This window comes from Aeromonas sp. SG16, assembly GCF_024436135.1.
GTDB classification, from domain to species: Bacteria; Pseudomonadota; Gammaproteobacteria; order Enterobacterales; family Aeromonadaceae; genus Aeromonas; species Aeromonas jandaei.
On record NZ_JANFNW010000007.1, the window covers coordinates 168,839 to 211,281 of the forward strand.

The 42,443-nt window shown below is 61.0% G+C and carries 37 protein-coding genes and 1 riboswitch (1 of these 38 cut by a window edge); of the genes, 15 read left to right on the plus strand and 22 right to left on the minus strand.

What is annotated here, in order from left to right; genetic code table 11:
* The 5 genes from NOM67_RS16420 to NOM67_RS16440 form a co-directional block, all read right to left on the minus strand.
* Positions 1 to 163, minus strand: the 5' portion of a protein-coding gene (locus NOM67_RS16420) for a PgaD family protein (RefSeq protein WP_255938748.1). It extends 152 nt beyond the left edge of the window; only the first 163 of its 315 coding nucleotides appear in the window; it begins with the start codon at positions 161 to 163; the stop codon falls past the left edge of the window.
* Positions 150 to 1,400, minus strand: a complete 1,251-nt coding sequence (pgaC, locus tag NOM67_RS16425; protein WP_255938750.1) for a poly-beta-1,6-N-acetyl-D-glucosamine synthase — start codon at positions 1,398 to 1,400, stop codon at positions 150 to 152. The genes NOM67_RS16420 and pgaC overlap by 14 nt, the downstream gene beginning before the upstream one ends.
* A complete protein-coding gene (gene pgaB / locus NOM67_RS16430) occupies positions 1,397 to 3,355 on the minus strand; it encodes a poly-beta-1,6-N-acetyl-D-glucosamine N-deacetylase PgaB (RefSeq protein WP_255938752.1) in 1,959 nt (652 codons plus the stop codon). The genes pgaC and pgaB overlap by 4 nt, the downstream gene beginning before the upstream one ends.
* The gene (pgaA, locus tag NOM67_RS16435; protein WP_255938754.1) at positions 3,355 to 5,739 is read right to left on the minus strand and encodes a poly-beta-1,6 N-acetyl-D-glucosamine export porin PgaA; all 2,385 of its coding nucleotides are present in this window, start codon (positions 5,737 to 5,739) and stop codon (positions 3,355 to 3,357) included. The genes pgaB and pgaA overlap by 1 nt, the downstream gene beginning before the upstream one ends.
* 569 nt (positions 5,740 to 6,308) lie before the next feature.
* A complete protein-coding gene (locus NOM67_RS16440; protein WP_255938756.1) occupies positions 6,309 to 8,153 on the minus strand; it encodes a M3 family metallopeptidase in 1,845 nt (614 codons plus the stop codon).
* A gap of 288 nt (positions 8,154 to 8,441) precedes the next feature.
* On the opposite strand from NOM67_RS16440, the gene NOM67_RS16445 reads away from it, so the two are divergent.
* Positions 8,442 to 10,124 carry a methyl-accepting chemotaxis protein gene (locus NOM67_RS16445; protein WP_041209044.1) on the plus strand — a complete coding sequence of 561 codons (1,683 nt, stop codon included), beginning with the start codon at positions 8,442 to 8,444 and terminating at the stop codon, positions 10,122 to 10,124.
* A 264-nt stretch (positions 10,125 to 10,388) separates the two neighbouring features.
* Positions 10,389 to 10,474, plus strand: a riboswitch (cyclic di-GMP riboswitch).
* A 65-nt stretch (positions 10,475 to 10,539) separates the two neighbouring features.
* Positions 10,540 to 11,961 carry an N-acetylglucosamine-binding protein GbpA gene (gbpA, locus tag NOM67_RS16450; protein WP_255938759.1) on the plus strand — a complete coding sequence of 474 codons (1,422 nt, stop codon included), beginning with the start codon at positions 10,540 to 10,542 and terminating at the stop codon, positions 11,959 to 11,961.
* Between the two features lie 150 nt (positions 11,962 to 12,111).
* On the opposite strand, the gene NOM67_RS16455 is transcribed toward gbpA, so the two are convergent.
* The 10 genes from NOM67_RS16455 to NOM67_RS16500 form a co-directional block, all read right to left on the minus strand.
* Positions 12,112 to 12,948 carry a transporter substrate-binding domain-containing protein gene (locus NOM67_RS16455; protein ID WP_075115973.1) on the minus strand — a complete coding sequence of 279 codons (837 nt, stop codon included), beginning with the start codon at positions 12,946 to 12,948 and terminating at the stop codon, positions 12,112 to 12,114.
* A 135-nt stretch (positions 12,949 to 13,083) separates the two neighbouring features.
* Positions 13,084 to 13,746, minus strand: coding sequence for an amino acid ABC transporter permease (locus tag NOM67_RS16460; protein ID WP_255938763.1), 663 nt, complete (start codon positions 13,744 to 13,746; stop codon positions 13,084 to 13,086).
* A gap of 92 nt (positions 13,747 to 13,838) precedes the next feature.
* Positions 13,839 to 14,504, minus strand: coding sequence for an amino acid ABC transporter permease (locus NOM67_RS16465; protein WP_203119343.1), 666 nt, complete (start codon positions 14,502 to 14,504; stop codon positions 13,839 to 13,841).
* Positions 14,501 to 15,712 (minus strand): threonine synthase, encoded by a 1,212-nt coding sequence (locus tag NOM67_RS16470; RefSeq protein WP_255938766.1) that lies wholly within the window; start codon positions 15,710 to 15,712, stop codon positions 14,501 to 14,503. The genes NOM67_RS16465 and NOM67_RS16470 overlap by 4 nt, the downstream gene beginning before the upstream one ends.
* Positions 15,713 to 15,907: 195 nt before the next feature.
* A complete protein-coding gene (cbl, locus tag NOM67_RS16475; protein WP_255938769.1) occupies positions 15,908 to 16,855 on the minus strand; it encodes an HTH-type transcriptional regulator Cbl in 948 nt (315 codons plus the stop codon).
* Between the two features lie 123 nt (positions 16,856 to 16,978).
* Complete coding sequence (locus tag NOM67_RS16480) at positions 16,979 to 18,046, minus strand: sulfate/molybdate ABC transporter ATP-binding protein (protein ID WP_255938770.1); 1,068 nt, start codon at positions 18,044 to 18,046, stop codon at positions 16,979 to 16,981.
* A gap of 22 nt (positions 18,047 to 18,068) precedes the next feature.
* Positions 18,069 to 18,959 (minus strand): sulfate ABC transporter permease subunit CysW, encoded by an 891-nt coding sequence (gene cysW / locus NOM67_RS16485; protein WP_104015986.1) that lies wholly within the window; start codon positions 18,957 to 18,959, stop codon positions 18,069 to 18,071.
* Positions 18,956 to 19,795 carry a sulfate ABC transporter permease subunit CysT gene (gene cysT, locus NOM67_RS16490; RefSeq protein ID WP_201912701.1) on the minus strand — a complete coding sequence of 280 codons (840 nt, stop codon included), beginning with the start codon at positions 19,793 to 19,795 and terminating at the stop codon, positions 18,956 to 18,958. The genes cysW and cysT overlap by 4 nt, the downstream gene beginning before the upstream one ends.
* 252 nt (positions 19,796 to 20,047) lie before the next feature.
* Complete coding sequence (locus tag NOM67_RS16495; RefSeq protein ID WP_041209034.1) at positions 20,048 to 20,629, minus strand: alpha/beta hydrolase; 582 nt, start codon at positions 20,627 to 20,629, stop codon at positions 20,048 to 20,050.
* Positions 20,630 to 20,691: 62 nt separating this feature from the next.
* Complete coding sequence (locus tag NOM67_RS16500; protein WP_042030331.1) at positions 20,692 to 21,693, minus strand: sulfate ABC transporter substrate-binding protein; 1,002 nt, start codon at positions 21,691 to 21,693, stop codon at positions 20,692 to 20,694.
* Positions 21,694 to 21,908: 215 nt separating this feature from the next.
* Between NOM67_RS16500 and NOM67_RS16505 the strand changes: the two genes are divergently transcribed.
* The 4 genes from NOM67_RS16505 to NOM67_RS16520 all read left to right on the plus strand — a co-directional run bounded on the left by NOM67_RS16505 (position 21,909) and on the right by NOM67_RS16520 (position 24,510).
* Complete coding sequence (locus NOM67_RS16505; RefSeq protein ID WP_255938774.1) at positions 21,909 to 23,171, plus strand: DUF4010 domain-containing protein; 1,263 nt, start codon at positions 21,909 to 21,911, stop codon at positions 23,169 to 23,171.
* Positions 23,172 to 23,257: 86 nt separating this feature from the next.
* Positions 23,258 to 23,848 (plus strand): sugar O-acetyltransferase, encoded by a 591-nt coding sequence (locus NOM67_RS16510; protein ID WP_255938775.1) that lies wholly within the window; start codon positions 23,258 to 23,260, stop codon positions 23,846 to 23,848.
* Positions 23,845 to 24,183 carry a DUF1294 domain-containing protein gene (locus NOM67_RS16515; protein WP_043850033.1) on the plus strand — a complete coding sequence of 113 codons (339 nt, stop codon included), beginning with the start codon at positions 23,845 to 23,847 and terminating at the stop codon, positions 24,181 to 24,183. Before NOM67_RS16510 ends, NOM67_RS16515 begins: the two co-directional genes overlap by 4 nt.
* Before the next feature lie 114 nt (positions 24,184 to 24,297).
* Positions 24,298 to 24,510 (plus strand): hypothetical protein, encoded by a 213-nt coding sequence (locus NOM67_RS16520; RefSeq protein WP_041209029.1) that lies wholly within the window; start codon positions 24,298 to 24,300, stop codon positions 24,508 to 24,510.
* A 67-nt stretch (positions 24,511 to 24,577) separates the two neighbouring features.
* On the opposite strand, the gene yrfG is transcribed toward NOM67_RS16520, so the two are convergent.
* Positions 24,578 to 25,258 carry a GMP/IMP nucleotidase gene (yrfG, locus tag NOM67_RS16525; RefSeq protein WP_255938777.1) on the minus strand — a complete coding sequence of 227 codons (681 nt, stop codon included), beginning with the start codon at positions 25,256 to 25,258 and terminating at the stop codon, positions 24,578 to 24,580.
* A 143-nt stretch (positions 25,259 to 25,401) separates the two neighbouring features.
* Here yrfG and nudE point away from each other — a divergent pair, with 143 nt between their 5' ends.
* The 3 genes from nudE to NOM67_RS16540 all read left to right on the plus strand — a co-directional run bounded on the left by nudE (position 25,402) and on the right by NOM67_RS16540 (position 28,570).
* Positions 25,402 to 26,010 carry an ADP compounds hydrolase NudE gene (gene nudE / locus NOM67_RS16530; RefSeq protein ID WP_255938779.1) on the plus strand — a complete coding sequence of 203 codons (609 nt, stop codon included), beginning with the start codon at positions 25,402 to 25,404 and terminating at the stop codon, positions 26,008 to 26,010.
* 37 nt (positions 26,011 to 26,047) lie between these two features.
* Entirely contained in the window at positions 26,048 to 26,860 is an 813-nt protein-coding gene (cysQ, locus tag NOM67_RS16535; RefSeq protein ID WP_005343054.1) for a 3'(2'),5'-bisphosphate nucleotidase CysQ, read from the plus strand.
* A 438-nt stretch (positions 26,861 to 27,298) separates the two neighbouring features.
* The gene (locus NOM67_RS16540; protein ID WP_255938780.1) at positions 27,299 to 28,570 is read left to right on the plus strand and encodes an aromatic amino acid transport family protein; all 1,272 of its coding nucleotides are present in this window, start codon (positions 27,299 to 27,301) and stop codon (positions 28,568 to 28,570) included.
* A gap of 68 nt (positions 28,571 to 28,638) precedes the next feature.
* On the opposite strand, the gene NOM67_RS16545 is transcribed toward NOM67_RS16540, so the two are convergent.
* The 3 genes from NOM67_RS16545 to metJ form a co-directional block, all read right to left on the minus strand.
* Positions 28,639 to 28,977, minus strand: a complete 339-nt coding sequence (locus NOM67_RS16545) for a tRNA-binding protein (protein WP_127007042.1) — start codon at positions 28,975 to 28,977, stop codon at positions 28,639 to 28,641.
* An 84-nt stretch (positions 28,978 to 29,061) separates the two neighbouring features.
* Positions 29,062 to 29,784, minus strand: coding sequence for an AraC family transcriptional regulator (locus NOM67_RS16550; RefSeq protein WP_255938781.1), 723 nt, complete (start codon positions 29,782 to 29,784; stop codon positions 29,062 to 29,064).
* A gap of 41 nt (positions 29,785 to 29,825) precedes the next feature.
* On the minus strand, positions 29,826 to 30,149 hold the full coding sequence (gene metJ / locus NOM67_RS16555) for a met regulon transcriptional regulator MetJ (protein WP_005343046.1): 324 nt from the start codon (positions 30,147 to 30,149) through the stop codon (positions 29,826 to 29,828).
* A 220-nt stretch (positions 30,150 to 30,369) separates the two neighbouring features.
* Between metJ and metB the strand changes: the two genes are divergently transcribed.
* Together metB and NOM67_RS16565 are read left to right on the plus strand one after the other, a co-directional pair.
* On the plus strand, positions 30,370 to 31,542 hold the full coding sequence (metB, locus tag NOM67_RS16560) for a cystathionine gamma-synthase (RefSeq protein WP_255938785.1): 1,173 nt from the start codon (positions 30,370 to 30,372) through the stop codon (positions 31,540 to 31,542).
* Positions 31,542 to 33,998 (plus strand): bifunctional aspartate kinase/homoserine dehydrogenase II, encoded by a 2,457-nt coding sequence (locus NOM67_RS16565; protein WP_255938787.1) that lies wholly within the window; start codon positions 31,542 to 31,544, stop codon positions 33,996 to 33,998. Before metB ends, NOM67_RS16565 begins: the two co-directional genes overlap by 1 nt.
* Positions 33,999 to 34,069: 71 nt before the next feature.
* On the opposite strand, the gene NOM67_RS16570 is transcribed toward NOM67_RS16565, so the two are convergent.
* Positions 34,070 to 35,335: an inorganic phosphate transporter gene (locus tag NOM67_RS16570; protein WP_041209023.1), complete on the minus strand. Its 1,266-nt coding sequence runs from the start codon at positions 35,333 to 35,335 to the stop codon at positions 34,070 to 34,072.
* Between the two features lie 25 nt (positions 35,336 to 35,360).
* On the minus strand, positions 35,361 to 36,041 hold the full coding sequence (locus NOM67_RS16575) for a TIGR00153 family protein (RefSeq protein WP_033113984.1): 681 nt from the start codon (positions 36,039 to 36,041) through the stop codon (positions 35,361 to 35,363).
* A gap of 169 nt (positions 36,042 to 36,210) precedes the next feature.
* On the opposite strand from NOM67_RS16575, the gene NOM67_RS16580 reads away from it, so the two are divergent.
* Positions 36,211 to 37,179, plus strand: coding sequence for an inorganic triphosphatase (locus tag NOM67_RS16580; protein ID WP_255938788.1), 969 nt, complete (start codon positions 36,211 to 36,213; stop codon positions 37,177 to 37,179).
* A 59-nt stretch (positions 37,180 to 37,238) separates the two neighbouring features.
* Here the strand turns inward: NOM67_RS16580 and dapA are convergent, their stop codons facing one another.
* On the minus strand, positions 37,239 to 38,111 hold the full coding sequence (dapA, locus tag NOM67_RS16585) for a 4-hydroxy-tetrahydrodipicolinate synthase (RefSeq protein WP_033113982.1): 873 nt from the start codon (positions 38,109 to 38,111) through the stop codon (positions 37,239 to 37,241).
* A gap of 280 nt (positions 38,112 to 38,391) precedes the next feature.
* Between dapA and rsmC the strand changes: the two genes are divergently transcribed.
* The 3 genes from rsmC to glgA all read left to right on the plus strand — a co-directional run bounded on the left by rsmC (position 38,392) and on the right by glgA (position 42,239).
* Positions 38,392 to 39,420 (plus strand): 16S rRNA (guanine(1207)-N(2))-methyltransferase RsmC, encoded by a 1,029-nt coding sequence (gene rsmC / locus NOM67_RS16590; RefSeq protein ID WP_255938789.1) that lies wholly within the window; start codon positions 38,392 to 38,394, stop codon positions 39,418 to 39,420.
* 151 nt (positions 39,421 to 39,571) lie between these two features.
* Positions 39,572 to 40,789, plus strand: coding sequence for a glucose-1-phosphate adenylyltransferase (gene glgC / locus NOM67_RS16595; protein ID WP_033113980.1), 1,218 nt, complete (start codon positions 39,572 to 39,574; stop codon positions 40,787 to 40,789).
* Positions 40,779 to 42,239: a glycogen synthase GlgA gene (gene glgA, locus NOM67_RS16600; protein ID WP_255938790.1), complete on the plus strand. Its 1,461-nt coding sequence runs from the start codon at positions 40,779 to 40,781 to the stop codon at positions 42,237 to 42,239. Before glgC ends, glgA begins: the two co-directional genes overlap by 11 nt.
* Positions 42,240 to 42,443 lie beyond the last annotated feature (204 nt).

Below are 42,443 nucleotides of genomic sequence, written 5' to 3' on the forward strand. Positions count from 1 at the left end.
CATCCTCCTCCGTCTCCAGATAGTTGAACCAGGGTTGCAGCGCCAGAAACAACCAGCCCCCCCAGGTCACCAGCAGGATCAGCAGATCCCGCAGCCGGTACTTCCAGCTGCGCCGGGCGCCGTTGCTGATGATCATCTCGTTCGCCAGCTTATGTTTTGTCACGGAACGACTCTCCCCTGTCAGGACTCTCCCACACCGCCAGCTGGCCACGGCGACGCAGGATCGCCTTGGGCACCGCCACCACCACGGTCACCAGATTGAGCAGCCAGTAGATAAGCGGATACCAGACGCACCAGATAAAGCTGCGGGCCATGCTCTTGTCGTAATGGTTGTCGATAAGGATGCTGACCCCGAACTGCACCAGACAAATCGCGGTCATCATCACCCCGCTCCACTGGAACAGGTGGCCCACCGCCAGTCCGCTCACGTCAGGCTCAATCAGCCAGATTAGCGCCAGCAGCAGCATGCTGTAGCACCAGGCAACGCTGGAGAGATACTCCAGCAGCAGCAGCCAGAAGCGGCGGTTGCGCCAGCGCATCGCCTGCAACCCGTAGCGCAGAAACACCTCGGCGCCACCCTGCGCCCAGCGCAGCCGCTGCTTGTAGAGACCGCGCACCGTCTCCGGCATCAGCACCCAGCAGAGCGCCTGCGGCTGATAGTGGATGAGCCAGCCGGCCAGCTGCAACTTCCAGCTGATGTCGATGTCCTCGGTCACCATGTCATTGCTCCAGCCGCCGACCGCCTCGACCGCCTGCTTGCGAAAGGCCACCACCACTCCGGAGACGGTGAAGACGGTGCCGTAGATACGCTGGGCCCGCTTGATGAGGCCGATGATGGAGCTGAACTCGCCGGTCTGGATCTTGCCGATGATGGTGGAGCGGGTGCGTACCCGCGGATTGCCGGTGACCGCCCCAACCCTCGGGCTCTCGATGAAGTGCTTCACCATCCAGCGCAGCGCGTCATAGTCCAGCACCGCATCCCCGTCGATGCCGACCAGGATCTCCCCGCTGGCCACGGTCAACCCGTTGTTGAGCGCCATCGCCTTGCCCTGATTGTGTTGATGGAGCACGGTCAGGCGCGGATCCTGCTGCGCCAGCCGATCCAGCCGCGCACCTGTGTCATCCTTGCTGCCGTCGTTGATGGCCAGCACCTCAAAATCGGGATAGCGCTGGCGCAGCAGGTGGCCGATGGTCTCCTCGACATTGGCCCCCTCGTTGTAGCAAGGCACCATCAAGGTCACTTTGGGGTAATAGGGGAGCTCCAGCCCCCGCTTGGCCAGCGCGATATCCCGCCGCTCCCACTGGAAGTAGTAATAGAGACCGCCACAGACCCACACCATGGCCATCAGACTGGGATAGGCCAGGGTAAAGATGGCGATCCCTTCCAGAAGCGCCTTCACCGCATCGCCTCCCCGTGGGTGGCCGCAGCGCCGCTGACAGCTACCGGCGTCGCCGGCAGCTGGGCCGGCTGAGGCTGGGTCTGCACCGAGAAGACCGGCTTGAGCACCGCCGGATCCGGCTGGTTGTTGTGAAAATCGTCCGGGTAGTAGCCAAAGTTGGTCACCCCCTTGCGCTGGATGATCTCCATCCAGCGCGCCAGCTCGGCATCGGGGATGGGCTGGTCGGTACGCCAGTTGCGGCTCTGCAGCTCGAACACCAGCCGATTGGCCGGTACCTGTGCCAGCGAATCTTCCGCCAGCCTGGCCAGCCACTCATCGGGGTTTTCTGCCTGCTCCATATAGGGCATCGCCATCACGGCGGTGTAGTCATAGGCCTTGGCAAACGCCGCCATGCTCTGGGCAAACCACTGCTGGGATTGCGGCTCGGTCACCAGCGCCGCATAGATGTTGCGGGCAGTCTTGAGGCCGTCGGATCCCCCCTGCCGGTAACGGGCAGCAGCATCGCGCAGCGCCATGGTGAAATCGATCAGCAGATCGGTCTTCAGCACCCCTTGCACCTGCAGCGCATCCGGGGTGCGAGCCAGCGGCATCGGCCCCTCGTAGTCGCTGAGGAAGGCATCGTCATGGAACAGCAGACCATCGAACTTGGTGTAAAAACCGAGATCCTCGTAGATATCCAGCAGCAGCTGACGGCTGGCAGGATCCCAGGGCGAGAGGCGCAGATACTGCCCCTTGGCCGGAGCGCCGGTACGGCTGTCGGTGACATAGGCATGGTTCGGCCCCATGTCGTAGGCCATCACCGGCATCCAGGCGAACACCTTGACCCCGGCCCGGGTCTTGAGCTGCCACGCGACCCGATTGAAGAGATCCGCCTTGACCGGCATATGACGGTTGGGGAAATAGAGCGCCTCCGCCACCCCGTCGCCATTGTCATCGGCATAGGCCTGCAGATAGACGGTGGTGATGCCGTAGCCCTTGATCCGGTCCAGCAGCATGTCGATGTTCTTGTTCATCTGCTGCGGATCCTTGTCGTAGACATAGTCCAGATCCACGTGCACCAAGCGCTCCACCTGCCGCTCCCAGGTATTGCCCCCCATGATCTCGTCCAGAGTTTCGAGGCTGGTGTCCTCCTCCAGCAGATAGCGGCGCACCGTGCTGCCCGAGTCACTCAGCTTGTTGAGCCCTTCCGCCAGGGTGAAGGTGTAGGGCATCCCCGCCGCACGGGCCAGATTCAGCGCAGTCTGGTTGAAGGCGCCGTAGGGCCAGACCAGGATCCGTGGTGCCCGACCGGTCTGCTCCCTGAGCTGACTGGCCGATGCGTCGAAGTCGGCTTTTATCCGGGCCCGATAGTCGGCCATGCTCTCGTAGCCATTCTGGCTCCAGCCTGCGGTGGTAACCGCCGGTTGCACGTTGCCCTGCGGGTTGGCGAGCAGCCCGTAGTGGGAGGTAAAAGTGTGGGAGGCCAGCTCTACCAGTCCGGAGTCCTGCATCTCGCGGATCTGCGGCCAGCCGACGAAGTAGCTGCGCGGCAGCTTGTCATTGCCGTACGGGACCATCTTGTCATCGGCCACATCCAGCCAGCTGCCCACCAGCGCAAAGACCGCCGGATAGTTGTAGAGCTTGAGCAGCGGATAGACCAGCCGGTAGAAGCTCTCGTAGCCGTCATCGAAGCTGAGCAGGATCGCCTTCTCCGGCAGCGGTGCCTTGCCCGCTTTGGCATCCAGGAGCTGCTGGAAGCTGACCGGGTGATAGCCCTGCTGTTTAATCCAGTTGAAGTGGCGGATCAGGGTGTCGCGCCGGATGGTCTGGGGATAGAGCTTGAGGTTGGGGGTCAATTTCAGATCGACGATATCGTGGTAGCAGAGCACCACGTAGTCATCGGGTTGCCGGGCGGCCTGCGTCAGCGAAGGCAGCAGTGCAAGCAGCAAAACGAAAGGAGCAAGCCAGCGTTTCATCACATGAAACTCCATTGCAGATTGGCGAAGATGAAATTTCCGAACTCGGGGTTGCCGTCATAGATGGCCTGACGGCGGCCCAGGCCATAGCCCAGGCTGAGGGCGGGAGAGAGGATCCAGTCATGGCGATAGCTGAGCTGCCACCCCTGATCGCTGCCATAGCCCTGCTGCCAGTAGTGGTTGCCACTCATGGTCAGGCTCTGCAGCAAAGAGCGACGCCCGTCCAGCGGCAGTCGATAGCGCCCCGCCAGCTCCAGCTCCAGATTGCGATCCTGCAAGGGGTTGAAGTAGTCGACCTCCACCGCCTCGTTGCGGGAGGTGGCGCCGCGCAAGGTGGTATCAAACCACCAGCGATCCCGACGCCAGAGATCCTGACGCAGCCAGCCAGAGGCCGTCAGCCGCCGGTTGCCATCGCTGATATCCATCCGCTCCAGCCGCAGTGCCCCCTCGCGGGTCTCATCCTGACGCCAGCCCAGATCGAGCTGGTATTGATCGGCGTAGTTGCTGCGCGCCAATGCCCGCAGCGGGGTATCGGCACTGTTGAGGTTGATGGCCGAGCCCAGCGTCCAGTGATCATCCAGCCGCCAGTCGAAGCGACTCCACAGATAGCCTTTGTGGTTGAGCTCGCTCCCCGTGCCCCCCTCAAGCGTCAGCTGCAGCGGGTAGAAAAAGATCTCGGCCCCCAGCCCGGTATAGGCAGCGCGTTCGGGCTGCTGGTCGAACTCGCCAAAGCTGCCCTGACGACGGACAAACAGCCGATCACCGCCATCGCTGCGAGCGCTGTAGAGGCGGCTGTCGTAGCTCCAGTCACGGCTGGCCTGCACCGAGCCCCCTTCGTTGCGGCCATGGGTCAGGTCGGTGACAAATTTCGGGGCCTGCTCCAGAGCCAGCCGCTGCTGCAACTCCTGACGATCCCGGGTCAGGTTGCCAAGGGTGCGCACGGCCTGCGGCGTGCCCTGCCAGTCGCCCTTGTCGAGCCGGGCGTTGAGGCGACCGGGCTCGGCCAGCACAGTGCGACCGGCAGGCAGCCAACGCACGGCCTGCCGATACGCCTGCTCGGCCCCGTCGGGATGACCCCGCCAGCGGCGGATATCCCCCAGTTGCAGCCAGAGCCAGGGGTTGGCAGGCGCGGTTTGCAGCCACGCTTCCAGCTGCTGCTCTGCGGCGCCCGCCTGACCACGCCAGGCCTGCAGCAAAGTTTTCAGCTGCAATACCTTCTCGTAGTCGTCGTTGGCCATCCGCATGTTGCCGGTGAAATCCCAGCGAGTCGGTGGCTCCTGCCAACCGGCCAGCAGACCCTGTGCCGCGCCATAGCGCTCGCCATCCGAATAGGCGTAGAAGCGCTTCTCCAGCAGGCGCTTGTCTTTGGCCCGTGCCGGGGTCGCCAGTTGCTGGTAAATCACGGAAGCCTCATCCACCCGTCCCAGCCCGGCCAGTGCATCGGCGCGCGCCTCCAGCACATAGTCAGGCAATGGCCCTTCGGCCTGCAGCGTAGCGGACTCCCGTTCGGCCCGGGCAAAATCGCCAAGGGCCACCAGGGTCACCACTACATCGCGACGGGCACTGATGTAGAGCACATGATCGTGAGGAGCGCGGGCCAGGATCCGCTCTTGCAGCGCCAGCGTGCGGGTCAGGGAGCGGCGGGCCAGCGCCGGATCTTCGGTCTGGGCCGAGATCCGCAGCAGATTGACCGCCTGGTAATAGTCGAGCCAGAGCCGGTCGACCGGTTTGAACAGCTTGGGGTAACGGCCCATCAGATCTGCAGCGGCAGGCCCCGCCCCCAGGCTCACGGCTACCCGATAGATTGCCAGCACCTGTTCGTGATTATCAGGTTCCAGCTCCAGCCACTGCTGACGAGCGAGCAGCTCACCCATGGGATCTTCACCTTGGCGGGCGGCATAGATGCGGGCTTCGAGGATCGCCTGATCGCGGCCAAAGTTGGCCTCATATTCACCCGCAGCGTGGCGGGCCAGCTCGCGGTTGCCCTGATCACTGGCGGTGAGAAACAGCCCGAGCCAGCCATTGCGGTTGGCAGGATCGCGTCCCTGCAGGATGCGGTAATAGCTGATCGCCTCGGAATAGCGCTTCTCGTCGCGGGCGGCACGGGCCACCCCTTCCAGCGTACTGTTGCTGATGGGGCTGAGCTCGCACGGCTCACAGGCGGCCTGCGCCCCCTTGCGATCACCCCGCCACAGCTGCACGGCAATCAGGTCATCGAGCACCTTGCCATCACCACTTTGTCGATAGAGCGCATCCAGCCCGTGCGCTGCCGCATCCAGCTCTCCCGCCCGGGCCTTGATCACCCAGGCTTCACGCACTCTGTCCACCTCACTGGCGCACACCAGCAGGGGCAGCAGCGCCAACATCAAAAAGATGCGATTCATTCGCAACATACCACCCATAACAAACGCTGGTCGTATCGTCCCTGCACGGCCATGCGGATATACACACCCGTCCGCTCCTGCCTGACGAGCAAGAGGGCTTCCTGACTTGTGTGCTGATTTCGAGGGTGAAAGGCGGGCAGTGGGCCAGCACCTTTCCTATGTGCGGCCCAGCCATCTCCGGGCGGAGATCTGAGGCTTTCCGAACCCGATTCACATCGGGGGTGGCAAGGAGGGCGATTCTGCAACTGTGGACAATTTAGTCAACACAGGCAGATGGGAATGGTTCTCAAGCGGGTGAATAGAACAATCTTTATGCACAAAGATAACTACAGAAAACACTATTAACAAAATAAACAAAAACCCGAGGCGATAAGGTTCCATGAGCTTATGACCTGCTCTGCATGAGCATATTCATATGAATACATATTTAATCTGAAATCCGCATACCAAAAGCATTATGCGACAGTCTGTGTCGTCAACATTTCTACAGCTGCATCAGCCATAGCCGCGAACATACATCAAAACCACGCCAAGAGTGCCCCCGGCTCAAAAACCGGGAGCATTCCAGCTTACGCAACAGAGGCTCGTGCGCTGTGGCTCAGGATCCACGCCTCGAAATCGGCCAGCATGCGGGTTTCCGACTCGCTGTTGTCGGCGATAAGTTCGGCGCCGTGTACCACCCGGATATGGGCGTCGAGAGGGCTTCCCTCACCCGCCGCGGGGCGCTGCTGCGCGGCGACCATGCAGGCTTGCGCCAGTTGCCACGCCTCGGCGGCGCTCAGGTTGCACGCCTCGGCCAGCGGCACGGCACTGAAGCCTTCACCGGTCAGGCTGCGCAACGTCTCATCGTGAGTCATGCCGTTGCCCGGCCCCCAGTAGTGGGCAGCCAGATCCGGCCCGATGCGCGGGTTGTCGGTAAGGTAGCCATCACGCTTGAGGAAAAAGGCGCGGGTCTGCTCCACCGCCATCAGCGCCAGCAGGTAGCCGTGATAGGCGCAGGCCGACTCCTGATTAAGGAGGTGCGGAATGGCCAGCAACGGGCGCGGGCTCTCGACCCCGAGGATCTTGCGCTCCCACTTGCGGGCCAGTACCAGCACCGCCTCGGGAGTGCGTTCAGCCTCATCCATGGCGTAGAGATCCCGCTCGAAGTAGGCCACCAGCGCGATCTGGCGTTCGTTAAAAGCGCGAAACGGCTGACGCGCTTCGATCATCTCCTTGATAAGCGCATCGGGGATCGCCTCTCCTGCCGCATTTCTGGCGTAGCGTTTGAGCCAGTCGGCATCGTCCAGCAGGCTGTCACAGAACATCGACTGGGTCTCGGCATAAGCCATGGAGGTGGGCGGGAACTCTTGGGAGAAGCAGGGGGCGTTGCCGGTGACATTGGCAAAGTGCGCAGCGTGGCCCCCCTCGTGGAACAGGGTGTTGAGGCCACTCCAGCCGCTGCCCACCTGCGCCGGATCGGCCAGGCTGGTGAAGTTGACCACAGCAGGTATCCACTCACCCTGCTGGAAGAAGCTCGGTACCGGGCCATGACAGAAGCCGTTCTCGTATTTCCCCTCCCGGGTCAGCAAGTCCAGGGTGAGGGTCGCCCCGCGATACTGGATGCCGAGCCGGCGGAAGCTCTCGACCCAGTCCCGCAGCGCCCGCGAGAAGGGCACGTAAGGATCGAGCTGGCGGGTCACGTCGCCACTGACGAAGTAACGCAGGTTGTGGGACAACAGGGCCACCTCCCCCTTCGCCGCTTTCAGCTCGACGAGGCTTTGCTGCAGCCGAGCATCGGTACGGGCAATGAAGTCGTCGAGGATGGCGAACAGCTGATCCGGGCTCATCTGTTCGTTCTTGCGCACCTTGTAGGCGAAGTAGTCGCGATAGCCCATGGCGCGCGCAAAGCGGTTGCGCAGCGCCACCACCTCGAGAAAACCATTGCCGACCACCCACTGCTCCAGGGTGTGGAACATGGCGATGGCGCTTTGGCGCACTGCCTCGTTCGGGCTGGCGGCCAGCGAGGTGCTGGCGGCGGGCAGGCTGCCAGCCACCAGCTGGCCCTGCTCATCCAGCAGGGTCAGTTTCAGACCTTTGCGGCGGGCAAACAGATCCGCCTCGGCAGCCACAAGCTGATCCATCAGGGCGGCGGCAACGGGATCCTCGATGACGTTGCACTCGAAGAAGGCGATCCAGCCCGCCAGACCCCGTTGTAACTCCTCATCTTCGGCAAGGGCGTGCATCTTGCGCAGTTCCGGCAACCGCTCCGGATTGGCGCAAAAGGCCTTGTAGGCCTGCTCGGCTGTGGTAAATCCTGCCTGATCGTCGCTGGTGCCCATGTAGGTGGCCCAGAACAGATCCTCCTTGCGTCTGTGAACCTGCAGATAGTCGCGATTGAGCTGGTCAAAATACTCTCTGGCAATCGAACTCATAAATTCCCTCTTGTCGCAGGAGCGCTCCGGATGGCCCCTGTTCTGGTTGGTGAAATGCCAAGCTATTCACATTTTTCGGCAAATCGTGCGAAGAAAGCCTTTTCAACATACTACCCGAAAGCGGGCTGTAACCTCTGCTGACTATACTGATGTTAAAACGCTCATTTAAACAGGCTCGCCAAGCCACTGAAAGTAAATGAATTGTTAAATGAGACGTTCAGCAAGAGAGATAGAGGCTACCGCTGTATCGAGCCACCATAACATCAACGGGATAACGAGGGGTTAGTCATGTTCAAGCTCGGTGATATCACCGTGAGCCGCAAATTGATTTTGCTGCTCACGGTTGCGTTTGTCGGTTTCGTGTCACTGCTGCTCATCTCCGCCAACGCACTCCAGCGCAATCTGATGAGTGAACGGGAAGCGCGACTCAATGCCGTGCTGGGACAGGCCATGAGCCAGATCCAGTTTCTGGCCAGCACCCTGCCGGCAGAGCAGGCGCAGCAGGAGGCACGCAAGCTGCTGACCAATATGCGCTTTGATGGCAACAACTATTTGTTCGTCATCGACGAGAGCCGCAAGATGCTGGTGCATCCCATCCGGCCCGAACTGGTCGGCCAGACCATGGGAGAGGGTTCGGGCGCCACCGCAGGGCAGTTCTGGTTCCAGATGGTCGACATCGCCCGTGGCGGCAAGCAGGGAACCCTGCAATATATCTGGACCGGCCCGTCTGGGGAAACCGCTGACAAGCTCTCCATGGTCTCTGGCTATCAACCCTGGGGCTGGATCCTCGGCACCGGTATGCTGCTGCAGGACATCCACCAGACCATCTGGGCCCAATACATGAAGATGGGCAGTGCCACCGCCATCGTCATTGTGCTGATGGGGCTGCTGGGCTGGCGCATCACCCACTCCATCGTCTCCCCGCTCAACCAGATCAACCACGCCATGCAGCGGGTCGCCAGGGGCGATCTGGTGGTCACTATACCGGTGCAGGGCAAGGATGAGCTGGGCATGGTGGCAAGCTGTACCAACCAGAGTCTCGATGCCATCCGCCACGCGCTGCTGGAGGCAAGTCAGGGGGCCCGCAACGTGGCCGATGCCGCCCTGCGCATCGCCGCCTCCGCCGAGCAGACCAATCAGGCGGTCACCAACCAGCGGGATCAGCTGGCCCAGCTCGCTACCGCCATGAACGAGATGAGTACCACCATCTCTGACGTCGCGGGTCATGCCGAGAACACTGCGCGCGACACCCAGGAGGCGACCGGTGAGGCTGGCCTCGGCAACCGGGATGTGCACGCCAGCGTGAACGGCATCAAGGCGCTCGCCAGCGAAGTGGAGCAGGCGACCCAACAGGTCAATCAGCTCAAAGAGGGGGTCATGCAGATCGGCGAGGTGACGGCGGTCATCAGTGCCATCTCGGATCAAACCAACCTGCTGGCCCTCAACGCTGCCATCGAGGCAGCCCGCGCCGGCGAGCAGGGCCGCGGTTTTGCCGTGGTGGCCGACGAGGTGCGCCAACTGGCCAGCCGCACTCGCCAGTCCACCGAAGAGATCCAGAGCACCATTGCCCAGCTGCAACAACGGGCCGTCAGTGCAGCCAATGCCATGGATGCCAGCCGCAAGCTGGCGGAGAGCAGCGTCGATCAATCCCAACAGGCGGGCCAGGATCTCACCCTGATCGTCAACCACATCCAGCATGTGAGCGACATGGCGACCCAGATCGCCACCGCCGCCGAGCAGCAGAGCATGGTGGCCGAGGATATGAACCGCAACGTCAGCGGCATCAACGACTCGGCGCTGGAGATGTCCCAGTCCGCCTCGCAACTGGCGCAGGAGAGCGAACTGCTGGCCGGTCTCTCCCGCAGCCTTGATGAACGGCTTGCGGTGTTCAAACTGGGCAAGGAGTCAGCTACAGCGCCAATGATGGCTCCTGTGTCTCCCCCCTCCGGAGAGCAGCGCGCCCGTCATTGATGGCGTCAACCCGTGTCGCCTTGTCACCCGACCTGCCAGCCCAGCTGGCAGGTTTTTTTACGCCGACAACACGCAATCAGCATGCACCTTATCGGCATATTCAACGGTATTCGACGCCATTCACAAATTAGAGAACAGTTTAAAAACAGTCAGTTAGAATGATCCATGTGCCGTTGAACGGTGCATTTAAACATTTAACTTCAAATAATTAATCAATGCAGTGCACAATGGTGATGGCCGAACATTTGGCCCATCACTAACCATCTAGTCATTTGGCAAACTGACCGAAAGGTCGGGACGCAAAGCCTCCGGTCTACAGACGTTTTGTCCAGGATAGCGGGGTTGCCACACGCAAGTGTGCATCGGGGAACTCCCCGGCCAACTGACTGCCCACATCTATCGAACAGAGGAATGTATGGCAGCAAAAATCCAACTCAATCACATCGCAACGGTGCTGGCCCTGCTAGCCAGCGGCAGCGCCCTGGCTCATGGCTACATCAACCAGCCAGAGAGTCGCAACTACCTGTGCAAAACCGGTGGCAACAGCCAGTGTGGCGGCGTGCAGTGGGAGCCCCAGAGCGTGGAGGGCCCATCAGGCTTCCCGCAAACCGGCCCGCAGGATGGCCAAATCGCCTCGGCGGGCAGCCCGCGCTGGAGCGAGCTGAACATCCAGACCAGCGACCACTGGACCAAGCGTGAAGTACAGCCCGGCCCCTTTGCCATCAGCTGGACCTTCACCGCCAACCACGTCACCCGTAACTGGCGCTACTACCTCACCAAGCAGGACTGGAACCCCAACCAGCCGCTCACCCGCGCCTCGTTCGACCTGACCCCCTTCTGCGTCATCGACGGCAACATGGTGCAGCCGCCCAAGCAGGTGACCCATAACTGTGTCCTGCCGGAGCGCACCGGTTATCAGGTGATCCTCGGCGTGTGGGAAGTGGGCGACACCAGCAACAGCTTCTACAACATCATCGATGCCAAGTTCAAAGATGGCAGCCAGCCGCCGCTGGAGTGGAGCCAGGCAGGCACCATCTACCCCTCTATCGACCTCGCAGTGGGTGACAAGGCGATGACCCGGGTATTCGATGCCAACGGCGAGCGCCCCGATCTGCAGACCGTGCTGACCATCACCACCGCCGAGCAGGGCCAGAAGAACAGCTGGGCTCATGCCCTCGCCAGCAAGATCAACGCCGAACAGAGCCTGATCCGCGCCGGTCAGCAAGGAGCCGATGGCCAGTTCAATCCGGTCTACGGTATGAACCCCGTCTATCTGCATCGAGACAGCAAACTGGATCGAGTCGAGATTGACCTGCAACAGCTGCAACCGCCAGTGGTGGACAGCATCAGCATCAGCGGTCTGGCCAGCGACTATGTGCTGGACAACGGCAAGGCAACCCTCGATTTCACCGTCACCGCACAGGGCGATCTGGCCGTCACCAATACCCTCTATGACCACGGCGGCGTCGCCAAGGGTGAAAGCAGTGCCGACATCAAGGACAGCAGCCACACCTTCACCATGGCGCTGGAAGGTCTCAAGGCTGGTCACCACCAGCTGGTGATCAAGGCCACTCCGAAAGCGGGCGGCGAGACCATCCAGCAGACTATGGACCTGATGTTCAAGGAGCAGAGCAGCGGCGAATACGACTTCGTCTTCCCGAACTCGCTCAAATCCTATGCCGCCGGCACCAAGGTGCAGCAGCCGAAAAATGGCAAGGTCTATCAGTGCAAGCCCTTCCCCTACAGCGGCTACTGCCAGCAGTGGACCACCACAGCCACCCAGTACGAGCCGGGCATCGGCTCCCACTGGCAGATGGCGTGGGATGAAGTGCACTAACCCACGCTTGGGCACATAAAAAAGGGCGTCCTCTCTAGCAGGGGACGCCCGGAAAAATCAAACCTTGCGGTTTGCATACCAACGGAACCAAGACCTCACTCTTCACTTACTTCACACACTCAACACACTCTTCAAAACAGGGTTTGTCCATTAACCCTGCCATTTTCCTCCTTCGACAATCACATCATTCGGATCGGTATCAGGGCTCAGCTTGTCACGCACATACTGGTCATAGAGTTTCAGCAGGTACTTCTCCTCACCCAGCTTGGCGAGACGGTCGTTGACCCAGTCACGCAGCTCGATATTGCCCTTCTTCACCGCCGGGGCGATGGGATCTTCCGAGCCCAATTTCTCGGGCAATACCCGATAGCCCGGGTTCTCCTTGGCCCAGCTGAACAGCACCAGGTTGTCCTGGGCATAGGCGTCGCCACGGCCCTGCGCCAGCGCCTGCAAGGACTCGGTGTTCTTCTCGAACTTGAGCACCTTCCACTCCGGATGGTTGCGGGTCAGCCAGATGTCGGCCGTGGTGCCGGTGGTCACGATCAGGGTCTTGCTGGCCAGATCATCGAGCTTCTTGGCTGAGCTCCCTTCCGGCACCAGCACCTGTACCGCCACTCGCAGGTTCGGGTTGGTGAAATCCACCACCTCGCGCCGCTCCGGGGTCACCGTCATATTGGCGAGGATCAGATCCACCTTGTCGCTCTGCAGGAAGGGGATGCGGCTGGCTGGCTCCACCGCCACGAATTCGATCTTGTTCTCGTCCCCCAGCAGATCCTTGGCGAAGCGGCGGCCGAGATCGGTGTCAAAACCGACGTAGTTCCCCTTCTCGTCCACGTAGCCAAACGGCGGCTTATCGGTGAAGACGCCGACGATGAGCTTGTCCCGCGCCTTGATCTTGTCGAGAGAACCGTCCGCCGCATGGGCGGCGCCACTGGCGATACCCAGTCCCAATAAGGCACTAAGCAGAACCGAGGTGATTTTTTTCATGCTGACTCCTTTCGTTTGATGACATTTGTATAAGAAAACTTGGCGAGGAACTGGCGCGCACGCTGAGGCTGATCCGATCCAGCACCAGATTCGGGCCGAACTGTTTACTGACAGAACCGAGTTCAAGCAGAGGTGTCATACCGCATTACCCCATTGTTGCTCCAGCCGGCGCGAGGCGAGCGAGAGCGGATAGCAGACCAGAAAAAAGAACAGAAACAGCAGACCGTATATAAGCAGCGAGCCATAGGTGCGCTCGATTATCTGCTGGCCCACCTTGATCACCTCCACCACCCCGATCAGCACCGCCAGCGAACTGGTCTTGATGATGCGGGTGTAGATGTTGATGGTCGGCGGCGTCAGCCGCTGCAACGCCTGCGGCAGCAACACATGGCGATAGAGCTGCCAGGTCGAGAGCCCGAGCGCCAAGCCGACCTCCTGCTGACCACGGGCGAGGGAGTTGAGGCCACCACGCACCACCTCCCCCACCTCGCTGGCGCCCCAGAGGGCGAGTACCAGCACGGCGCACCAGAAGGCCGGAATATCGAGGCCGAAAAAGATCGGCAACCCGAAGAAAAAGAGATAGAGCCACACCAGCACCGGCACCACCCGAAACAGCTCGAGATAAAGCCGCAGCAGCCCCCGTACCGACCGACCACCCTGTTGTGCCAACACGCCGTAAGCGACACCGCCGAGAGTGGCAAACAGGATGGCCAGCAGCGAGATGGCGAGGGTCTGACCCGCGCCCACCGCCAGCAGTGGCAGCGCCTGCGTCAGCTGTTCAGAAATTTCACTGACCATATTGATCCCTCCCTTCCTGCGTCTTGGTGACGAGATACGGTGGCCGCTGGAAGATAAGTGCCCACATCGGGATCCTCGCCTGCATCAACGATTCAGTGACCGAACTGACCATGTTGCAGCCTCCTTTCAACGACTCGCAGAGCGAGAGAGAGCGGCAGAAAGATCAGCACGCACATCAAGGTCAGCACCGCCAGCATCTCGTAGGTCTTGTAGTAGAGGGCGATGTAATTCTTGGTGGTGTAGAGCAGCTCTGGCACCGCCACCGCCGAGGCCACCGTCGTCTCCTTGAGCAGGAAGATGAAGTTGGCAAACAGCGCCGGCAAGCTGGCGAGCCAGGCCTGGGGCAGCTGCACGTGGCGCAGCAGCTGCCAGCGGGAGAGACCGATGGCCCGGCCAGCCTCCAGCTGACTGGCGGGCACCGCCTGAATGCCCGCCCGCAGCGCCTCGGTCAGATAACCACCACCGAGGAAGGTCATGGCAATCACCGCAGTGGTAAAGCCCGACAGCGACAAACCGAGCGCAGGCAGCCCGAAATAGAGGAAGAAGAGCTGGATAAGCAGCGGCGTGTTGCGAGCCAGCTCGACATATCCACGGATCAGTGCGGTTAGCGGCCGCTTGTGCAGGCTCAACAGGGCGACGTTGAGCAGGGCGACCGCCAGCGAAGTGAGGATCACTATGGCTCCCAGTTGCAAGGTGACCCAGACCGCCTTGCCGAAGGCGGGCAGCGTCGTAAGGATAAAGGGCAGATCCAGATTCATGCCGGGATCCTCCCGTCACGCTGCAAACGCTGGGGCAGCACAGTGATAGCATCCGGGTACTTGATGCCTGCACCGGTATTGAGCACGACAACCTGCTCCTGCTCCCGGATCCAGCCCGCCTCGCGCAGTTGACGAGCGGCAGCAAACGCGGCGGCCCCTTCCGGGCAGACAAAGCTCCCTTCGCGAGAAGCAAGCAGGCGGATCTCGCTCTGGATCGCCTTATCATCCACCGCGATGGCGCAACCCTCGGTGCGATAGAGGGCGTCCAGCACCAGAAAATCCCCCAGCGCCTTGGGCACATTGATGCCGAATGCCAGTGTCCGGGAGTCGGGCCAGAAGCTCGACTCGGCGGCTCTCTGTTGCCACGCCTGCACGATGGGCGCGCAACCGTTCGCCTGCACGGCCACCAGCCGGGGCAGCTCACCCTTGACCCAGCCCAGCTCCTGCAGCTCGCGCAGCCCCTTGTAGATACCGATAAGGCCGACCCCGCCACCGGTGGGATAGATGATCACATCCGGCAGGGTCCAGCCCAGCTGTTCGGCAATCTCCAGCCCCATGGTCTTCTTGCCCTCAATCCGGTAGGGCTCCTTCAGGGTTGAGGCATCAAACAGGGCGTGCTCCGCCACCGCCTGCGCCACCTGGCGACCGGCATCGCTGATCAGGCCATCCACCAGATAGAGACGGGAACCGGCGAGGGAGGTCTCCAGTCGGGTGATGGCGGGAGCGGCCTGCGGCATGACGATGGTGCTGCGCAGTCCGGCGCGGGCACCGTAGAGCGCCCATGCAGCCCCTGCGTTGCCGTTGGTCGGCATGGCGAAGTGGGTGACGCCGAGTTCACGCGCGCGGGAGATGCCCACTGCAGCGCCACGAGCCTTGAAGGAGCCGGTCGGAATGACGCTCTCGTCCTTCATCCAGAGATCCGGAATACCGATCTGTTTGCCCAGCGTGGGCAGCCGTAGCAGCGGGGTAAGCCCCTCCCCCAACGTCACAACATGGGCGGGATCCCGCACCGGCAGCAACTCGTGATAACGCCACAGGCTGGCCGGGCGACCCGACAATGCCGCCGGGTGCCAGGCTCGCTTCAGCGCATCGAGATCGTAGTTGGCCAGCAGTGGTGCACCTGCCCGACTCAGTTGCCAGGGTTGGTCGGCATCATGGATCTCGCCACTCTTGCTGCAACGCAGATGTGATAGGTAGCTATACGGCATGCTTTATCCTGAATGGATCGACTTTGGTCAGTCACTTATTCCATCCTGCAATCCAAGTACCGGATAACAAACAAAATTAACTGGCAAACCTAAGTGAAAAAATTCATATGAAGCCGTCTGTTTTCGCTGGCGATCTCATCTGCCAGCAATAAAGAAGGGGAGCCATTGGCTCCCCTTCTGCTCTTCTCTTCCGATTCAAATCTGGAAGTCGATGGCAGGCTCGCTGCCCATGGCGCGGGCCTGAATATCCGCCAGCGCCAGCTCGGGGTTGCAGAGCTGGATAAACTGCCAGGCAAAGTTGTGCTGGAACTGCCCCTGCTTGAGGCCAATCCAGGCGGTGTGGGGGGCAAACAGATGGCTGCCGTCGAGCTGCACCAGCCCCTGATCCCGCTGCGAGTCGAACGCCATGTCGGCCAGTATGCCGACCCCCATCTCCAGCTCGACATAGGTCTTGATGACATCGGAGTCCTGCGCCGTCAGCAGGATCTGCGGTTCAATGCCAGCTGCAGCAAAGGCTTCATCCACCCGCACCCGCCCGGTCAACCCGTCTTGATAGGTGACGATGGGCCAGTTGGCCAGCGCCGCCAACGTCAGATCCCGCTCGCCTGCCAGCGGATGTTGCTCGGGCACCACGATATTGTGGTGCCAACGGTAGTAGGGGAATGCCACCACCCCTTCGCTCTTGTCGAGCTGCTCGCTGCTGATGCCGATATCTACCTCGCCGGTCTGCACCAGCCGCACTATCTCCTCCGGGCTGCCCTGACGCAGCTCCAGCTGTACCAGCGGGAACTGCTCGCGAAACGCCTTCACCACCCGCGGCAAGGCATAGCGCGCCTGGGTATGGGTGGTCGCCACCAGCAAACGGCCCGAGTCGCGGTTGGCAAAGGTGCTGGCCAGTTTGCGGATGTTGTTGGCGTCATTGAGAATGCGCTCGGCAATCACCAGCAGCTCCTTGCCCGGCTCGGTCATGCCGAGCAGCCGCTTGCCGTAGCGGATGAACAACTCGATCCCCAGCTCCTCTTCCAGCTCGCGGATATGGCGACTCACCCCGGATTGCGAGGTAAAAAGGGCGTTGGCCACCTCGGTCAGGTTGTAATCCCGCCGCGCTGCCTCCCGGATAATTCGTAACTGCTGAAAATTCACCTTGTCGCCTCCTGCGAAGAGTGGGCGACACAATCTGGTCACCCCCTCATTTTTGTTATTTGGCCGGATCATGCCCCGGCAGAGCGCCTGAACCCGGGTAGCCATGCCACCCGCAACACAACATCAAATCTGGTAATCGGGATAGAACTGCGCCTGTCTGGCCACCAGCCGTACCCCCTGTCCCGGGGCAAACTGCTTGGCCGCCTCCTTGCTCAGCTCCGCCTCATAGTGGGCCCCTTTGGTTTCGCCATCGCCACGCAGCTCCACCCGAATGCGTGGCCCCATGGGCAGCAGACGGGTGATGGTGGCGCGGATCCCGCCCGGCGCATCGGCTGGCAGAATCTCCAGTTCATGGGGACGAACATAGGCGATGGCGGCACTGCCGTGGGCCAGATGAGAAGCCGACGGCCCGCCGAGCAGCTGCTCGCCGACACCGAATCCCTGCTCCGCCACCCGACCGCGGAACTGGTTCACACTGCCGAGGAAGCTGTGGACGAAGGAGCTGGCAGGCTGGTCGTAGACCTCGGCCGGGGTGCCGATCTGCTCGACCCGTCCGGCGTTCATCAGCACCACCCGATCCGCTACCTCCAGCGCCTCCTCCTGATCGTGGGTGACGAACAGGCTGGTGACGTGCAGCTCGTCGTGCAGCTCGCGCAGCCAGCGGCGCAGCTCCTTGCGCACCTGCGCATCGAGGGCGCCGAAGGGCTCGTCCAAGAGCAACACCTTAGGCTGCACCGCCAGCGCGCGGGCCAACGCAACCCGCTGACGCTGACCGCCGGAAAGCTGGGTCGGATAGCGCTCGGACACATGGCTGAGCTGCACCAGATCCAGCAGCTCCTTGACCCGGGCACGAATGGCCGCCTCGGCCGGGCGTTCACTGCGCGGTTTGACCCTAAGGCCAAACGCTACGTTTTCGAACACCGTCATGTGGCGAAACAGGGCGTAGTGCTGGAACACGAAGCCGACGTTGCGCTCACGCACATGGAGATCCGATGCGTCCTCGCCACGGATGATGACGTGGCCAGAGTCGGCCTGCTCCAGCCCGGCGATGATCCGCAGCAGGGTGGTCTTGCCACAGCCGGAGGGGCCGAGCAGCGCCACCAGCTCACCGTCGTGAAAGTCGAGGTTGATGTCTGCCAGCGCCGCGTACTGATTGAAATGCTTGTTGAGTTGTTGAACCTGAATGCTCATGGCTGCCTCTTTAAAACGGTGATCAGTGAGATTTGGTGGGCTGGGCACGCAGCCGGGCCAACAGGGTTTCACCCAGCAGGGTGAAGATCCCGAACAGAGCCAAGAGGCTTGCCACTGCAAAGGCGGCGCCGGTCTGGTACTCGTTGTAGAGGATCTCGATATGCAGCGGCAGGGTATTGGTCTGGCCGCGAATATGACCGGAAACCACTGACACGGCGCCAAACTCCCCCACCGCGCGGGCGGTACAGAGCAGCAGGCCGTACATCAGGCTCCAGCGAATGCCGGGCAGGGTGACGCGCCAGAACATCTGCAGACCGCTCGCCCCCAGCATGATGGCCGCCTCCTCCTCTTCCGGGCCACGCGCCTCCATCTGGGGCAGCAGCTCGCGCACCACGAAGGGCACGGTAATGAAGGTGGTTGCCAGGATGATCCCCGGGGTGGCGAAGATGATCTTGATGTCGTGTTCGCTCAGCCAGTCACCGAACCAGCCGCGGCTGCCGAACATCAACACCAGCATCAGACCGGCGATCACCGGCGACACCGAGAAGGGCAGATCGATGATGGTGATGAGCAGCTGCCGACCGGGGAAGCGGAAACGGGCGATGGCCCAGGCCGCAGCGATCCCGAACAGCAGATTGAGTGGAACGGCGCAGAGGGTCACCAGTGCGGTCAGACCGAGGGCGCTCAGGGCATCCGGCTCGCTGATGGCGTGCCAGAAGAAGGCCAGCCCAGGGCTCAGCGCCTGAATAAAGACGGTGGCCAACGGCAGCAGCAACAGGGCGGCAAACCAGCCGAGACCCACCGTGATGAGCAGCCATTTGACCCACTGGGGTTCGCGGATCACTGGAGGTGCCTTGCGCACGGGAGCAACCTCCACAGGGGCGACTTCAAGGGCGAGTGTCGATGCGTTCATATCCGGCTCCCTCCGATACGAGACCAGCTCCAGGCCTGCAACTTGTTGATTAGCAGTAACAAAATGAATGAGATCAGCAGCATCACCACGGCAATGGCAGAGGCGCCGGCATAGTCGTACTCCTCCAGATGGCTCATGATCATCAGCGGTGCGATTTCCGAGACCATCGGCAGGTTGCCGGCGATAAAAATGACGGAGCCGTACTCCCCCACTGCACGGGCAAACGCCAACGCAAAGCCGGTGAGCAGGGCAGGGATCAGGGTCGGCCAGAGCACGTGGATAAAGGTCTGCCAGCGATCGGCACCGAGGCTGGCGGCGGCTTCCTCCTGCTCGCTCTCAGCCTCTCGCAGCACCGGCTGCAGGGTGCGCACCACAAAAGGCAGCCCGATAAAGGTGAGTGCGATCACGACGCCGATGGGATTGTAGGCGAGCTGGATGCCGAGCGGCGCCAGCAGCTGGCCGATCCAGCCGTTGGGGGCGAAGATGGCGCAGAGGGCGATGCCGGATACAGCGGTCGGCATGGCAAATGGCAGGTCGATCAACGCATCCACCAGTCGACGACCGGGGAAGGTGTAGCGCACCAGGATCCAGGCCAGGATCAGGCCAAACAGGCTGTTGAGCAGCGCCGCGACAAAGGCAGCACCGAAACTCAGGCGAAAAGAGGCGAGCACCCGGGGTGAACCAATCACCTGCCAGAACTCGGCAGCGGTTAGGTTGTTCGCGGCAAACAGCACCAGCGCCGAGAGCGGCAACAACACCAGCAGGCCCAGATAGAGCAGAGTAAAGCCGAGGGTCGGGCCAAATCCCGGCAGGACTGAGTAAGAACCAAATCGCATAACGATTCCATTTGTTATGAAAAACATCAGATGTAGCGATTCTGCTTACTCTCCTTTTAAGCAACAAACACCATTTGCGACTTTGCTAATTACTTTTTTGTCTAACAACGGTGGAACAAGGCTTTTAGAGCGATCCAAATAAAAAAAGGTCTTTTATATAAATAAAAGACCTAAGAAATGGAGCAATACGGAGCGCAACATTCAAAGAGCAGGGCTCGCAACAGCTCACCCGATAACATATCCCGCCATTGGTTAAGGGCCGATGGCAGAGACAACAACAGTTCTGATAGCCGAAGCCGCTTGCGGAGCAACCACCAGCTCGGCCCGGCGATAGAGAGAGCCAAGCAGCTCCAACCCCTGATGCCAGTCGCCATGACCGGACTGGGCATTGATATGGCCCGCGTTGCCAGCGTCGAACAAAGGCACCTGCCACTGACGACTCCAGTATTCGGCCCGCTCGAAGCTCATCCAGGGATCGTTGCGACTGGCCACCAGCTGGGCGGAGACTTGCAACGGCCCTTCCAACCGTTCATCGACAATCCCGAAGCGGGCCGGGTCAGCCGGTGCCACCAGAAAGAGCGAGGCGACCTTCTCCGGCTGCAATCTGGCTGCCGCGATGGCGGTCAGGGCACCGAAAGAGTGGGCCACCAGATGGACCCGACTGCGGCGACTTCTCAACTTGCTCGCCAGCTTGGCACTCCAGACCGTGAGATCCGGTTTCTCCCATGGCAGACCCGTCATCCGTTGCCAGTAGGGAAAGTGCTCGTGCCAGCGACTTTGCCAGTGATCCGGCCCACTGTTGTGCAGACCGGGAACCAGGAGGATCTTGTTCATCTTGGTGCTCCTATCGGCTGGCACAGGGGCCAGTTCAAAGGGGTTATACGGAGTTACCTGCCTCAGCCACCGGGTTGGTAGATCTGGTCAAACAGACCGCCCTGTGCGAAGTGTTTCTTCTGGGCTTTATCCCAGTTCCCCTCGATATCCTTGACCGTAAAGAGTGCGAGCTTGGGGAACTGATCTGCGGTCTCTTTCAGGATCGCCGGATTGCTGGGGCGGTAGTGATACTTGGCGACTATGTGCTGCCCCTCGTCGGAGTAGAGGTAGTCGAGGTAGGCCTTGGCCACCGTTTCGGTGCCATGCTTCTTGGCGACCTTGTCCACCACCGCGACCGGCGGCTCAGCCAGTATGGAGACCGATGGCACCACCAGCTCGAACTTGTCGCTGGCACCGGGTTGACCAAGTACCAGCAGGGCTTCGTTCTCCCATGCCAGCAGCACATCGCCAAGGCCACGCTCGATAAAGCTGGTGGTGGCGCCGCGGGCGCCGGAGTCCAGCACCTTCACGTTCTTGTAGAGATCGCCGACAAACTGCTTGGCCCCCTCTTCATTGCCACTCTTCTTCAGGGCATAACCCCAGGCGGCGAGATAGTTCCAGCGGGCACCGCCGGAGGTCTTGGGATTGGGGGTCACGATGGCCACATCCTTGCGCACCAGGTCGCCCCAATCCTTGATCTGCTTGGGATTACCCTTGCGTACCAGGAAAACGATGGTCGAGGTGTAGGGCGCTGCATTATTGGCCAGACGGTTCTGCCAATCCGCTGCGATAAGACCTTGCTTGGCAACGGCGTTGACGTCGTAGGCAAGCGCCAGCGAGACCACGTCAGCTTCCAGTCCGTCCACTACGGCGCGAGCCTGCTTGCCAGAGCCACCGTGAGACTGGCTCACCACCACATCGTCACCGGTTTTGGCCTTCCACTCCTTGGCAAAGGCTGAGTTGTACTCCTGAAACAGCTCGCGGGTCGGATCGTAGGAGACGTTGAGCAGGTGCACTTCCGCGGCGTAGGCCTGGCCAAAGGCCAGCACGGAGAAGAGGGAGAGAGCGGTCATTCGCAGTTTCATGGTGATACTCCATATCGTTGGGTTGAGAGCAGCATGCCGTGGAGTTGTTATACCGAGAAGAAAGAAATAACTATTTGCTTATCTCTTTTGCTCATATCAAGCGGCCACACGCCACAAGGAGCCAGACGCAGACTCTGTGAGCCATACCCCTCTGTGACCTCAAGCGCTGTGCCATCATGGGAACAAGGCAGGCAGATGACGAAAAGGAAGTCGTTATGTGGATCAATGCAGAACCCGTCAACGGTGCCCTGGTCTCGCTGGCCATCGGCCTCATCATCGGACTGGAACGGGGCTGGCAGGTTCGCCAGCTGGGTGATAACCAGCGCATCGCCGGGATGCGTACCTACGGCCTCATCGGCCTGCTCGGCGGGGTCTGCGGCTTGCTGCTGCCGACCCTGGGCCCCTGGCTGCCGCTGCTCGGCCTGCTGGCGGTGGTGATCGGCTGCGGCCTCTCGGTCTGGCTGGCCCAGCGCTGGCAGGGGGAGTTCGGTCTCACCAGCTCGGTGGCCATGCTGCTCACCTATCTGCTGGGGCTGATGTCGGTACTGCTGAGCCCGAGCGAGGCGGTGGCCTGCGCCGTGCTGGCCGCCCTGCTGATGGGGCTCAAGGGCAAGATCCAGCAGGGGATGCTGTTTCTCAGCGAAACCGAATTCCACGCCACCCTGCGCTTTCTGCTCATCTCGCTGGTGCTGCTGCCGGTACTGCCCAACGAGGAGATGGGGCCCCTCGATGCCTTCAACCCCTTCAAGATCTGGCTGATGGTGGTGGTGATCGCCGGCATCTCGTTCTGCGGCCACTTCGCGGTGCGGCTGCTCGGCACCCGCGCCGGACTGGTGCTCACCAGCATACTGGCGGGATTGGCCTCCTCCACCGCCCTTACCCTGCAGTTCGCCCGTCTCAACAAGGAGCAGGGGGGGCTGGAGCGACTGCTGGCCACCGGCATCCTGCTGGCGGGGGCCACCATGTGGCTGCGGCTGCTGGTACTGGTGCTGCTGATTCACGGCGAACTGGCGATGCGCCTCGCCGCCCCGCTCGTGTTGCTGGCGACCACGGTGTACGGCTTTGCCTTCTGGTTCTGGCGCCAGCGCGAGGAGGTGACTGACGGCCCGGTACAGCCGGAAACCAGCAACCCGCTCGATCTGACCACCGCCATCAAGTTCGGCCTGCTGTTGGCGCTGATCGGCTTTATGGCAACTCTGCTGCAAGACAAGGTAGGCAACTCGGGGGTCTATCTGCTGTCGCTGGTTTCAGGGATCACCGACGTGGATGCCATCACCTTGTCGCTCTCCCAGCTCTCCCACAAGGAGCTGGCGCTGGAGGTGGCGGCCCGCGGCATCCTGCTCGCCGGTTTGATCAACTCGCTGGTGAAGGGGTTGCTGGCCCTCGGCATCGGCGGTCGCAGTCTGGGGCTGCGGGTGCTGCTCCCCTACTTCGTCTCGGCCCTGCTGATCCTCCCCCTCGTCTGGCCAGCAGGATGACGGGGATCACCTGCCAGAAGTGACAGACTGACGCCTCTCGCGCTTGTCACGTATACTGCCCCCTCTTGCAGCATGAGGAGGTAGCAATGGCGAGCGACTGGGACAAGGTACTGGCTGGCGGGGCACTGGACAGCCAGAGCGAGGAGATTGCGAACGACCGGATCCGCGGTCAGGCGCTGCTGGCCCGGCTCAATGGTTCACCTGCAGGCGATGGCCCTCTGCGCCAGCAAATTTGCCGCGAGCTGTTCGGCCACTGCCCCGACTCCTGCTGGATCAGCACGCCCTTCACCTGCGAATTCGGCCGCAACATTCATATCGGCGAGAAGACCTTCTTCAACTTCAACGTCACTATTCTCGACGTGGGCGAGGTACACATCGGCAGCCATGTGCTGCTGGCCCCCAACGTGCAGATCTACACCGCCACCCACACCATGAACTATCTGGAACGACGCAACTGGACTGCCTACAACAAGCCGGTACGGATCGGCGATGACTGCTGGATCGGCGGCGGCGCCATCATCTGCCCCGGCGTCACCATAGGGCCGCGATCCATCATTGGCGCTGGCGCCGTGGTCACCCGCGACATCCCCGCCGACTCGGTGGCAGTGGGCAATCCGGCCAGGGTGATCCGCACTCTCAAGCAGGATGAGGAGCGCTGCTGGGAGCTGGCCCAATGATGGCGCTGGCACTGCTGCCACTGGGCTGGACCCTCTGGCTCGGCCTCGACAGCCAGCAGTGGTGGCCACTGGCCGCACTGCTGACCATGAGTCTGCTGACGCTGGCGGCCTACGCCTGGGACAAGCGGCAGGCGGTGCGGGGCGAGTGGCGCATTCCCGAATCGAGGCTCCATCTGCTGGAGCTGTGCGGCGGCTGGCCGGGGGCACTGGTGGCCCGCCAGTGGCTACGTCACAAGACCCAGAAGCGCAGCTACCGGCTGGTCTTCTGGTTTATCGTGCTGCTGCACCTCACCCTGTGGGCGCTCTGGGTCGGGCGGCCACTCTGGCAGCAATAGCTGTCTGCGTCACAAAGGGACAATGGGCCCCATTGCGGCCGCCCGGCGGCTATGAGAAAACAGAGCAGATCTCATCAGCGTTTTCGCCGTCTATAGACGACAAGGAGTCGTGACATGACCATGTGGACAGGCATAGTCCTGATCGTATTTATCAGCGTATTGTTCGGATATCTCGGCAAGCGGGCCCGCTATCAGATGGGGGATGCCCGCATCACCGACCGCCTCGGCAGGCAGGATATGATCATCAGAGAGTTGCAGGAGCGGATCGCCAATCTGGAGGCGATCGTCATCGAAGAGGAGAAACGGCGCCCGTTCCGGGAGCTGTGATCTTTCACCGCCAGGTTTCAGATACAGAGAGGGCTGCATGATGCAGCCCTCTCTTGTTTGAACTGATTCAGATTGCCAGCGGCAGCAACTCGGCATAGTCGCGGATCGCCGGAAAAGCGGTAATGCTCTGCTCCGGCTTGCAGCTATCCGGATTCTGGATCGCCAGCTGATAGCCGATGCCATAGTCGGCGGCAGCCCGCAGGATCCGCTCACTGTCATCCACAAACAGGGTGCGGGCCGGATCGAACGCCAGCCGCTCGGCCAGTGCCTGCCAGCAGTGCTGGCTCTCCTTCGACCAGCCCAGCTCATGGGTACTCACCATCAGATCCAGATGGTCGCTTAGTCCCAACTGCGCATCCTTCACCGACAGACTGGCGGGGTGGGCATTGGTGAAAAGCACCAGCTGCTTGCCCGCGGCGCGCAGCGCGGCCAGAAAGGGGATGGCGTGGGGGCGCCACTGGATCTTCGCCAGCAGCTCCTGCTTGAGGGCTCGAATATCGAGCCCCAGGGTCTCGCTCCAGTAATCCACGCAGTACCAGTTGAGGGTGCCGTTGACGGCGTGATAGTGGACATCGATCTGCGCTTTGGCTTCATCCAGCGGCAGACCAAGCCGCTCGGCGTAACGCTCCGGCACCAGCTGCTGCCAGAGGTGGTTGTCAAAATGCAGATCGATCAGGGTGCCATCCATATCGAGCAAGACGGTATCTATCTGGTGCCATGGCAAGGTGTTTGAGCGGGAGTGTGGCATCGGGCCTCTTGATCGCGGATCTCGGAAAACGGGACGGCAGTATAACGGATTTTTCCTCCCCCTTTCCCCTCCCTGCCCCGTGGTGTTCGGTGTGGGAGTCGTTTACTCTTGAAGCACGATTTTTTAACGAGCCGTCACCCCTGATGAGTGAGCACCACAAAAGCCCCCCCGAACAGATTTCGATCGACCAGCTGGAGCAGGAGAAGAGCAAACCGGAGATCCTCAAGGCCGAGATCGTGGCCGAGAGCCGGCTGTTCAGAGTGGAATCCCTCCACCTCAAATTCTCCAACGGCGAGGAGCGGGTCTACGAGCGGATGCGCGGCGGCAATCGTGGCGCCGTCATGGTGGTGCCGCTGTTCGATGAGCAGACCCTGCTATTGGTACGCGAATATGCCGCCGGCACCCACTCCTACGAGCTGGGCTTTCCCAAGGGGCTGATCGACCCGGGCGAAGATGCCTTCGAGGCGGGCAACCGGGAGCTGATGGAAGAGGCGGGCTTTGGCGCCAACAGCCTGACCCTGCTCAAACAGGTGTCGCTGGCGCCCGGTTACTTCTCCAGCCGGATGGACATTTTGCTGGCGCGGGATCTCTTCCCCGAACACCGGATCGGCGACGAACCCGAACCGCTGGAGGTGATCCCCTGGCCACTCAACCGGATCGATGATTTGCTGGCGCGGCCCGACTTCACCGAGTCGCGCAGCATCAGTGCCCTGCTCTTGGCCCAAAAGTGGCTGGCGGAGCAGGCAGAGTAGCCCGCAGACGGGCAGTTAACAGACAGAGGATAACGAGATGCAGGAGTTGTTGGCCTGGGTGCCGGGGGTCAAGGAGATTGCCCGCGAAGCCGGAAGGATCCTTCACGACATCTATCACGGCGGTCAGTTCGAGCGTCAGCTGAAGGAGGATGCGACCCCGGTCACCAGTGCCGATCTTGCTGCCGATGCCTACCTCAAACAGGCGCTCTCGGCGCTCACTCCCCACGTGCCGGTGCTGACCGAAGAGGCGGCCGACATCCCCTTCAGCCAACGATCCAACTGGCGGCAGTACTGGTTGGTGGATCCCCTCGACGGCACTGGCGAATTTATTGCGGGCAGCGGCGACTTCGCCACCCTGATCGCCCTGGTGCGGGACAATGTGCCGGTGCTCGGGGTCATCTATGCTCCCGAGTCCAATGTGCTCTACTGGGCGGTGCGTGGCTACGGCGCCTTCAAGGAGGTGAATGGCGAGGTGTTGCCCATCAGCGCCATGCACCACGAGCATGACCAGCCCGACTCGCTGGTGGTGGCCATCAGCCGCCGCCAGAAGCTGGAGAAGCTCACCCGCCGCCTCAACCCGGCCATCAACTACGAGCTGATCCCGCTCGGCTCCAGCTCCCTCAAATCCTGTCTGGTGGCGGAAGGGGCGGCCGATTGCTACGTGCGGCTAGGCCCCACCGGCGAGTGGGACACCGCCGCCGCCCAGTGCATCGTCGAGGCGGCCGGTGGCCGTATCCTCAGCCTGGCGTTGCAGCCACTCAGTTACAACGAAACCGAGTCGCTGGAAAACCCTGACTTTATCGTGATGGGGGATCCGGATCTCGCCTGGGGCAACATTCTGGCCCACTAGACGGATAGCGATATCATCACACCAGACAAGCAGGCGGCCCGATAGCCGCCTGCTTTTTCAGGGAAGTTGCCCCGGGTGATGACCGGAGTGATCCGCTGGTCAAGGCGCTCTTGAACAGCGTGATACGCTGGCAAAGCGGCAAAATGATAGTGAAACATCACAGTCGGTCGGCGAGAAATGGTGCGATTTTTTCACGTAATTCTGAAAACACCTGATTAGCCAAAATAAAAAAACGAGTGAGGATCAAATTTTGGTTTTATATTTCACAAAAATAACCATTTTCAGTTTTGTTGCATTCTGTGATCCAGATTCCATTCCCAATCTCGCTGGCTAAACCCCGCAATGGCAGTGATATGTTTCAGTCTCGCCTTTTGAGAATTAAATCCCGATAAACCACAATGAACTCAGATTAAAACACTAACAAAAAGTGAATTAGTAATGAGTTTATCTGTAGAGGCTACCAAGGAGCTATCCGGTTCCTGCTCCACCACTGCCAGCACCACCCGCTGGCGCCGTCACGACACCCACTGGGTTATCAGCCTGTTTGGCACCGCCGTTGGCGCCGGTATCCTGTTCCTGCCCATCAATCTGGGTCTGGGCGGCATCTGGCCCCTCGTCATCGTCGCAGTACTGGCAGGCCCCATGACCTTCCTCGCCCACCGCGGGCTGGCGCGCTTCGTGCTCTCCTCGTCACGCCCCCACGCCGACTTCACCGAAGTGGCGGAGGAGCACTTCGGCAAGATGGCCGGTCGCCTTATCTCGGCGCTCTACTTCCTCTCCATCTTCCCGATCCTGCTCATCTACGGGGTCGGGCTGACCAACACGGTGGAGAGCTTTATGGTCAACCAGCTCGGCATGGCAACCCCGGATCGGGTGATGCTCTCAGGCGTGCTGGTGTTTGCCATGATCGCCGTGATGCTGGCGGGTGAGAAGGCGATGCTGCGCGCCTTCGCCTTTATGGTCTATCCGCTCGCGGCCATTCTGGCGGCCCTCTCCTGCTACCTGATCCCTCAGTGGCAATGGCCGGAAGTGACCGCGTTTGAAGGGGTCAGCTTCCTCAACACCGTCTGGCTGGCGCTGCCGGTCACCGTGTTCGCCTTCAGCCACGCCGCAGCCATCTCCGGCTTTGCCAACGTGCAGCGTCGTGAATATGGCGAGCAGGCAGAAGCCAAGAGCGGCCTGATCCTGCGCAACACCACAGTGATGCTGGTGGGCTTCGTGCTGTTCTTCGTCTTCTCCTGCGTGCTGAGCCTCTCGCCAGCCCAGCTGGCTGAAGCCAAGGCCCAGAACGTCTCTGTGCTCTCCTATCTCGCCAACATCACCGATAACCCGGTGATCGTGACTCTGGGGCCGCTCATCGCCTTTATCGCCATCAGCTCCTCCTTCCTCGGCCACTTCCTCGGTGCCCGTGAAAGCCTGAAAAGCCTGATCGCCAAGCCCACCGGCCTGCCGCTGGCCAAGGCGGACAAAGTCGGCATCGCCCTGATGTTCTTCGCCATCTGGGGTGCCGCCGTCATCAATCCGGGCATTCTGGGGCTGATGGAGACCCTCTCCGGCCCGGTTATCGCCATGATCCTGTTCATCATGCCGGTGATTGCCATCTACAAGGTGGAGGCGCTGGCCCGCTTCCGTCACGGCTGGACCAACGGCTTTATCCTGCTGACCGGTTCGCTGGCGGTATCGGCGCTGATCTTCAGCCTGTTGAAGTAACGGCGAGCAACAAGCAAAAAGAGAGGCGACCCCAGGGTCGCCTCTCTTGTCTCTGTTCAGATGTGAACTCAGCCCAGCCTGGCGCCGTTCTCCACCGCCTGCTCGGGAATGGCCATCACCACGGCGCCATCCGGCCGGTAGAAACCGGTCAGCAGAAACTCCGACTGAAACGGGCCGATCTGCTTGGTCGGGAAGTTGACTACGGCGATGATCTGGCGGCCCACCAGCTGCTCTGGCTGGTAGAGGGCGGTGATCTGGGCGCTGCTCTTGCGGATCCCCAGTTCGGGGCCAAAATCCGCCCACACCTTGTAGGCCGGTTTGCGCGCCTCGGGGAACGGCTCGACCCGCACCAGAGTGCCCACCCGGAGCTCCACCACCTCGAAATCCTGCCAGCTAATCGTCTCCATTACGGCTCCTGTTTATCGTGCACCTTGCATGACCCGCAGCATGGCCCAAAGAGAGCATCCCGTCTTCGGCGATCAGCCGTTTCGTTACGGCAGGCGGCCGTTTTGCTGGCGCCAGAGGGACGGAGTGAGCCCGGTCTCACTCAGGAAGCGCTCGCTGAAGGCCCCCTGATTCTGGTAACCGCAGCGGCTGGCAATCTCGCCAACGGGCAGTTGCGTACCGGCAAGCAGGGTTCGCGCCAGCGCCATGCGCCGACTGCGAATGTAGTGGGAGACGCTCACCCCCAGCTGCTGGCGAAAGGCGAGCTTGAACTGGCTCTGGCCAAGGCAGGCGATGGCGGCGAGTTGTTGATTGGTCAGCGGGGCGGCGAGGTTGGCCTCGATATGGCGCTGCACCTTGAGGATGCGGGCGGCAAGGCGTGGAATGGCTGAGCTCTGCATCCCCAGCCCTTCCGCCAGCAGGGAGATCCACACCTGCTCCATGCCCGCCACCTGCCGCCCCTCGGCCACCATGCGGTGCAGAAAAGCGAGGTAGTGGCGCTGGGGTTCATCCAGCTCGATAAAGGGGTGAGCTGCCAGATCGCCGGGCAGCCAGTCGCTCTCCTGCACCAGAAACGAAAGCGCGGGATCGGCGGCGTAGTCGTGTCGCTCGCCGGGGGCGATGACGCAGGCAGAACCGGGGGCAAGCCGACGCCCATGGCCCTGCACCTCGATCTCGAGGGGGCCGTCGAGGGGGATCACCAGCTGGGCAAAGTCGTGACTATGGCTGCAAACGTGGTGGTGATAGTGGCGCAGGCTGAAGCGAGACATGACAGATAGCAATGACGCGGCCAGGGCCGCGTCATTGGGGGTTATTCCTTGTCGAAATCTTCGATCTCTTTGCCCAGCGCTTCCATAATGGCGCGCGCTTCGGCAGGGACACTGTCCGGATGATCCTTGCGCAAGTCTTCGTCGCAAGGGAGCGGCTGGCCGGTGAAAGCGTGCAGGAAGGCTTCACAGAGCAGCTCGCTGTTGGTCGCATGACGCAGGTTGTTCACCTGACGGCGGGTGCGCTCATCGGTCAACACTTTCAACACCTTGAGCGGGATCGAGACGGTAATCTTCTTGACCTGTTCGCTCTTCTTACCGTGTTCCGCGTAGGGGCTGACGTAGTCGCCGTTCCACTCTGTTCCCATGACTCACCTGTTCTCATTTAGCCGTGAGCGCGGATTTTAACCCTTAAGGAAATTAATGGCAATCCAACAGCAAAGCCATTTAGACGTCTGGAAGTGTTGACGGCCTTTTTAAGCTGGCGTAGTGTGGTTCATCATGATGCCAGCATTGGCACGATTGCGTGTGGCAAAAGCAGCGTGGCAGGAAGAGCGGCCACCGTCCAGAGAGATCAAGGAGAGAAACATGACCCACAAGGCCACCCTGGCGGTTCGCACCGGGATTGAGACAGACCAGCAACACGGTGCCGTGGTGCCGCCTATCTACCTCTCCAGCAACTACACCTTTGCCGACTTTGGCGAACCCCGTCAATACGATTATGCCCGTTCCGGCAACCCGACCCGTACCAATCTGGCGGGCGCGCTGGCGGCACTGGAAGGGGGCGCAGGCGCCGTGGTCACCGGCACCGGCATGGGGGCTATCCATCTGGTCAGCACCGCCCTGCTCAAGGCGGGGGATCTGCTGATCGCTCCCCACGACTGCTACGGTGGCACCTGGCGCCTGTTCGAGTATCTGGCGGCCAAGGGCCACTACCGGGTGCAGTTTGTCGATCAGGGGGATGAGGCCGCGCTGGCCGCCGCACTGGCCCAGAAGCCTGCGCTGGTATGGGTCGAGACCCCCTCCAACCCGCTGCTGCGGGTGGTGGATATCAGCGCCATCGCCAGCGCCGCCCACGAGGTGGGTGCACAGGTAGTGGTGGACAACACCTTCCTCTCCCCCCTGTTGCAACAGCCGCTGGCCCTCGGTGCCGATGTGGTGGTGCACTCCACCACCAAGTACATCAACGGTCACTCAGACGTGGTAGGCGGAGTGGCGATTGCCAAGGAGGCCGCACTGGCCGAGTCGCTGGTGTGGTGGGCCAACTGTCTGGGGCTCACCTCCGGGGCGTTCGACTCCTACCTCACCCTGCGCGGTCTGCGCACTCTGGCCCCCAGATTACGCACCCATCAGGAGAACACCGATCGCATCCTCGCCTTCCTGCAACAGCAGCCGCTGGTGAAACGCATCTATCACCCCAGCCTGCCGAGCCATCCGGGCCACGATATTGCGCGCCGTCAACAGTCCGGCTTCGGCGCCATGCTAAGTTTTGAACTCGATTGCAGCGAGGCGGGCATTCGCACCTTCCTTGCGGCCCTCACCCTCTTCTCGGTAGCCGAGTCCCTCGGCGGGGTGGAGAGTCTGGTGGCCCATCCGGCCAGCATGACCCACAGGGCCATGACCCCGGTCGCGCAGCAGGCAGCAGGCATCAGCGCCCAGCTGCTGCGGTTGTCGGTCGGTATTGAACACGGTGAAGATCTGGTGGCCGATCTGGCACAGGCTTTTGCACAGGCGCAGCAGGCAGAACAGGTAGCGAAGTAATGGAACAGCAGCAACAAGGAGAGATCGCGGTGGCAACAGAAGCAGGCTTGAAGCGACGTCACGTCCACAAATTCGGTGGCAGCAGTCTGGCGGATCCGGTCTGTTATCGCCGGGTCGCCAGCATCGTGGAACAACAGGTGGGTGGGGATGAATTGATCGTGGTCTCCGCCGCCGGCAAGACCACCAACCGCCTGATCCAGCTGGTGGAGCTGGCCGAAGCGGGTGATGAAGCCGCTGGCGAAGCCATCTCCGCCCTCCACGCCTATCAGCAGGGGCTGATCGACGGCCTGCTGGAAGGTGAACTGCAGCTTGATCTGAGCAAACAGCTGGCCGACGACATGCAGCTCATCGCCAAGACGCTTGAGGGGCAGTTTGACCGCTTCGCCCGCAACGGCCTGCTCGCCTTTGGCGAGGTGTGGTCGGCGCGCCTGCTGGCAGCCCTGCTCACCAGCCGCGGCGACAAGGCCATCTGGCTCGATGCCCGCAGCTTCCTGCGCGCCGAGGATGGCGCTCTGGTCAAGGTGGATACTGCGCTCTCCAGCGAACTGCTCAAGGCGCGACTGGCGGAGCATGCCGGTCGTATCGTGGTAACCGGCTTTATCGCTGCCGACATGGAAGGCCGCTCCCTGCTGCTCGGTCGCAACGGTTCCGACTACAGCGCCAGCCTGTTGGCGCTGCTGGCGGACGGCGAATCCACCACCATCTGGAGCGACGTGGCCGGGGTCTACAGCGCCGACCCGCGCCGGGTGAAGGAGGCGCGCCTGCTGGAGCGCCTGAGCCTCGCCGAAGCGAACGAGCTGGCCCGCCTCGGCTCCTCGGTCTTGCACTCCCGTACCCTGCAACCGGTGGCCGACAGTCGTCAGCGCCTCACCCTGCGCTGCAGCTACAACCCGGACGAGGGCTGCACCCACATCCTGCGCCGCGCCCCCCGCTCCGGCGGTGCCCGCATCGTCTCCTCGGTGGATCAGATCGCCCTCATCGAGCTGAAGGTGCTGCCACAGACCAACTATGAGCAGACGGTAGCCACCATCGAGGCCCATCTGGCCCGTCACCGCCTCAATCCGCTCACCCTGCAGCGCCAGCCGGATCGCAGGGTGCTGCGCCTCGCCTATACCCTCGAAGTGGCACAAGGGGCCTTCGAGCTGCTGCGCGACTTCCAGCTGCAAGGGAGCTTCACCGGCCTCATCCAGAAGGAGGGGTACAGTCTGGTAGCGCTGGTAGGGGCAGGCGTCACCGACAATGCCGAGCAGTGTCACCGCTTCTACCAGCTGCTGGCGGATCAGCCGCTGGAGTTCGTCCAGGTGGCCAAAGATGGCCTGAGTCTGGTGGCCGTGCTGCGTCAGGTAGTGCTGGAACCCTTGCTCATCGCCATGCACAGCGCCCTGTTCAGCCGCCCGAATCGGGTCGGACTGGTGGTGTTCGGCAAGGGCAATATCGGCGGCCACTGGCTGAGCCTCTATGCCCGCGAAAAGGCGCGCCTCGAACATGAACTCAATCTGGCGCTCACCCTCTACGGGGTGTTCAGCTCGGAAGGGGGCCTGCTCGATGAAGAGGGGCTGGATCCGCTCAAGGTGCAGGACAACTTTGCCCCCAAAGCACTGATCTGGCCCGAACTGCTGGCCCAGCTGGAACAACACAGCTTCGACACCCTGATCGCTATCGATTTGACCGCCAGCGAAACGGTCAGCCTCTACTACCCCGACTTCGCCCAGCTCGGCATTCACATCATCGCAGCCAACAAGTTTGCCGGGGCCGCCGACAGCGAATTCTACCAGCGCATCAAGCAGACCTGCCGCGACCATCAGGTGCAGTGGCGCTACAACGCCACCGTGGGTGCCGGGTTGCCAATCCAGTCCAGCATCCAGATGCTGCGCCAGAGCGGCGACCGTATTCAGGGGGTATCCGGCATCTTCTCCGGCACCCTCTCCTGGCTGTTCCAGCAGTATGACGGCACCCGCCCCTTCTCCGAGCTGGTTGATGAGGCGTGGCAGCACGGCCTGACCGAACCGGATCCCCGCGAGGATCTCTCCGGTCAGGATGTGCGTCGCAAGCTGCTTATTCTGGCACGAGAGGCGGGCTTCGAGCTCGACTCCGCCGATATCGAGCTGGAGAATCTGGTGCCCGTCCCGCTGCGCAAGGTGAGCACAGATCAGTTCATGGACAGACTGAAAGAGCTGGATGGCCCGATCCAGACCGCCTTCGAGGGGGCCAAGCGCCTCGGCAAGGTGCTGCGCTACGTGGCTCGCTTCGAGCATGACGGCAAGGCGCGGGTCGGGCTGGAGGCGCTGGAGCCGCACCACCCGTTTGCCAACCTGTTGCCATGCGACAACATCTTCGCCATCGAGAGCGACAGCTACCGCACCAACCCGCTGGTGATTCAGGGGCCAGGGGCTGGTCGCGAAGTGACGGCCGCCGCCATCCAGTACGACCTCTGGCAAATCTGCGCGTCGCTCTAAGCGCAAGAAATAGCGGCAATAAAAAAGCCCGAGTCGATGACTCGGGCTTTTTTATTGCTGAACGCAGCTTCTTAGGAGAAGCAGGCCTGCAACACGTAGAAGATACCGATGGCCAGAATGGCACCTGCCGGCAGGGTGATGACCCAGGAGACCACGATGTTGCGCAGCACACCCAGGTTCAGCGCCGCGATACCGCGCGCCAGACCCACGCCCATGACCGCACCAACCAGAGTCTGGGTGGTGGAGATGGGCAGACCGGTGCCGGAGGCGATTACCACGGTAGCGGCAGTGGCCAGCTGGGCGGCAAAACCACGGCTCGGGGTCAGGTGAGTGATGCCGGTGCCGACAGTCGCCATCACCTTCTCGCCCATGGTGGCCAGACCGATCACGATACCGATACCGCCGAGGGGCAGGATCCACCAGGCAATGGCGGCCTGACCGGAAATCTCGCCACCGGAAGCCACGATAGAGGCCACCGCAGAGAGCGGGCCGATGGCATTGGCCACGTCGTTAGAACCGTGGGCAAACGCCATGGCACAGGCTGTGATCACCATCAGGATGCCGAATACCTTCTCCACGTTGGCGAAGTGCATCTTGCTGTCATCCTGCGGGTTGTACTTCTGACCGCGGATATAGATCCAGCCGGCAAACGCCACGGCGATAGAGATGGCCACGGAGAGCATGACGCCCTCGCCATCGGTCAGGTGCAGACCAACGTGAGTCAGACCCTTCTTGATGGTTACCAGGCAGATGACCAGCGAGGTCAGGAACATGTAGAAGGGAACGTAGCGCTTGGCGTTGTTCAGGGGATCATCGGTGTTGAAGATGAGCTTCTGCACGCTGATGAACATGAAGTAGGCGATGACACCGGAGATGGCGGGGGTGATGACCCAGGAGCCGACGATGCCGCCAAACTTGTTCCACTGCACCGCTTCCGGGCCAATGCTCACCACGGCGAAACCGACGATGGCGCCGATGATGGAGTGCGTGGTGGAGACAGGCCAGCCAAAGTAGGAGGCGAGGATCAACCAGGCACCGGCAGCCAGCAGGGAGGCGATCATGCCGAGCACCAGCAGATCCGGGCTATCGACAAAGGCATTGCTGTCGATGATACCGCTACGGATGGTGGCGGTTACTTCACCACCGGCCAGATAGGCACCGGCAAATTCGAAGATCATGGCGATGATAATCGCCTGACGAATGGTCAGGGATTTGGTACCGACCGATGTGCCCATGGCGTTGGCTACGTCATTCGCGCCAATGCCCCAGGCCATCAAAAAGCCGAACAAGGCCGCCACGAGCACCAGAGTGGTGCCGTAATTCGCAATAATGTCCATTGATAGTGTTTACCCAGTCAGTCGATTACGAACGAGCCAGCATCAGCTCAAGACGGGCGCCTACGCGCTCAGCCTGATCAGCCAGGTCACCTACCCATTCGAGGATCTTGTAGAGGAACATCACGTCGATCGGGTTGTAGTTCTGCTCAACCGCTTGAAGCTGTTGGCGCAGACCGATCTGCATGGTGTCTGTATCGTCCTCGATCAGATCCAGCTGGTGGATCATCTCGGCAACCATTTCCACTTCCCGTCCTTTGAAGCCGGTCTCGAGCAGCTCGTCGAGCTCCCCGATCGCTTTCTCGGCCTGAGCGGTCGCATCAATACAACGTTTGAGGTAAGCCATGAAGCCTTCCCGCATTTCGGAAGGGAACTCCATGCGACGACCAAGCATGCGGCCGGAGATATCCTTGGCACGGTTGGCAATCTTGTCTTGCTGGGTCAACAACTCCAGCAGGTCGGTGCGTGCAACCGGCAGGAACAGACCGCGGGGCAGTTTCAGACGAATTTCACGCTTGAGGATATCCGCCTCTTTTTCCAGCTGGGAGATCTGTTGCCGGATCTTCTCGGCATCTTCCCAACGGTCTTCAGCAACGGCATCAAAGAAGGGAACCAGCTGCTGGGAGCACTGGTGAACCTTGACGATATGCTTCTGCAGCGGCTTGATGGGGGACTTGGCAAAAAGCCCCAAAATAGTATTTACTGGCATGGCCAAACCTGTGTCGGTGAAAAAACACTCGATACGATTTTATGAGGCGCGCATGTTAACCGAACTGCGCCCTCAATTAAACCGCGAATTAATCTAGTCGTTTCGCGGGCATTATATCCCCGCGACCCGATTCCTGCCCCCCAAAGTTGCCTGCCAGCCCGGAATGAGTATGCAAACTGAGATCGAGATAAAGTTTTTTGTCGCCCGCGACATTGCGGCAGATTTATCCAACCTGTTGAATTCTTTTGAGATTAAAGAATCATCACAACAGCAGCTCGGCAACGTCTATTTCGACACGCCGACCCTCGACCTGCGTCGTCTGGACATGGGGTTGCGCATTCGCCGCTGCGACGCCTACGCCGAACAGACCATCAAATGCCGCGGCCAGGCGGTGGGTGGCCTGCATGCCAGACCCGAATACAATGCGCCAATTGGTGGCGATCTGCCGACATTGAGCGCCTTTCCCGCAGAAATCTGGCCCGATGTGACAGAACGTGACCGCATCCAGCAGCAACTGGTCGCGCAATTCAGTACCGACTTCCTGCGCCGCCACTGGCTGATCGCGTTCGAGGGTGCCGAGATTGAACTGGCCTGGGATCAGGGGGAGATAGTCGGCAGTCAGGGGCGCACGGCGATCAACGAGCTGGAACTGGAGCTCAAGTCGGGCGATACCACAGCGCTGTTTGCACTGGCGCAGCGCCTCGCCCGGCTTGGTGGCGTGCGTCTGGGGGCGCAATCCAAGGCGCAGCGCGGGTATCGGCTGGCCGGGCTCGGCAAGCCGCTGGCCCTGCAATCTCTGGCCACCAGCGAAGCCATGGATGTGGTAACCGCCATCGCCGCCGGCCTGAGCCACTGGCAGCATCACGAGCAGCTCGGGCTGGAAAATCCGCAGAATGAGAATATTCGGCAGCAAGCATTCGCCGCCCTGTGTGAAGGGATTGCGCTGATTGAACGTCGAGTGGCCGAGCTGACGCAGCCGACCCTTTGGGGTTCAGAGCTGGCAAGCCTGCTGGCGCATCTGCAAACCGCGCCGGTCTCTGATCGCCAGTGGCCCGCCGAGCTGGCTGACCTCTTCCTCTCAGCGGATTATGTCGCACTGCAGCTGGCTATCGCCGACTGGCTGCACAACGCACGCTGAGCGGCCAATCCGCTGCCACCGCAAACAGAACGGGTGAGCCTTGGCTCACCCGTTTTGCATTACAGCAGGTTGAGCTGCTGCATGGCGCTGCGAATGCGCTCGCGAGTCGCTTCCGACAGTGGCATCACCGGCAGGCGGCACTCTTCGCTACAGAAACCGAGCAGGGAAGCGGCATATTTGGCACCAGCCGGGCTCGGCTCGGCAAACATCGCCTGATGAAGCGGAATCAGCTGGTCTTGCAGTTCACGCGCTTCTTGCCACTTGCCAGCCAGCGCCAGATTTTGCACCTCGGCCACCAGCTTGGGGGCCACGTTGGCGGTCACCGAGATACAGCCCTGACCACCGCCGATGTTGTAGGCCACGGCAGTGGCATCCTCACCGGAGAGCCAGGCAAAGGGCTTTTTGATCAGCTGGCGCTCGGTCCAGGGACGGGCCAGATCGCCAGTCGCGTCTTTCACCCCGGCAATGCGTGGCAGCTCGGCCAGACGGGCCAGAGTGGCGGGCTGCACGTCAACGATGGCGCGCGGCGGAATGTTGTAGACGATGATGGGTTTGCTGGTTGCGTCGTGCACTGCCTTGAAGTGGTGGTAGAGTCCCTCCTGATTGGGGCGGTTGTAGTAACCGGCAACATGCAGGGTGGCATCTGCACCGACCCGCTCGGCATACTGGGTATATTCGATCGCCTCGACCGGATTGTTGGAGCCCGCTCCGGCAATCACCGGAATGCGACCAGCGACCTGTTTGACCACCAGCTCCACCACCCGGCAGTGCTCGTCGTGGGTCAGGGTCGGGCTCTCACCCGTGGTACCGACCGGCACAATGCCGTGAGTACCCTGCTCGATATGCCACTCCACCAGACGCAGCAGCGCCTCTTCATCCAGCTTTCCCTGTCGGAACGGGGTAATCAACGCAACGATTGAACCTTGAAACATGGGATCTCCTTCTCCGGTTTGACGCTCATATGGCAATAAAAAACCCCGGTTCGATGTGCGCAACCGGGGTTTGAATCTTCTCAGGGATGAGAGGTTACGCGCGAACGTCAGCAGGCCCGAATTTCAGGCTTTTTTTATGCTTTCGTTTCAACCCGTTGAACCGCATTGACTCATCTCTGCTCAAAAAATGGTGTCTGGGCATATTTCGGGAACACGGCATAAATGTCAAGGCGAAAGGGGCTATGTATAATGGCCGCCCAAAATTGCGTGGAGAGACCCGATGAGCAGCCCAATCAGTGCCGTCAGCCAGATGCTGGAACGAAACCAAGCCCTCTTTGTCGGCAAGCGGCTACTTGTCTGTGGCGCACTGGAGGATGACTACCCTCGCCAGCTGGCCACTCTGACCCAAACCCTGACCGTCTTTACCACCGATTACTGCTACTACCGCAGCCAGCAGGCGGCCCTCGGCGAGGCTATCCTGTTCGACCACCAACTCGGTGGCGCCCCCCGCTTCGATGCCCTGTTGCTGCTGATGCCCAAGGCGAAAGCCGAGGCACAATATCTGCTGGCCATGATGACCCCCCTGCTGGAGGCTGGCGCCGACCTGTTCCTGGCCGGCGAAAACCGTGGCGGCATCAATGGCGCAGACAAGCTGCTGGCCCCCTATGGCGACAAACCGCTCAAGCGCGATTCGGCGCGCCGCTGCTCTCTCTATCATGGCGAACTGAGCAAACCGGTCGCCCCGTTCGATCTGGATAGCTGGTTTGGCCGCTATCAGTGCAAGGCGGGTGATACCGAGCTGACCGTGCTGGCGCTGCCCGGCGTTTTCAGCGCCGCCGAGCTGGACCTCGGCACCCAGATGTTGCTGGCCACCGTGCCGGCCATGAAGGGTTCACTGCTCGATTTTGGTTGCGGTGCCGGGGTAATTGGCTCCGTGCTGGCCAAGCGCAATCCCGAGCTCAAGGTCACCATGGTGGACATCAATGCGCTGGCGCTGGAGTCAAGCCGCCGCACCTTGGCTATCAACGATCTGCAAGGGGAGGTTCATGCCTCTGACGTCTACTCCGACATTACGGGAAGCTTTGATCAGATTGTCTCCAATCCCCCTTTCCATGCCGGGCTCAAGACCTTCTATGCGGCGACCGAAACCTTCCTCGCCAGGGCGCCTGAATTTTTGCGTCCCCATGGCAGCCTGACCATTGTTGCCAACGCATTCCTGCGCTATCAGCCTATACTGGAAGCACACTTCAAACGGACGGAAGTGAGCAACAGTGACGCCAAATTCAAGGTCTATCTGAGCAAAGTGTAAATAAGTGTAAGCAGTACAATAAAACCGCTAGAGAGCGCCATCCGGAATCTGATAAGGTACTAGAAGCACAGCAAAAACACCCCTTTAGGGGTGTTTTTATGCCGAAGGTTGAAAACCTTTTCATACATGTTTATTCAGGGAGAGAAATACGATGGCTGGCATTTTGACCATGATCCTGGCCGGAGGTGAAGGTACTCGCCTGCAGCCTTTGACAACCACCCGCAGCAAGCCGTCAGTACCCTTTGGTGGCAGCTACCGGCTAATCGACTTTGTCCTCAACAATTTCGTCAACGCAGACTTTCTGCGCATCTACGTCCTCACCCAGTTCAAATCCCAGTCCCTCTATCTGCACATGAAGAAAGGCTGGAATATCGTCGGCATCACGGACCGCTTTATCGACCCCATTCCGGCCCAGATGCGGATGGGCAAGCGCTGGTATGACGGCACCGCCGACGCCATCTACCAGAACCTCGGCTTTATCGAGCGGGCCGAACCGGATCATGTCTGCATCTTCGGCTCCGACCACATCTACAAGATGGATGTGAGCCAGATGGTGAGCTTCCATAAGCAGAAAAATGCCGCCATGACAGTGGCAGCCCTGCGCATGCCGATTGCAGAAGCCAGCTCGTTCGGGGTGATCGAGGTGGATGCCGAAGGGCGGATGATCGGCTTTCAGGAGAAACCGAAACAGCCGAAACACATTCCCGGTGATCCCACCCAGGCACTGGTCTCCATGGGCAACTACATCTTCGAGACCGAGGCGCTCTGCCGCGAGTTGAAGCGGGATGCCGCAGAGGAGAACTCCAGCCATGACTTTGGCAAGGATGTGATCCCCAGCCTCTACCCAAGGGCGCCGGTCTATGTCTACGACTACAGCACCAACGTGATCCCGGGCGAAAAACCCAACGTCTACTGGCGCGACGTGGGCACCCTGGACTCCTACTGGCAGGCGCACATGGATTTGGTGGCCGACAACCCTCTCTTCTCTCTCTACAACCGCAAGTGGCCGCTGCACACCCACTATCCGGCCCTGCCGCCAGCCACCTTCATCGACAGTGACGAGTGCAAGGTGAAGATCGCCAACTCGCTCATCTCCGCCGGTTGCTTCATTCAGGGCAGCCAGATCCAGCGCTCCATCCTCGGTTTTCGCTGCAACATCGGCGCCTGCAGCCACATCAGCGAGTCCGTCCTGCTGGGGGATGTAAAGATTGGCGAAGGGTGCTCCATCCGGCGCGCCATCATTGATAAAAACGTTGAAATTGCGCCAGGCACCGTTATCGGTGAAAATCTCGACCACGATAGAGAACGATTTACCGTATCCGAAGGCGGTATCGTGGTGGTACCTAAGGGAGCAAGAGTTGGCTATTAACCCACTGAAAATCCTGTTTGTTGCCTCGGAGGTCGAGGGGCTGGTCAAGACTGGTGGCCTGGCGGATGTAGCCAGAGCGCTGCCAATGTATCTGGCCCAGAAGGGGCATGATGTCAGGATCATGCTCCCCTTCTACAAGACGATAAAACACCGGGATGAGGCAAAACTGGTGGCATCGCGCTGGCTGCCCACCCACCCGGGTCTGCCGGATATCGGTTATCGCATTTACCAGATGGAGCTGGATGGTGTTTGCATCTATCTCATCGACTGCCCGCAATATTTCGACCGCCCCCAGCTTTATGCTGAAAATAATCAGGCTTATCCGGACAACGGCGAGCGCTTTGCCTTCTTCTCGGCAGCAGCTCTCCATGCCTGTGAGCAACTTGGTTTCGCCCCGGACATCGCCCACTGCAACGACTGGCATACCGGCCTGTTGCCGCTGTTGTTGAAAACCCGTCATGCCCACAACCCCTTCTTCCAGCAGACTCGCAGCGTGATCAGCATTCACAACGCGGCGTTTCAGGGGGTATTCGGGCGGGAGCAGTTCTGGGCCATGCCCGAGATCGCCGACTACGAGCGCCGCATCAACTATGACTACGGCCACGTCAACCTGCTCAAGTGCGGGGTTCTGTATGCTGACAAGATCAATGCGGTCAGCCCCAACTATGCCCAGGAGCTGCTGACTCACCTTGGTGCCCATGGCATGGCACACATCTTCCAGCAACGGGCTGCCGACCTTTGCGGCATCCTCAATGGCTGCGACTACAAGGATTGGGATCCCGAATTCGACGAACTCCTGCCCGCAACCTATAGCGTCGACAATCTGACCGGCAAACAGGTGTGCAAAGAGAGCCTGCAACAAGAGGTGGGTCTACCAGTCGCAAACCTGCCTATCTATGGCATGGTATGCCGCCTGACCGAACAGAAGGGTGTCCCCCTGCTGATCCCGGCGCTGGAGAAATTTCTCCACCATCAGGTACAAGTGGTGATCGTCGGCTCTGGCGATCCTGCGCTCGCCACGCAACTACAAACCATGGCCCGGGATTACCCGGACAAGCTCGCCTTCATCAATGCCTATGATGACCGACTGGCCCATCTGGTTGAAGCCGGAGCGGACTTCTTCCTGATGCCCTCTCTGTTCGAACCTTGCGGTCTCAACCAGATGTACAGCCTGGCCTATGGCACCCTGCCACTGGTGCGCGCCGTTGGTGGACTGAAAGATACCGTGGTCGACTGGGATACAGACCCAGAGCATGCCACCGGCTTCTGCTTCAATGACCCGACCGCCGCAATTCTGCTCGATACCATGCGCCGCAGCCTGCTCTACTTCCTGCAAGACAGGGAAAAATTCGCCAAGGTGCAGCGCAACGCCATGAACACCCGCTTCAACTGGCCCGACTCGGTCACCCAGTACGAACAGATGTATCTGAGCGCATTGGGCCGTTACTGAGCTAGCTACTCGGGCAGATTGCTGAAGTTTTGTCCCTTTGGCATGTCTTTAAGCGTCAACAGCGAAAAAAGTCCCCTTTGGCTGTTGACGCCCCCCCAAAACTCTATAGAATCCCCCTCCGCAGTGATGCGAAGGTGGCGGAATTGGTAGACGCGCTAGCTTCAGGTGTTAGTGTCCCACGGATGTGAGGGTTCGAGTCCCTCT

Coding starts and splice junctions, on each gene's coding strand:
- pgaB (WP_255938752.1), bottom strand. CDS start 3,355: ATGAAACGCTGGCTTGCTCCTTTCGTTTTGCTGCTTGCACTGCTGCCT.
- pgaA (WP_255938754.1), bottom strand. CDS start 5,739: ATGAATCGCATCTTTTTGATGTTGGCGCTGCTGCCCCTGCTGGTGTGC.
- NOM67_RS16440 (WP_255938756.1), bottom strand. CDS start 8,153: ATGAGTTCGATTGCCAGAGAGTATTTTGACCAGCTCAATCGCGACTAT.
- NOM67_RS16445 (WP_041209044.1), top strand. CDS start 8,442: ATGTTCAAGCTCGGTGATATCACCGTGAGCCGCAAATTGATTTTGCTG.
- gbpA (WP_255938759.1), top strand. CDS start 10,540: ATGGCAGCAAAAATCCAACTCAATCACATCGCAACGGTGCTGGCCCTG.
- NOM67_RS16455 (WP_075115973.1), bottom strand. CDS start 12,948: ATGAAAAAAATCACCTCGGTTCTGCTTAGTGCCTTATTGGGACTGGGT.
- NOM67_RS16460 (WP_255938763.1), bottom strand. CDS start 13,746: ATGGTCAGTGAAATTTCTGAACAGCTGACGCAGGCGCTGCCACTGCTG.
- NOM67_RS16465 (WP_203119343.1), bottom strand. CDS start 14,504: ATGAATCTGGATCTGCCCTTTATCCTTACGACGCTGCCCGCCTTCGGC.
- NOM67_RS16470 (WP_255938766.1), bottom strand. CDS start 15,712: ATGCCGTATAGCTACCTATCACATCTGCGTTGCAGCAAGAGTGGCGAG.
- NOM67_RS16480 (WP_255938770.1), bottom strand. CDS start 18,046: ATGAGCATTCAGGTTCAACAACTCAACAAGCATTTCAATCAGTACGCG.
- cysW (WP_104015986.1), bottom strand. CDS start 18,959: ATGAACGCATCGACACTCGCCCTTGAAGTCGCCCCTGTGGAGGTTGCT.
- cysT (WP_201912701.1), bottom strand. CDS start 19,795: ATGCGATTTGGTTCTTACTCAGTCCTGCCGGGATTTGGCCCGACCCTC.
- NOM67_RS16495 (WP_041209034.1), bottom strand. CDS start 20,629: ATGAACAAGATCCTCCTGGTTCCCGGTCTGCACAACAGTGGGCCGGAT.
- NOM67_RS16500 (WP_042030331.1), bottom strand. CDS start 21,693: ATGAAACTGCGAATGACCGCTCTCTCCCTCTTCTCCGTGCTGGCCTTT.
- NOM67_RS16505 (WP_255938774.1), top strand. CDS start 21,909: ATGTGGATCAATGCAGAACCCGTCAACGGTGCCCTGGTCTCGCTGGCC.
- NOM67_RS16510 (WP_255938775.1), top strand. CDS start 23,258: ATGGCGAGCGACTGGGACAAGGTACTGGCTGGCGGGGCACTGGACAGC.
- NOM67_RS16515 (WP_043850033.1), top strand. CDS start 23,845: ATGATGGCGCTGGCACTGCTGCCACTGGGCTGGACCCTCTGGCTCGGC.
- NOM67_RS16520 (WP_041209029.1), top strand. CDS start 24,298: ATGACCATGTGGACAGGCATAGTCCTGATCGTATTTATCAGCGTATTG.
- yrfG (WP_255938777.1), bottom strand. CDS start 25,258: ATGCCACACTCCCGCTCAAACACCTTGCCATGGCACCAGATAGATACC.
- nudE (WP_255938779.1), top strand. CDS start 25,402: ATGAGTGAGCACCACAAAAGCCCCCCCGAACAGATTTCGATCGACCAG.
- cysQ (WP_005343054.1), top strand. CDS start 26,048: ATGCAGGAGTTGTTGGCCTGGGTGCCGGGGGTCAAGGAGATTGCCCGC.
- NOM67_RS16540 (WP_255938780.1), top strand. CDS start 27,299: ATGAGTTTATCTGTAGAGGCTACCAAGGAGCTATCCGGTTCCTGCTCC.
- NOM67_RS16545 (WP_127007042.1), bottom strand. CDS start 28,977: ATGGAGACGATTAGCTGGCAGGATTTCGAGGTGGTGGAGCTCCGGGTG.
- NOM67_RS16550 (WP_255938781.1), bottom strand. CDS start 29,784: ATGTCTCGCTTCAGCCTGCGCCACTATCACCACCACGTTTGCAGCCAT.
- metJ (WP_005343046.1), bottom strand. CDS start 30,149: ATGGGAACAGAGTGGAACGGCGACTACGTCAGCCCCTACGCGGAACAC.
- metB (WP_255938785.1), top strand. CDS start 30,370: ATGACCCACAAGGCCACCCTGGCGGTTCGCACCGGGATTGAGACAGAC.
- NOM67_RS16565 (WP_255938787.1), top strand. CDS start 31,542: ATGGAACAGCAGCAACAAGGAGAGATCGCGGTGGCAACAGAAGCAGGC.
- NOM67_RS16570 (WP_041209023.1), bottom strand. CDS start 35,335: ATGGACATTATTGCGAATTACGGCACCACTCTGGTGCTCGTGGCGGCC.
- NOM67_RS16575 (WP_033113984.1), bottom strand. CDS start 36,041: ATGCCAGTAAATACTATTTTGGGGCTTTTTGCCAAGTCCCCCATCAAG.
- NOM67_RS16580 (WP_255938788.1), top strand. CDS start 36,211: ATGCAAACTGAGATCGAGATAAAGTTTTTTGTCGCCCGCGACATTGCG.
- dapA (WP_033113982.1), bottom strand. CDS start 38,111: ATGTTTCAAGGTTCAATCGTTGCGTTGATTACCCCGTTCCGACAGGGA.
- rsmC (WP_255938789.1), top strand. CDS start 38,392: ATGAGCAGCCCAATCAGTGCCGTCAGCCAGATGCTGGAACGAAACCAA.
- glgC (WP_033113980.1), top strand. CDS start 39,572: ATGGCTGGCATTTTGACCATGATCCTGGCCGGAGGTGAAGGTACTCGC.